Here is a 57,671-nt window from a genome sequence, read left to right on the forward strand (position 1 = left end):
CCCCGCCCAAGGCGCTCGGCATCGGCGACGCGCTCTTCCCCGAGCTGGGGAACCCCGGATACGACGTGCTCTCGTACGACCTGTCCTTCGCGTACAAGGACAACAACACTCCCCTCGACGCGGTCACCGTCATCGACGCGCGCAGCCTCACCCGGCTCGAGACCGTCAACCTCGACTTCACCCACGGGAAAGTGGCCTCCGCCGAGGTCAACGGGGAACCCGCCGGCTTCGCGAGCGTCGGCGAGGACCTCGTCCTGACCCCCGCCCGGCCGGTGGAACCGGACCTTCCGCTCCACATCACCGTCCGGCACACGAGCGACCCGCGCGGCCGCGGCGACGGCGGCTGGGTGGTGACCGACGACGGGCTGGCCATGGCGAACCAGGCCGACGCCGCCCACCGGGTCTTCCCGTGCAACGACCACCCCGCCGACAAGGCGTACTTCACCTTCCGGGTGAGCGCGCCGGCCGGGAAGACGGCCGTGGCCAACGGGGTGCCGGGCGCGCTCCCGGCCCGCCGGGCGGGCGCCGGGACCACCTGGACGTACCGGACGCTGCACCCGATGGCCACCGAGCTCGCCCAGGTCTCGATCGGCGACTCGGCCGTGATCCACCGCACCGGCCCGCACGGACTGCCGCTGCGCGACGTGGTCCCCGCGGCGGACCGGGAGCGGCTGGAGCCCTGGCTGAAGAAGACCGACGGGCACATCCGGTGGATGGAGGCGCGGGTCGGCCGCTACCCCTTCGAGAACTACGGCGTGCTCATCGCGAAGGCCCGTACCGGCTTCGAGCTGGAGACGCAGACCCTGTCGCTCTTCGAGAGTGCCCTGTTCGCCGGCGGTGGCGGATACCCCGAGTGGTACGTCGAGTCCGTGATGGTCCACGAGCTGGCCCACCAGTGGTTCGGCGACAGCGTGAGCCCGCGCACCTGGTCCGACCTGTGGCTCAACGAGGGCCACGCCACCTGGTACGAAGCCCTGTACGCGGACGGCCTCGGCAAGTACTCCCTGGAGCGGCGGATGCGCGAGGCGTACCAGCGCTCCGACCAGTGGCGGGCGGCCGGCGGCCCCCCGGCCGCACCCAAGCCGGCCGCCCCGGGCGAGAAGATCGGGCTGTTCCGGCCGGCGGTGTACGACGGGGCCGCGCTGATCCTGTACGCCCTGCGGCAGGAGATCGGGGTCCAGGCCTTCGACCGGGTGGAGCGGCGCTGGGTGGGGGAGCACCGGGACGGGGTCGCGGGCACGGAGGACTTCGTACGGCTGGCCTCGCAGGAGGCGGGCCGGGACCTGACGGCGTTCCTGCAGCCGTGGCTGTACGGGAAGAAGACCCCCGCCATGCCGGGGCACCCGGAGTGGAGCGCCCCGAAAAGCGTGTGACGCGTGCGGAGCAGGCATGCCACCATCGACGAGGCCGTTCCGCAGGGTGCTCCGGGGGAACCACCGGGGTGAGTCTCCGCAGGGCATCTCCGCAGGGAATCTCCGGGGAGTGTCACACGTTGGACGTGACAGTGTTATGTCACGCGCGGGAGTAGCTTTGGCCTTGGCTCCGCTTCGCCTGACGCGGACGCATTCGAAAACGACGTAAGGATCCAATGACCTCCTCTTCTTCCCCTTCCCAGGACGCGCGGGACGACGCACAGGGTGCGCCGGACCCGCAGAGCTTCACCGAGAGCCTTCGGGCCGACGCCCTGATGGAAGAGGACGTCGCCTGGAGCCACGCGATCGACGGAGACCGGGACGGCGACCAGTACGAGCGCTCCGAGCGCGCGGCCCTGCGCCGCGTGGCCGGCCTCTCCACCGAACTCGAAGACGTCACCGAGGTCGAGTACCGACAGCTCCGCCTGGAGCGGGTCGTCCTCGTCGGCGTCTGGACCTCCGGCACGGTGCAGGACGCGGACAACTCCCTCGCGGAGCTCGCCGCCCTCGCCGAGACGGCGGGCGCACTCGTACTCGACGGCGTCATCCAGCGCCGCGACAAGCCCGACCCGGCCACCTTCATCGGATCCGGCAAGGCGCGCGAGCTGCGCGACATCGTGCTGGAGAGCGGCGCCGACACCGTCGTCTGCGACGGTGAGCTCAGCCCCGGCCAGCTCATCGCCCTCGAAGACGTCGTCAAGGTGAAGGTGGTCGACCGGACCGCCCTCATCCTCGACATCTTCGCCCAGCACGCCAAGTCCCGAGAGGGCAAGGCGCAGGTCGCACTCGCGCAGATGCAGTACATGCTGCCGCGCCTGCGCGGCTGGGGTGCCTCGCTGTCCCGGCAGATGGGTGGCGGCGGCGGTGGCGGCATGGCCACCCGCGGACCCGGTGAGACCAAGATCGAGACCGACCGGCGCCGGATCCGCGAGAAGATGGCGAAGATGCGCCGGGAGATCGCGGAGATGAAGACCGGCCGCGACATCAAGCGGCAGGAACGGCGCCGCAACAAGGTGCCCTCGGTCGCCATCGCCGGATACACCAACGCCGGCAAGTCCTCGCTGCTCAACCGCCTCACGGGCGCGGGCGTGCTGGTGGAGAACGCGCTGTTCGCCACCCTCGACCCGACCGTGCGCCGGGCCGAGACCCCGTCCGGCCGGATCTACACCCTGGCCGACACGGTCGGCTTCGTCCGGCACCTGCCGCACCACCTCGTCGAGGCGTTCCGCTCCACGATGGAGGAGGTCGGCGACTCCGATCTCATCCTGCACATCGTGGACGGCTCGCACCCGGCGCCGGAGGAGCAGCTGGCGGCGGTCCGCGAGGTCATCCGCGAGGTCGGCGCCGTCAAGGTGCCCGAGATCGTGGTGATCAACAAGGCGGACGCGGCCGACCCGCTGGTGCTCCAGCGGCTGCTGCGCATCGAGAAGCGCTCCATCGCCGTCTCGGCGCGCACGGGTCAGGGCATCGAGGAACTCCTCGCGCTCATCGACGCGGAGCTGCCGCGGCCGGCGATCGAGATCGAAGCCGTGGTCCCGTACACGCGCGGCGGCCTGGTCGCCCGGGCACACGCCGAGGGCGAGGTGATCTCCGAGGAGCACACGGCGGAGGGCACCCTGCTCAAGGCGCGGGTACACGCTGAACTGGCGTCGGAGCTCGCTCCGTACGTGCTCGCCAAGCACTGACCGGATGAACGGCTGAGGGCCCCCGCGGGAGCGGGGGCCCTCAGTCATGTGGTGCGTGCGGCCCGCTGGGTGCGGCTACTTGAACTTGCCGCTCACCGCGTCGAAGACGCCCTTCGCCTCCGGACCCAGCCGGGGCCCGGCCAGCCAGCCCGCCTTGGCGGGGCCGATGGAGGTGTTCGACACCAGCGCCGGCTTGCCGTCGGCACCCGCCGCGACCCAGCCGCCGCCCGAGGAACCGCCGGTCATCGTGCAGCCGATGCGGTACATCGTGGGGTCGGTCGCGTTCAGCGACAGCCGGCCCGGCTTGTCGGTGCACTGGAAGGTCTTCTGGCCGTCGAACGGAGCCGCCGCCGGGTAACCGGTCGCCGTCATCTTCGCGATCTTCGGCGCGGCCGGGGCGTTGAACTCCACCGGGAGCGCCGTCCCGACCGTCTCCTCCAGAGACTTGCCGCCACCCTTCTCCGGGGTCACGTGCAGCACCGCGAAGTCGTACGGGGCACCCGCGCCGCCGGTCGGACCGCCGGTCGCGATCCACTGGTCGGAGGTCTGCGCCCAGTCGCTCCACCACACGCCGTACGGGGCCACCTCCTCGCGGGGCGCACCCTTGAGCGCGGCCGCGGCCTTGCCGCTGTTGTTGTACGACGGGACGAAGGCGATGTTGCGGTACCAGCCGCCGGACTTGCCCGCGTGCACGCAGTGGCCGGCCGTCCAGACCATGTTGGACTTGCCGGGGTGCGCCGGGTCCTTGACCACGGTCGCCGAGCAGACCATCGACCCCTCGGGGCCGTCGAAGAAGACCTTGCCGGAGGCGGGAACGCTCTGGTGGTAGGGCGGGGTCGCGGCCTTGGCGGCCACCGGAGCCGGAGTCGGGTCGGTGACGCCCTGGTCCTTGCCCGCATCGGGGTCGACGGCGGGGGGCTGCGGCGTCTTGGCGGCGTCACGCATCCGGTCCGGGTCCCAGAGGTCCTCGATGATCGGGTTGATGTAGTCGCCCGCCTCGCGGAGCCAGTCCTCCTTCTTCCAGTTCTTCCACTCACCCCCCTTCCACTTCTCCAGGTCGATGCCGTGCTCCTTGAGCTTGTCCTTGAGCCCGTCGGGGATCTTCACCCCGTCCAGGCTCGTGGGCACGCTCACCGCCACGGTCGGCTTGGCGTCGGTCTCACCGTCGCCGGGCCCGCACGCCGCGGCGGTCAGGGCGAGGGCGGCCGAGCACAGGATCGCGGTGACCGGTCGGATCGGTCGCATGTCGTGAATCCCCCTGGGTGGTTCTTGGTTCGGGACGGTGCCTGGGTGCCCGGATGGGTCGGGCGCCTTGGTTGCAGCACCCCACTATGCCGCTGCCGTGGGGGACGGCACAGCCCGGGGCACCGGTTCCCCCGGGCCGGAAAGCGATCCGGCCCGGACGAGGATCCCGGGCGGGCAAGGATCTCGGGGCGCGCGAGGATCCCGGCGCGAGCAAGGATCTTGGGCCCACCCGTGATCCGTCGCCGCCACCGTCGTTGGTACGTACGGGGGATGGGGGAGCAGCGTGGGTGTTCGAAGCGCACCCCGGAAGAGCAACCGTGCGGGAGGAGCGACACTCGTGCCTTTGACGGCTTGGACGGGCGAGCAGGCCACGGCCGGGGAGCAGGTACCGGCGCAGGCGAACCGGGTGGGGGAGGAAGGGCACTTCGCGGTGCTGGGTCCGGAACCGGGTGCGGCGGAGGGGATCCTGCGCAGGCAGGCGCAACGGGAGTCCGCGGCCCGGACGTACGCACGCTCCCTGCCCATCGTGCCCGTGCGCGCCCGGGGGTTGACCATCGAGGGGGCGGACGGACGCCGCTACCTCGACTGCCTCTCCGGCGCCGGAACCCTCGCCCTGGGCCACAACCACCCGGTGGTGCTCGAAGCCATCCGCGGGGTCCTCGACTCGGGAGCCCCGCTGCACGTGCTGGACCTCGCCACTCCGGTCAAGGACGCCTTCACCACCGAGCTGTTCGCCAACCTGCCGGCGGAGCTGGCCGCGGACGCCCGCATCCAGTTCTGCGGCCCGGCCGGGACGGACGCGGTGGAGGCGGCGCTCACCCTCGTCCGCACCGCGACCGGCCGGTCGGGGCTGCTCGCCTTCACGGGGGCCTACCACGGCATGACGGCGGGGGCGTTGGCCGCCTCCGGCGGGGCCACGGACGTACGGGTGACCCGGCTGCCGTATCCGCAGGACCGCCGCTGCCCGTTCGGAGTCGGCGGGGCCGAGGGGGCGGAGCTGTCGGCCCGTTGGACGCGGAACCTGCTGGACGACCCCAAGAGCGGGGTGCCCGCGCCCGCCGGGATGATCGTCGAACCCGTCCAGGGCGAGGGCGGGGTCCACCCGGCCCCCGACGCCTGGCTGCGCAGCATGCGGGAGATCACGGCGGAGCGGGGGATCCCGCTGATCGCCGACGAGGTCCAGACCGGGGTCGGGCGCACCGGGGCCTTCTGGGGGGTCGACCACGCGGGGGTCGTCCCCGACGTGATGGTGCTCTCCAAAGCCATCGGGGGCAGCCTGCCGCTCGCGGTGATCGTGTACCGGTCGGAGCTGGACCAATGGGCCCCCGGTGCCCACGCCGGCACCTTCCGCGGCAACCAGCTCGCCATGGCGGCGGGCACCGCGACGCTGGCCTACGTCCGGGAGAACGGCCTCGCGGAGCGCGCGCGGATCCTGGGCGCGCGCATGCTCGCCGCCCTCCGCGGCCTGATCCCGGAGCACCCGTGCGTGGCGGACGTACGGGGCCGCGGGCTGATGATCGGCGTCGAACTGGCCGACCCCGACACGGGCGAAGCCTCGCCCGACCTCGCCGCGGCCGTCCGCCAGGCCTGCCTGGACCGCGGCCTGATCGTCGAACTCGGCGGCCGCCACTCCAGCGTCGTCCGCCTCCTCCCTCCCCTCACCCTGACCGACGAACAGGCCGCGGCCGTCCTCGACCGCCTCGCCGACGCCATCCCCGCCGCCACCCGCCGCTAAGGACCCCCATGCCCGACCCCCTCCACCCCACGAACACCGCCCCGCCCCCCACCACCCCGGGCACCCCCCTCCCACCCACCCCCGCGGGCGCACCTCTCGCGCCCACCCCCTCGGGCGCACCTTTCGCGCGCACCCCTGCGGGAGCACCTCTCGCGCCCGCCCCCGCGGGCTCGCCGCTCCCACACGGCGTCTCAGCCCCACCCCTCCCGCCGTCCGCTGCCACGGTCCCTCCGGCCCCGCCCGCGGTGCTGCCGCCCGCAGCGGGTGCCCCGCCCCTTGCGCCCGCGCCCCCGCCCCTGCTGCCGTCCGGCGCCACGGGGCACGGCTCTCCGCCGTCCGCTGCGGCGGTGTCTCCGGCCGCGCCCGCGGTGCTGCCGTCCGATACCGCGGGTCCCGGCCTCCCGCTGGCTGCTGCGGCGGTGTCTCCGGCTCCGCCCGCGGTGCTGTCGTTCGCAGGGGGCGCCTTGCCCGTTGCGCCCCTGCCCTTGCTGCCGTTCGGCGCCGCGGGTTCCGGCCTCCCGCCGGCCGCTGCCGCGGTGTCTCCGGTCCCGCCCGCGGTGCTGTCGTCCGCAGCGGGTGTCCCGCCCGTTGCACCCTCGCTCCCGCCCCTGCTGCCGTCCGGCGGCACGGGTTCCGGCCTCCCGCCGGCCGCTGCCGCGGTGTCTCCGGAGCCACCCGCTGTGGGGGATCCCAGCCTTCCGTCAGCCCACTCCACAGGGCCCCTGCTCGGAGCCATGGGCTCCGGCTCCCTTGCGGTCCCGCCGCCCGGCGACGTGGACCCTGTCCTCGCGGCGGAGGCCTCCACGGTGTCGCCGCCCGGCGCAGTGGGTCCGTCCCACACGTCGGCTGCTGCCAAGGGGTCCCCGGTCGTGTCGTCCGCAGCGTTGGACCCAACTCCTCGGGCGACGACACCCACCGCGCTGCCGCCCGGCGCATCGGGGGCCGCCCGTCCGTCGGCCCCGTCCCCGGTATCGCCGTCCGCAGCTCAGGGCTCCAGCCTTCCCCCGGCCCCGCCGCTCACGCTCTCGGGCCCCGCCTTCCCGCCGCCCGCTTCCGCGCAGCCATCTGCCAACTCCCCACAGTCGCCGCAGACTCCGACCGCTGCTGCCACACCGCCCCAGCCCCCGTATCCGTCGGGGTCCGCACATCCTCGGGCTGCCACCCCGCCCCCTTCGCTCCGGTCCCCGGCGGTTTCGGCCGAGCCCGGGCTCCCGCTGTCGGTGCAGGCCGATCCGTCACGGGTCCCCCTTGCTGCGGCTGCCCCGCTGCCCGCCGCGCCCTCGCCGGTGCCGACCTCGCCCCCGGGCACGCCTCCCTCGGCGGCGGACGCCCCGGATTCCCCCTCTGCCCTCGGGTACGGGCACACACCTTCCGCACCTCTCCCCGTCGGCTCCTCGCCCCGGCCGACTCCGGAGGAGGTCGGGCCCCGTTCAACCGCGTCAGCCACTCCTCCCGGAGAACCGCCCACGATCGGCGTACCCCTGGGCGCCGCCCAGGGTCCGGCTGCCGCGGGCGCTCACCGGCACGCACTGCGTCCGACGGCCCCCGCAGGGTTCCAGCCGTCATCGGCCCCCGCCCCGGGCACACCGGCTCCAGCTGCCGTAGGCCAAGCCGCGCCGACGGCGCTGTCGGGCCTGACAGAGGGCGCCGGACTGAGGCTGCCTCCGGACGGGAGGCCCTCAGCGTCGCTGACGGCCCCCGCCGGGGCCGTGCCGGCACGGCTGGGGGAGCCTTCCGGTACCGAGCCCGCGGCTCCCGGTCCGAGCCCGGACTCGGCCGTCCCAGGGACCTCGGCCGGGCAGCCCTCTGCGCCCCGGCCCGGGGTGCCGGGCGGCGAGCCCCCGTCTGCCGCCCCCGCAGGGCGGCCGGCACCCGCTTCGGCGGAACGTTCTCCCCAGCCCGGCGCCGATGCGGCTGTGGCCGGTGCCGGTGGGTCCATGACGGCGGCCACCGCGTGGCCGCCCTTGTTCGCTTCGGCGGACGGTTCCTCTCGGCCCACCGCCGATGCGGCTGCGGGAGGTGGGCCGACGGCTCCTCCCACCGCATGGCCGCCGCTGCTGGCTTCGACGGGAGGCCTGGCTGCGACCGGCGCCGCCGCGTGGCCCGGGGGGACGGCTCTCGGCGGGGCCCTCGGGGGTGCGCCCTCGGCCGTGGCTTCGGGGTCGGCTTCCGGGGATGCGGCCGATGCCGGTCCGGCAGGACTGGCGGAGGGGCTGTCTGCCGGGGGCTCCGTGGATGCCCTTGCCGGGTGGCCCGGGGCGGAGGTTTTGGCAGCGGCGACCGGACCCGGCCCCTCTGCCGACCCGGCGCCGTCGGGCCCCGGGCGTTCGGGCGAGCCGCCCTCAGGAGCACAGGGCAGGGCCGTGCCCAAGGGGCCTTCTGAGGCGGCCCCTTCGACCTCGGGTTCCACAACCACGCCCACCGCTGCCCAGGACGCAGTGGCACCACGACGCGGAGCAGCCGAAGCGGAGGAGCAGGCCACGGCATCGGCGCCGCCGGGTGACGGCTCCACCGGCTCCGCCGGTTCTGCCGACGGGCTTCCGGGCATGCCTGCGGCGGGCATGCCCTGGCCGCCGGCCGAGCCGCAGTCCCCGGCCGCGGTGCCCCGGCAGAAGGACGCCACCGCCCGGCCCCGCGCGGGAGCGGCCGACCCGTTGGACCACCCCGACCCCAGGGTCGCCGCCGAGGCCGCCTCGGTGGAGAACCTGCTCCGCTGCTGGGTCCGCGAGACCGGACTCGAACAGCCCGCCGGGCCCGTCCTGCGCATCCCCCTCCCCGCATCGGGCGCCGCCCTGCTCGTCGCCGTCCGCTACTGGTCCACCGCCGGCTGGCACCGCTTCGGCCCGGCCCGCATCGAAGGCGTCACCGCCGACGCCCCAGCCGTGGACGCGGTCACCCTCGCAGCACTGATCTCCCGCGAAGGCGAAGGCACCCCCGGAAAGGCCCTCGGTGAGAGTGCGCCCGGCGGCGCCGACCTCGTCGGACGGGTCGCCGACTCGGTGCACCGGACCGCCGAGTTCATCACCGACCGCCGCCAACGCCCCGCCGCGCCCGACCCCGTCGCCGCCGACCTGTTCCTCACCGCCGAACAGTCGCTCCTCCTCGGTCACCCGCTGCACCCGACACCGAAGAGCCGCGAAGGTCTCTCCGAAGCCGAAGTGCGCCGCTACTCACCCGAACTGCACGGCTCCTTCCCCCTGCACTGGGTGGCGGTCGCACCCGCCGTCCTCGCCACCGACTCCGCCTGGACCGAACGCGGCCGCCCTGTCTCGGCCGCCCGGCTCCTGGGCCGTCTCGCCCCCGGGCTCCCGGTGCCCGACGGTGCCACCCCCCTTCCCCTTCACCCCTGGCAGGCCCGCGACCTGCTCCAGCGCCCCGCGGCCGCCGCCCTCCGCGACGCGGGACTCCTGCACGACCTGGGCCCCTACGGCGCCCCCTGGTACCCGACCTCCTCCATCCGCACCGTCCACCAGCCCGGCGCCCCCGCGATGCTCAAGCTCTCCCTTGGCCTGCGCATCACCAACTCCCGTCGGGAGAACCTCCGCAAGGAACTCCACCGCGGCATCGAGGTGCACCGGCTGCTCCGCACCGGCCTCGCAGAGCAGTGGCAGTCCGCCCACCCCGGCTTCGACATCGTCCGCGATCCCGCGTGGGTCGCCGTCGACGCCCCGGACGGCGCACCCGTCCCCGGACTCGACGTCATGCTCCGGCACAACCCCTTCCGGCCGGGCGACGACGCCCTCTGCATCGCCGCACTCACCGCACCCCGCCCGTGGCCCGGGCGCAGCGGCATGAGCTCCCGGCTCGCCGAGACCGTCTCGCGGCTCGCCGCCACCACAGGGCGGACGACCTCCGCCGTCGCCGCCGAGTGGTTCCTGCGCTACCTCGAACACGTCGTCCTGCCGGTGCTCGCCTTCGACGCGCTCGCCGGCATCGCCCTCGAAGCACACCAGCAGAACACGCTGGTGCTCCTCGACCCGGCCGGCTGGCCGGTCGGCGGCCGCTACCGCGACAACCAGGGCTACTACTTCCGCGCATCCCGCCGCGCGGAGCTGGAGGACCGGCTTCCCGGAATCGGCGCCACCAGCGACACCTTCGTCTCGGACGCCGTCACCGACGAACGCTTCGCCTACTACCTCGGCATCAACAACGTGCTCGGTCTCATCGGGGCCTTCGGATCCCAGAGGCTCGCCGACGAACGCATCCTGCTGGCCGCCTTCCGCCGCTTCCTCGGCAAGGCCAGGAGCCTCGGCCCGCTCCCCGAGAAGCTGCTCGACTCGCCCACCCTGCGCTGCAAGGCGAATCTGCTCACCCGCCTCGGAGGCCTCGACGAGCTCGTCGGCCCCGTCGACACCCAGTCCGTCTACGTCACCATCGCCAACCCCCTTCACGATTGACGCGTCAGCACCGAAACGGAGCAGAGCCCCCGATGCCCTCCACCGACTTCCACACCGGAGTGCTCCTCACCGCCGATGTGGCCCGCACCGATGTGCTTGGCACAGAGGACTTCCGCACCCCGGCACCGCGTCTCAGCGCGGAGTCGCTGCCCCGGCTCGCCGAAGCCGACCTGCTCGACTCCCCGGCGGCCTGGGGCGGCGTCACGACGAGGTCCGGCGTTTTCCGCCTCGAACCGGTACGACTCGACCGGGACCTGGAACTGCTCACCGGCTGGATGAACGACCCGCAGGTGGACGCCTACTGGGAACTGGCCGGCCCGGCCGCCGTCACCGCCGCCCACGTGTGGACGCAGTTGGACGGGGAAAGCCGCAGCATCCCGTGCCTAGGGCTCCTCGACGGCACACCGATGAGCTACTGGGAGATCTACCGGGCCGACCTCGACCCGCTCTCCGCCTACTACCCGGCGCGCCCCCACGACACGGGTATCCACCTGCTGATCGGAGACGGCACGAACCGCGGCCGAGGTCTCGGCAGCACGCTCCTGCGCGCCGTCGCCGACCTGGTGCTCGACAACCGCCCCCGCTGCATGCGCGTCATCGCCGAACCGGACATCCGCAACACCCCCTCCGTATCAGCCTTCCTGAACGCCGGCTTCCGCTGCCCCGCCGAGATCGAACTGCCCGGCAAGCGAGCCGCCCTGATGATCCGCGAACGGACGCTGCGCAATCTCCTCTGACACGTCTGCCCCCTCTGACCCCTCTGACTGACCCTTCTGGGCGCCGCCACGCCCGCCGCTTCCCCGCCTTACCCCCGCCCTCCCCGGAGTCCCCGCCGCACCGCAGTTCCCGTACACCTCTTCACTTCCCGCACATCTCACCTCGAAAACTCTGCGCCACGCAGCAAAGTTCCCGATCCTGAGGAGTCCCGTGCAGAACTTCCCCACAGCCCCCGACTCCCCAGGCCCCCACCTTCCGGACACCGTGCCCCCGTCGCCCCAGCACCCGTGCACGCCGCCCGAACTGAACCGTCCGACCTGGGATTTCGCCGCCCGCCGCCTGCTCGCCAAGATGCTCGGCGAGTTCGCGTACGAGGAGATCATCACTCCGGTCCCCGCCCCGGCCGCCTCCGGCGACGCCTGGACGCTCACCCTCGACGACGGCAGCAGCCTCGGCTTCCGGGCCCGCCGCCGCGCGTACGGCAGCTGGCACGTCGCCCCCGACACGATCACCCTCACCCCGGCCCCCGCGCCCTCCGGGGCGCCGGCCGACCCCGGGTCACCGGCCGCCTTCGGGGACCCGTACGCCTTCCTCATCCGTGCGCGCACCCTCCTCGGCCTCGACGGCGCCACCCTCGGCCACCTCGTGCGCGAGCTCAGCGCCACGCTCGCGGCCGACGCCCGCATCGACCACACCGCGCTCACCGCGGACGTCCTCGCCGACCTCGACTACGCGGCCCTCGAAGGCCATCAGACCGGCCACCCCTGGCTCGTCCTCAACAAGGGGCGGATCGGACTCTCCGCCTCCGACACCGCGGCCTGGGCGCCCGAGGCCCGCACCGCCCAGCGCCTGCCCTGGCTCGCCGCCCACACCTCCCTCGCGCACTACCGGGGCACCGCCGGCCTGGAAGACCCGGCCCGCCTCTACTCCGCCGAGCTCGACCCCGTCACCCGCGACCGCTTCGACCGGACCCTGCGTGACCGCGGACTCGACCCGCTCGGCTACCTCTATCTCCCGGTCCACCCCTGGCAGTGGGACGAGGTCCTCCTGCCCCTCTTCGCTCCGGCCCTCGCCGCCGGCACCCTGGTCCCGCTCCCCGCCGACCCAGACCTCCGCCTTCCCCAGCAGTCGATCCGCACCTTCCTCAACCTCACCCGCCCCGACCGCCACAGCGTCAAACTGCCGCTCTCTGTCCTGAACACCATGGTCTGGCGCGGCCTGCCCTCGGACCTGGCCCTCGCGGCGCCCGCCGTCACCGCCTGGATCCACTCCCTGCGCGACGGCGACCCCTTCCTCCGCGAGGAATGCGGAGTGATCCTGCTCGGAGAGGTCGCCTCCGTCACGGTCCGCCACCCCGTCTACGACGCGCTCCCCGAAGTCCCGTACCAGTACAAGGAACTGCTCGGCGCGATCTGGCGCGAGCCGCTGACCGGGCACCTCGCCCCCGGAGAGCGGGCCCGCACCCTCGCCTCGCTCCTGCACACCGACCCCCGCGGCCGGTCCTTCACCGCCGAGCTCGTCGCCCGTTCCGGTCTGACGCCGACGGTCTGGCTCCAGCGGCTGTTCGCCGCGCTGCTGCCGCCCCTGCTCCGCTTCCTCTACCGCTACGGCACGGTGTTCTCCCCGCACGGAGAGAACACCGTCGTGATCTTCGACGAGCACGACGTCCCGGTCCGGCTCGCGGTCAAGGACTTCGTGGACGACGTCAACATCAGTGCCGAACCGCTGCCCGAGCTGGTGACCATGCCCGACGAGGTCCGGGCGGTCCTGCTCACCGAGCCCGCGGACTTCCTGCCGCAGTTCATCCACTCGGGGCTCTTCGTCGGCGTCTTCCGCTACCTCTCGGCCCTCTGCGAGGACCGCCTCGGGGTCCCGGAGGACACGTTCTGGTCCCTCGTACGGGCGGAGATCCTGCGCCACCAGGCCCGTTTCCCGGAGCTTAAGGAACGCTACGAGCTCTTCGACCTGCTCGGCGAACGCATCGTGCGGCTCTGCCTGAACAGGAACCGTCTCTACGAGGACGGCTACCGCGACCGGCCCGACCGCCCGCACGCCGTGCGCCACGGCACCGTGCCGAACCCCCTGCACCGGTCGTGACCGCTCGCCGGTGCGACCGCTGTCGGCGCAGCCCCGTAGGGTTGGCACTGCTATGACGAAGCCCTCCCTCCCCGACCTGCTGCACGCCGCCGTCTCCGCCGTCGGCGGCACGGAGCGGCCCGGCCAGGTGGCCATGGCCGAAGCCGTCGCCGAAGCGATCGACGACAACTCCCACCGCCTCATCCAGGCCGGTACCGGCACCGGTAAGTCCCTGGGCTACCTGGTGCCGGCCCTCGCGCACGGCGAGCGCGTGGTCGTGGCCACGGCGACTCTGGCCCTCCAGCGCCAGCTCGTCGAGCGCGACCTGCCCCGGACGGTGGAGGCGCTGCATCCGCAGCTCCGCCGCCGCCCGCAGTTCGCCATGCTCAAGGGCCGCTCCAACTACCTGTGCCTGCACCGTCTGCACGAGGGCGCCCCGCAGGACGAGGAGGAGGGCCTCTTCGACCAGTTCGAGGCGGCCGCCCCGACCAGCAAGCTCGGCCAGGACCTGCTGCGGCTGCGCGACTGGGCGGACGAGACCGAGACGGGCGACCGCGACGACCTCACCCCTGGCGTCTCCGACAAGGCCTGGGCGCAGATCTCCGTCTCCTCCCGCGAATGCCTGGGCGCGACGAAGTGCGCGTACGGCGCCGAGTGTTTCGCGGAGGCCGCCCGCGAGCGGGCCAAGCTCGCGGACGTGGTCGTCACCAACCACGCGCTCCTCGCCATCGACGCCATCGAGGGAGCCCCGGTCCTCCCGCAGCACGAGGTGCTGATCGTCGACGAGGCCCACGAGCTGGTGTCCCGGGTGACCGGGGTCGCCACGGGAGAGCTCACCCCGGGGCAGGTGAACCGCGCCGTGAAGCGGGCGGCGAAGCTGGTCGACGAGAAGACGGCCGACTCCCTGCAGACCGCGTCCGAGACCTTCGAGCGCGTCATGGAGCTGGCGCTCCCCGGCCGCCTGGAGGAGATCCCCGAGGACCTCGGCTACGCGCTGATGGCCCTGCGGGACGCCTCGCGCACGGTGATCTCGGCGATCGGCAACACCCGGGACAAGTCCGTCCACGACGAGGACGCCGTACGCAAGCAGGCGCTCGCCGCGGTGGAGAGCGTGCACGGGGTGGCGGAGCGGATCACGGCCGGCTCCGAGTACGACGTGGTCTGGTACGAACGCCACGATCGCTTCGGCGCCACCCTGCGCGTGGCTCCGCTGTCGGTGTCCGGCCTGCTGCGCGAGAAGCTGTTCGCGGAGCGCTCCGTGGTCCTGACCTCCGCGACCCTCAAGCTCGGCGGCGACTTCAACGGGGTCGCGGCGTCCATGGGCCTGTCCCCGGAGGGCGTCGAGGGCGAGGACGTGCCGCAGTGGAAGGGCCTCGACGTCGGCTCGCCCTTCGACTACCCCAAGCAGGGCATCCTCTACGTCGCCAAGCACCTGGCCACCCCCGGCCGCGAGGGCACCCGCGGCGACATGATGGACGAGCTCGCGGAGCTGATCGAGGCGGCGGGCGGCCGCACCCTCGGACTGTTCTCCTCCATGCGCGGGGCGAAGGCCGCCGCCGAGGAGCTGCGCGGCCGGCTCGACAACCCGATCCTGCTCCAGGGCGAGGAGACCCTCGGCGAGCTGATCAAGGCCTTCGCCGCCGACCCGAAGACCTGTCTGTTCGGGACCCTGTCGCTGTGGCAGGGCGTGGACGTGCCGGGACCCAGCTGTCAGTTGGTGATCATGGACAGGATCCCGTTCCCGCGTCCCGACGACCCGCTCATGAGCGCCCGGCAGAAGGCGGTCGAGGAGCGCGGCGGGAACGGCTTCATGTCCGTCGCGGCCACGCACGCGGCACTGCTCATGGCCCAGGGCGCGGGCCGGCTCGTACGGGCCACCGGGGACAAGGGCGTCGTGGCGGTCCTGGACCCCCGGCTGGCCACGGCCCGCTACGGGAGCTTCCTGCGGGCCACGCTGCCGGACTTCTGGTACACCACGGACCGCAACCAGGTCCGCCGCTCGCTGGCCGCGATCGACGCGGCGGCGACGGCCGAGGACAAGTAAGGCCACGTAGGGCCGAGGAAGGCGAGGCCGGAGGTCCGCACCACGCAAAGCAGCTCCGGGACCGGCGCAGTAGGTCCCGGAGCTGGATGAGGGCGCGGGGCGTCAGACCCGGCGCAGTACCGCCACGACCTTGCCGAGGATGGTGGCCTCGTCGCCGGGGATCGGCTGGTAGGCGGCGTTGTGCGGGAGCAGCCAGACGTGGCCGTCCTCGCGCTTGAAGCGCTTGACGGTGGCCTCGCCGTCCAGCATGGCGGCGACGATGTCGCCGTTCTCCGCGACGGGCTGGCGGCGGACCGTGACCCAGTCTCCGTCACAGATGGCGGCCTCGATCATCGAGTCGCCGACGACCTTGAGGCAGAACAGCTCTCCGTCGCCCACGAGCTGGCGGGGGAGGGGGAACACGTCCTCCACCGACTCCTCGGCCAGGATCGGGCCACCGGCCGCGATCCGGCCGACCAGGGGCACGTACGAGGCCGCGGGCTTGCCCGTGGTGTCCGTGGGCTGCGAGCTGGGCTGGTCGGAGCCGCGCACCTCGTACGCCCGGGGGCGGTGGGGGTCGCGGCGCAGGAAGCCCTTGCGCTCGAGGGCCATCAGCTGGTGCGCGACCGAAGAGGTGCTGGACAGGCCGACCGCCTGGCCGATCTCCCGCATCGACGGCGGGTACCCGCGCCGCTGCACCGAGTCGCGAATGACCTCGATGACCCTCCGCTGCCGGTCCGTGAGCCCGGAGCTGTCGGCGCGGATGCCTGGAGGTCGCCCTGGCAGCGAGCGTGCGGGGCGTACGGGCTCCGCCTCCGGGTTCAGACTTGCGTCGTTCATGGCATGCACCGGCTCGAGTCGGCTCTGGGAGCGGTTCTGGGCAGTGATGGTGGCACTGTCTGCGGTGGTGGTCACGTCGGCCCCTCTCGAAATGTTCTCCCTAGCTGGACAACGGTAGTAGCTTTCGAAAGGTTGCGCCAAACACACGTTCGAGTGAAAAAACGGAGATCACCCACCGTGGTCACTTCGCGAGGTGTATAGACCGGCTGTGCGTCGTCGCATCGTCGATGGGGGGGGCATCCGGACCGAACGGGGGTTCGGCTGCGGAGCCACTGGTTACGGTACCCTTCCGGGTCGGGTCGCCACCGTCCGGGTCTGCGCCCAGTGTGGCACCGCGAGGCCTGTTATCCGGCCATCGGACGCCGCGACACGCGGAGCGGTGTGAATCCACCACAACCCAAGATCTAGTGGTTGGATGAGCGCTGCCACCCAGAAGTTGTGGTCCTCGGTCTGCTGGGGTCCCCGACATCGCATATGCTTGTGGCTGCTTCGAGAGCCTCCGGCAGAGCTTCGGTTCTGCTGCTCAGAGGTCTCGCGAGGTGATTCAGTCGTGCCAAGAGGAGGGTGAGGGAACCATGCACTGCCCCTTCTGCAGGCACCCCGACAGCCGTGTCGTCGACAGTCGCACCACCGACGACGGCACGTCGATCCGCCGGCGCCGCCAGTGCCCCGACTGCTCCCGTCGCTTCACGACGGTGGAGACGGCCTCACTGATGGTGATCAAGCGCAGCGGGGTGACCGAACCCTTCAGTCGTACCAAGGTCATCTCCGGCGTGCGCAAGGCGTGCCAGGGGCGGCCGGTCACCGAGGACGCCCTCGCCAAACTCGGCCAGCGGGTCGAGGAGGCGCTGCGCGCCACCGGGAGCGCCGAGCTGACGACGCACGACGTGGGCCTGGCCATACTCGGCCCGTTGCAGGACCTCGATCTGGTCGCTTACCTCCGGTTCGCGTCCGTGTACAAGGCGTTCGACACACTCGAAGACTTCGAGACCGCCATCGCGGAGCTCCGCGTGCCGCGGCCTCACGAAGAGTGCGAGCCCGGTGGCACCGTTCCGGTCCCCGTGCCCGCCTCCGCCGCCGACTGACCGTCCTGCCCGTTCCCCGGCGTTTGCGCGTCGTGGAGCGGCCGGTGGGTCCGGCGAAGAAGACGTAGATACAAGACACACAGCACCGTGCCGCGGAATAGCGCTGGCACTTTAGGGCGTTTTGCCCGCATTGGGAGGAACGGCATGACAGAGACGGCGAGCAGCTCGGCACGAGGTTCCCGCGCCAAGGGCACCAAGACTGCCAAGAGCGGCCTGCGTATCGAGCGCATCCACACCACCCCGGGCGTGCACCCGTACGACGAGGTGACCTGGGCGCGCCGCGACGTCGTCATGACCAACTGGCGCGACGGCTCGGTCAACTTCGAGCAGTACGGCGTCGAGTTCCCCGACTTCTGGTCGGTGAACGCGGTCAACATCGTCACCAGCAAGTACTTCCGCGGCGCGGTCGGCACCCCGCAGCGCGAGACCGGTCTGAAGCAGCTCATCGACCGGATCGTGAAGACGTACACGAAGGCCGGCGAGGACTTCGACTACTTCACGTCGCCCGCCGACGCGGAGATCTTCGAGCACGAGCTGACCTACGCGCTCCTGCACCAGATCTTCAGCTTCAACTCCCCGGTGTGGTTCAACGTCGGCACGCCCCAGCCGCAGCAGGTCTCCGCCTGCTTCATCCTGGCCGTCGACGACTCCATGGAGTCGATCCTCGACTGGTACAAGGAAGAGGGCATGATCTTCAAGGGCGGCTCCGGCGCCGGCCTGAACCTCTCCCGCATCCGCTCCTCCAAGGAGCTCCTCTCCTCCGGCGGCAACGCCTCCGGCCCGGTCTCGTTCATGCGCGGCGCCGACGCGTCCGCCGGAACGATCAAGTCGGGCGGCGCCACCCGCCGCGCGGCCAAGATGGTCGTCCTGGACGTGGACCACCCGGACGTCGAGGACTTCATCGCGACCAAGGTGAAGGAGGAGGAGAAGATCCGCGCCCTGCGCGACGCGGGCTTCGACATGGACCTGGGCGGCGACGACATCACGTCCGTCCAGTACCAGAACGCCAACAACTCCGTCCGCGTGAACGACGAGTTCATGACGGCCGTCGAGAACGGCACCGAGTTCGGCCTGCGCGCCCGCATGACCGGTGAGGTCATCGAGACGGTCGACGCCAAGTCGCTCTTCCGCAAGCTCGCCGAGGCCGCGTGGGCCTGTGCCGACCCGGGCATCCAGTACGACGGTGTGATCAACAAGTGGCACACCTGCCCGGAGTCCGGCCGCATCACCGCGTCCAACCCCTGCAGCGAGTACATGCACCTGGACAACACGTCCTGCAACCTCGCCTCGCTGAACCTGATGAAGTTCCTCGACGACGACGGCAAGGGCAACCAGTCCTTCGACGCCGAGCGCTTCGCCAAGGTCGTCGAGCTGGTCATCACCGCGATGGACATCTCCATCTGCTTCGCGGACTTCCCGACGCAGAAGATCGGCGAGAACACCCGCGCCTTCCGCCAGCTGGGCATCGGCTACGCCAACCTCGGCGCCATGCTGATGGCCACCGGCCACGCGTACGACTCCGACGGCGGCCGCACCCTCGCCGCGTCGATCACCTCGCTGATGACCGGCACCGCCTACAAGCGTTCCGCCGAGCTGGCCGCGATCGTCGGCCCGTACGACGGCTACGCCCGCAACGCCGACTCGCACAAGCGCGTCATGAAGCAGCACGCCGACGCCAACGCCGTCGCGCCGCGCACCGAGGACCTGGACAGCTCCATCTGGGCCGCGGCCACCGAGGCCTGGCAGGACGTGATCCGCCTCGGCGAGAAGAACGGCTTCCGCAACGCGCAGGCCTCCGTGCTCGCGCCGACCGGCACCATCGGTCTCGCGATGTCCTGCGACACCACGGGCGTCGAGCCGGACCTGGCCCTGGTCAAGTTCAAGAAGCTCGTCGGCGGCGGCTCGATGCAGATCGTCAACGGCACCGTTCCGCAGGCCCTGCGCCGCCTGGGCTACCAGGAGGAGCAGATCGAGGCGATCGTCGCCCACATCGCCGAGCACGGCGTGGTCGTCGACGCCCCGGGCCTGAAGACCGAGCACTACGAGGTCTTCGACTGCGCCATGGGTGACCGTGCCATCTCCGCGATGGGCCACGTCCGCATGATGGCCGCGATCCAGCCCTGGATCTCCGGCGCGATCTCCAAGACGGTCAACATGCCGGAGACGGCGACCGTCGAGGAGATCGAGGAGATCTACTTCGAGGCGTGGAAGCTGGGCGTCAAGGCGCTCGCCATCTACCGCGACAACTGCAAGGTCGGCCAGCCCCTCTCCGCGAAGAAGAAGGAAGAGGAGAAGGAGGAGGTCACCGCCAAGGCGGAGGACACCATCCGCACGGCCGTCGAGAAGGTCATCGAGTACCGCCCGGTGCGCAAGCGCCTCCCGAAGGGCCGCCCGGGGATCACCACCTCCTTCACGGTCGGTGGCGCCGAGGGCTACATGACCGCGAACTCCTACCCGGACGACGGTCTCGGCGAGGTCTTCCTGAAGATGTCCAAGCAGGGTTCGACCCTCGCGGGCATGATGGACGCCTTCTCGATCGCCGTCTCGGTCGGTCTGCAGTACGGCGTCCCGCTGGAGACGTACGTCGCGAAGTTCACGAACATGCGCTTCGAGCCGGCCGGCATGACGGACGACCCGGACGTGCGGATGGCGCAGTCGATCGTCGACTACATCTTCCGTCGCGTGGCGCTCGACTTCCTGCCCTTCGAGACCCGCTCGGCCCTCGGCATCCACTCCGCCGAGGAGCGTCAGCGCCACCTGGACACCGGTTCCTACGAGCCCCTCGACGAGGAGCTCGACACGGAGACCCTGACCCCGGCGGCCCCGCTCGCCGCGGTCCAGACCGTCCCGGTCGCCAAGCCGGTCGCGGTCGTCCCGGCCCCGGCCGCCAAGACGGCGCACTCCAACGCCGAACTGGTCGAGATGCAGCTCGGCGTCTCCGCCGACGCCCCGCTGTGCTTCTCCTGCGGTACGAAGATGCAGCGCGCCGGCTCCTGCTACATCTGCGAGGGCTGCGGCTCCACCAGCGGTTGCAGCTGACACCGGGGGTAGCCCGCGCAGGTAGCTGACCAGCAGCTCACGAAGGGGACCGGCCATCGGCCGGTCCCCTTCGGCGTGTCCGCACGCCGGTGCTGAACTGTTTAGCTAATTAGCTCATGTGCTATAAAGCTCATATGGCTGAGAGCAGCGAGACCGAGGACGAGGCCGGCGTGTTCCGGGCGCTCGCCGATCCCACGCGGCGGCAGATCCTGGAGGACCTGCGCGGCGGAGAGCTGGCGGCGGGGGAGATCGCCGGGCGGTTCACCATCAGCGCCCCGTCCGTGTCCCGGCACCTCGGGGTGCTGAAGTCCGCCGGGCTGGTACGGGAACGGCGCGACGGCAACCGGATCCTCTACACGCTCGTCGAGGAGCGGCTGGCCGCTTCGGTCGGACGGTTCCTCAGCATGGTGTGCCCGGAGCAGATCGTGCTCCGGCACCAGCGACGCAAGGCCGAGCCGGGGGAGAACGCGCAATGATCAGTCCGAAGATCGCGAGTGTCATCGAGCGGCGCCTGCTCGTGAACTACCGGGTCGAGCCCGACGCCGCGGCGAGGCTGCTGCCCGCGGGGATGAGGCCGCAGCTCGTGGACGGCTGGGCCGTCGGCGGGATCTGCCTCCTGAGGCTGGGGGACACGCGTCCGCGCTGGGCCCCCGCCGGCGTCGGCGTGCGCAGCGAGAACGCGGCGCACCGCATCTCCGTCGAATGGGACGGCCCGGACGGGGTCCAGACCGGGGTCTGGATCCCGCGCCGCGACAGCGGCTCCCGGATCAACGTCCTGGCCGGCGGCCGGATGTTCCCCGGGGCGCACGGGTCCGCGGTCTTCGACGTACGCGAGACCCGGGAGGAGATCGGCGTCGCCTACGAGACCAAGGACGCCTCCACGCGGGTACGGGTCGTCGCCCGCGTCGCGGACGAACTGCACGGCAGCCGCCTGTTCGGCACCCTGGGCGAGGCCTCCGAGTTCTTCCGGCAGGGCGCCCGCGGCTACTCGCCCGCGCGCACTGCGGGCCGGCTCGACGGCATGCAGCTGCACACGGACGCGTGGCGGGTGGAGGCCACCGAGGTCACCCTTGCCGAATCCTCCTTCTTCGACGACACCGAGCGCTTCCCGGCCGGCACGGCCCACTTCGACTGCGCCCTGCTGATGCGCGACGTACCCGTGGAGTGGCATCCGCTGGACTCCGCCGAGAGCGTGGGGTGCGCCGCGCCGGCCGCGTGAGGGCGGGGTGGAGTTCGGGTCCCGGTCGGCCGATCATTGTCCGGGGCGCGCCGACCGTGCGCCCCGGACGTGACGGCGCGGTACGGGGGAGCAGCCATGTGGAGCGGTGACGAGCTGGACCTGGACGCCTATCTGGAGCGGATCGGGTACGGAGGCCGGGAACTCCTCCCGGACCTGCGGACGTTGTGCGAAGTGCACCGGGCGCACACCGGTGCGATCACCTTCGAGAGCCTGGACGTGCTGTTCGGCCGCCCCGTCGGGCTGGACGTCAAGGAGGTCGAGGACAAGCTCGTGCACGGCCGCCGCGGCGGGTACTGCTACGAGCAGAACACCCTGCTGGCCGCCGCCCTGGAGCGGATCGGCTTCGAGGTCTCCGGGCGCGGTGCCCGCAACCGCTCCCGGGGAGGCGCGCTGACCCCGGTGACGCACGCCGTCCTCGTCGTCACCGTCGAGGGGGAACCGTGGCTCTGTGACGCAGGGTTCGGCTGGCAGGGGCCGCGCGAGCCCGTTCCGCTGGCGCGCCCCGGCGTCGAAGTGCGCCAGGGGGAGTGGGTGTTCCGCGTCCGGGAGGAAGTGGACGGGGTCCTCGTGCTGTGCGTGCCGCGCGAGGGTGCCTGGCGGGACCTGTACGCCTTCTCCCCGCAGCCCTACCACCCCGTCGACTACATGGTGCTGAACCACTACAGCTCCTCGCACCCCCGCTCCGCCTTCGTCGGCCGGGTCGTCGTCCAGCGGCAGGGCGACTCCGAGCGCCTGGCCCTCGTAGGGCGGGAGCTCTCGCGGCTGCTCCCCGACGGGCGGACCGAGCGGCGGGAGGTTCCGGCCGGAGAGCTGATCACCCTGCTCGGGCGGGAGTTCGGGCTTCGGCTGTCCGAGCGGGACGCGGCGGAACTCCTTCGGATGTACCGCGCCGAGGACTGACCCGGGCCCCGCCGGGCCCGTACGATGGCGCAGTGCTGGTCAAGTGGATTCGCTGCACGGTGACGGACCGACGCGGGTTCGAGCGCGGGCAGCGCAAATGGGCGGGGCTGCCCGGCGAACCCGGATTCCGGGGGCAGGGCGGCGGCTGGAGCCGGGGCCGGCAGGGGGTGGCGCACGTCTTCACCTTCTGGGAGAGCCGCTCCTTCTACGACTCCTTCATGGCCCGCTCCCACGACCGGCTGGCCGCTTCGCAGAACGGCACCTTCACCGACGCGCGGATCACGCTCTTCGACCACCGCTTCGACGTGAAGACCGGCTTCGAACCGCGCTTCACCGATGCCGACGTCGTCCGGGTCGCCCACACCCGGGTGCGGGAAGGCCGCGTGGACCATTTCGCGCTCATGCAGGAGAAGGTCTGGAACCCGGCCATGGCGGGCTCGCCCGGCATGGTCCGGGGCCTCTTCGGGGAGGCTCCCGGCCGCGAGTTCCTGGTGCTGTCGATGTGGCACGCGGCGGCCGAACACGGCAAGTACCGGCAGGAGCGCGTGGAACGGCTGTCGCTGCGCGCCCAGATCCAGGCCGATGTGGAGGCCCTCACCGGGGACGTCGTCGACCTCGAACCGTCCTGGACGGTGTGACCGGGGGCGCCGGGGGTGTCCGACGAACCGACTGTATGGTCGGCGTCCGTCTCGACCGGCGAGCCCGGTCGATGTCCCCGGCGGTGGCCGAATAGGGTCGTGGAATGGTTCGACCACGGCGCATCATCCTTGTCCGGCACGGGGAATCGGAGGGCAACGCCGATGACACGGTGTACGAGCGGGAGCCCGACCACGCCCTCCGGCTGACCCGCACCGGGCGCGAGCAGGCGGCGGAGGCCGGCGTGCGCCTGCGCGAGCTCTTCGGCGACGAGCACGTCAGCGCGTACGTCTCCCCGTACCGCCGGACCCTGCAGACCTTCCGCGAGCTGCGCCTGGACCCGACGCGCGTCCGCATGCGCGAGGAGCCGAGGCTGCGCGAGCAGGACTGGGGGAACTGGCAGGAGCGGGAGGACGTACGGCTGCAGAAGGCCTACCGGGACGCGTACGGGCACTTCTTCTACCGCTTCGCGCAGGGGGAGTCGGGCGCGGACGTCTATGACCGGGTCGGGGCCTTCCTGGAGAGCCTCTACCGCAGCTTCGAGGCCCCCGACCACCCGGAGAACGTGCTGCTCGTGACGCACGGCCTGACGATGAGGCTGTTCTGCATGCGCTGGTTCCACTGGTCCGTGGCCGAGTTCGAGGCCCTCTCCAATCCGGGGAACGGCGAGTACCGGGTGCTCATGCTGGGGTCCGACGGGCGGTACCGGATGGACCGCCCGTTTGAGCGGTGGACCACACCCGAGCCTTACGACCTGGACGGCTAGAGTGACGCGCGATGACCTCTGACTCCTCTCCCGAAGGGCGCTACGCACGCGCCATGGCCAGCCTCCGAGGACTGGCCCTGGGCGACGCACTGGGTTCCCAGTACTTCGTCCCCGTGAACTACCCGCTGCTCAAGCGGCGCGAGCTGCCCGCCGGCAGCGATCCGTGGCAGTGGACCGACGACACCGAGATGGCCTGCTCGGTGGTGGCCGTACTCGCCGGGCACGGCCGGGTGGACCAGGACGCGCTGGCCGCCTCCTTCGCCCGGCACCACGACTTCGACCGCGGCTACGGGCCCGCCGTGAACCGGATGCTGCGGCTGATCCGCGAGGGTGCGGACTGGCGCACGCTCGCCGCGGAACTGTTCAACGGGCAGGGTTCCTGGGGCAACGGCGCGGCCATGCGGGTCGCTCCGCTGGGCGCCTGGTACGCGGACGATCCGGAACAGGCCACCCACCAGGCGGAGATCTCGGCCTACACCACCCACCAGCACCGCGAAGCGGTGTGCGGCGCGATGGCCGTGGCCGCCGCGGCCGCGCTGGCGGCCGATCCGGCCGGCCCGCCGAAGGCCGCCGACCTGCTGGACGGGGTCATCGCGCTGGTTCCGCGGAGCGCGGTGGGCGCCGGGGTGCGGCGGGCGCGCGACATGCTCGACTACGGCGACGCGACCACCGTCGCCGCCGTACTGGGCTGCGGCCGGCGCACCAGCGCCCACGACACGGTGCCGTTCGCGCTGTGGTCGGCGGCGCGGGGCCTGGACGACTACGAGCGGGCCTTCTGGACCACCGCCCAGGTGGGCGGGGACGTGGACACCACCTGCGCGATCGTCGGCGGGGTGCTGGGCGCACGCGGGGACGCGGTGCTGCCGCAGGCCTGGCTGGCCCGGACCGAGGCACTGCCGGCCTGGCTGCCGGAGGCGGCGCAGTAGCAGAGCGGGACCCCTCCGTTTGTCACGGTCCTGCCACAGGCATCTTTTGAGCCTGTTCAAAACCGCATCTGACCGGCCTACCCTGTCGGCCTCGCCACCCCCGCCCGACGGCCGGGGAGGCCGACAGGGGAGGGGAACCCGATGTCAGCAGGGAACACCGGCGCGGAGAACGCCGGCGCGGAGAACGCCGGCGCGGAGAACGCCGAGAGGGCGGGCGGAGCGAGCGGCACGGCCGGTACGGCCGGCCCGGGCACGGGGGCCGCAGCCGCGCCGCCCGGCTGGGACCCCAAGGCCTGGCAGGCCCACGAGCTCCGCAAGGAGCGGGCCGCCTCCGGCGCCTGGTCGATCGCCCCGCTCGCCTGGGCCGAGGCCGCGCGCCCGGCCGCCGTGGGGCCGGTACCGGCCGTCGTGCTGGGCGCCGTGCTCGCCTCCGGCCTCGCCGCCTCCCTGCTCCTCGGTGAAGGGCTCGGCCCCGGGCTGCTCCTCGCGGTCCTCCCGGCGCTCGTCGCCGCCTGCGTGGCAGCCCGTTCGGCCGGCCGCACGCTGCGCCCGTGGACCGCGCTCTGGGCGCTCGGCTGTCTCGCGCTGCTCGCCGTGCCCGCCCTGCGCGCCTCCGCCTGGCCGGCCGTGACGGCCCTGTTCGCGGCCCTCCTGACGGGCGCCCTGGCCCTGCACGGCAGCCGCAGGTGGCCCGGCATCCTGCTCGGCCCGGTCGGCCTCCTGGACTCCGCCGTCCTCGGGGTGCGCTGGGTCTGGAGCGGCCTGCGCTCGCGCGGCGAAGGGCGCCGGGAGCGCTGGCTGCCGGTGGCGAAGGCCGTCGTGGTGGCCGTGGTCCTGCTGGCGCTCTTCGGCGCCCTGTTCGCCTCCGCCGACGCCGCGTTCGCCGACCTGCTGAGCGGATTGACCCCCGATGTCAGCGGCATGGGCGGCCCGGTGCGCTTCCTGCTCTTCGCGGCGGGCCTGCTCGTCGCGATCGCCGTCGCCCGAGCCGCCGCCGCTCCCTCCCGCTGGGACCGGATCGAGGTGCGCCCGGGGAAGGCGCGCTCACGGGTGGAGTGGGCCCTTCCGCTCATCGTGCTGAACCTGCTCTTCGCCGCCTTCAACGCCGTCCAGCTCGCCGTCCTCTTCGGTGGCTACCGCAAGGTCCTGGAGGCCACCGGCCTCACCTACGCCGCGTACGCGCGCCAGGGCTTCTGGCAGCTCCTCTGGGCCACCCTGCTCACCCTCGTCGTCATCGCGCTCGCCCTGCGCTGGGCCCCGCGCGCCGGAGCAGGCGACCGGCGGCTGGTGCGCGTCGTGCTCGGCACGCTCGGCGCGCTCACCCTCGTGGTCGTCGCCTCGGCGCTCCGCCGCATGGACCTGTACGTGGACGCGTACGGGCTGACCAGGCTGCGCCTGTCGGTGGCCGGTGTGGAGCTGTGGCTCGGGCTGGTCATCGTACTGATCATGGCCGGCGGGCTGTTCGGCGCGCGCTGGCTGCCCCGCGCGGTCGCAGGGAGCGCCGTGGCGGCCGTACTGGCCTTCGGACTGGTGTCCCCGGACGGGGTGATCGCGGAGGGCAACGTCACGCGGTACGAACAGGACGGCAAGATCGACCTGGCCTACTTCCAGTCGCTGTCGGCCGACGCGGTACCCGCCCTGGACCGGCTGCCTGAACCCCAGCGCTCCTGCGCCCTGCGCGGGATCGCCAGGGAGCTGGCGGCGACGGGCCCGACCCCTTGGTACGCGACGAGCCTGGGCGAGCGCCGGGCCAGGAAGATCCTGACCGAGCGCGGGGCGAGCGCCTCGTACGACCAGTGCAAGGCCCTGGGCACCTTCGGCAGCCGGATCGGGTACTAGAGGCCGGGTGCCGGGCCGGACTTGGCGGAGGCTCCGTTCAGGGCCTCCAGGTCGCTCGGGCGTACGCGGATCACCAGGAGTGCGGTGAGGAGTGCGATCGCCGCCATGGCCACGGCGGCGACGAAGGCGGTGGCGATGCCCCGGGTGAGGACGATGTCCCCCCAGGGGTCGGGCAGCCGGCCGGTCTGCAGGAACGCCTCCAGTTGGCCCGGACCGGCGTGCGCCTGGAAGTCCGGGAGCTGGCGGGCGGCCTCGTCCCGGCCGGCGGTGCCGAAGACGGTGACCAGGATGGACAGTCCGAGCGAGCCGCCGACCTGCTGGCTCGCGTTGAGCAGTCCGGAGGCCGCGCCCGCTTCCTGCGGGGCCACTCCGGAGACGGCGGTGAGGGTGAGGGTGACGAAGTTGAGGCCCATGCCGAAGCCGAACAGGAGCATCGGGCCCAGCACCCCGGAGAGGTAGGAGCTGTCGGTCTCGATGAAGGACAGCCAGGTCAAACCGGCGCCGGTGAGGGCGGAGCCGATGATCATGAACGGCTTGGGGCCGAAGCGCGGCAGCAGGCGCTGCGAGAGTCCGGCGGCGGTGATGATGGCGGCCGTGATCGGCAGGAAGCCGATGCCGGAGCGGATCGGGGAGAAGCCCAGCACGTTCTGCACGAACTGGACGATGAAGAAGAACATGCCGAACATCGCGGCGGCGAGGCTGAGCATGATCACGTAGGTGCCGGTGCGGTTGCGTGCGGCGAACATGCGCAGCGGGATGATCGGATCGGCGGCCCGGGACTCGACGATCACGAAGGCCGCCAGGAGCAGGACGGCCACGCCGAAGGAGCCGATGGTCACGCCGTCGCGCCAGCCGTCCTGGGACGCGCGGATGAACCCGTAGACGAGCGCGGTCATGCCGCCGGTGGAGGTGAGCGCTCCGGCGATGTCGAAGCGGCCCGGATGGCGCTCGGACTCGTTGATGTAGAGCGGGGTCAGGAAGGCGATCAGCAGTCCGATCGGCACGTTGACGAAGAAGACCCAGCGCCAGTCGAGCCATTCGGTGAGCATGCCGCCGGCCAGCAGGCCGATCGCGCCGCCGCCCGCCGAGACGGCCGCGAACACGCCGAAGGCGCGGTTGCGTTCGGGTCCCTCGGCGAAGGTCGTGGTGATCAGGGCCAGGGAGGTCGGCGAGGCGATGGCCCCGCCGACGCCCTGGAGGGCGCGGGCGGCGAGCAACTGCCAGGACTCCTCGGCGAATCCGCCGAGCAGGGAGGCCAGGGTGAAGAGCAGGATGCCGGTCAGGAAGACGCGGCGGCGGCCCAGGATGTCGCCGGCGCGGCCGCCGAGCGGCAGCAGCCCGCCGAAGGCGAGGGTGTAGGCGCTGATCACCCAGGACAGGTCGGTGGTGGAGATGGCCAGGTCGGTCTGGATGTGCGGGAGCGCGATGTTCACGATCGTCGCGTCGAGGACGACCATCAGCTGGCAGGCGGCGATGACGGCGAGCGCCACTCCCGGGCGCCCCCCTCGGCGTGCCGCGGCCGGTATCCGGGGTGTGGAGAGCTGAGGAGTTGTCACCGTGGGTCCCCCCAAGTGAAATAGTGAACGCACTCGTTCACGGCGGTTCCACGGTAGGGAGGCAGCCTTAGTGAACGCAAGCGTTCACTAAGGCTGAAAATATGTGCGCCGTACGCATGAGCCGGTCGGAGGTAGCGGGAGTGGTGGGTTCACACCGGCCGGTGGCGGCCCCGGGACGCAGGCGCGGACCCGAACTCGAACGGGCGATTCTCGACGCCGTGCTGGAGCGGCTGAGCACCGACGGCTGGAACGCCCTCACGATGGAAGGCGTCGCCTCGGGAGCGCAGACGGGCAAGGCCGCGCTGTACCGCCGCTGGCCCTCGAAAGCGGACCTCGTGGCCGAGGCGCTGCGGACGCGGCTGCCCCCGCTGGGCCGGATTCCGGACCTGGGATCGGCGCGGGAGGACCTGTACGCGGTGTGCGTGCGGATGCGCGACGTCATGCGGTCGCGAGCCGGGCAGGCGCTGCGGACGGTGCTTCACGAGTGCGATCACATTCATGCGGAACGGTTCCGTGACCTGGTCCGGGCCGGGCTCTACGAACCGGCGCACGGGCTGATCGGCGAGCTGGTGCGCCGCGGAATCAGTCGAGGCGACGTCCGTCCGGACGCGACCGGCCCGCTGCTCTCCGAGGTCATCCCGGCGCTGATGATGTACCGCGCGAAGGTGTGCGGGAGCGAATGGGCGGACGCGGAAATCGCCGAGATGATCGACGGGGTGATGGTGCCGCTGCTCAGGGCGTGAGACGGGGCGGGGTGGGTGGCGCGGCGCCGAGGTGGCCGGGGCGCGGCGGGAAGGGGGCGGCGGCGCGGCGGAGAGGGGGCGGGGTGTGCAGGCGGCCCCGGGCGGCGTAACCTTGCTGGCGCCATGCCGTACGAAGCACCCACTCACACCGTCGAACGCTCCCTCCGGGCGACCACCGGCGCCAAGGTCATCGCCGGGGTCGACGAAGTCGGACGAGGGGCCTGGGCCGGTCCCGTCACCGTCTGCGCGGCGATCACCGGCCTGCGCCGGCCGCCCGCGGGACTCACCGACTCCAAGCTGCTCACCGCCAAGCGCCGTGACGCGCTCGTCGGCGTCCTGGAGGACTGGGTCACGGCCTACGCCCTGGGCCACTCGTCCCCCGAGGAGATCGACGAGCTCGGGATGACCGCCGCCCTGCGCCTCGCCGCGGTGCGCGCCCTGGAGGCGCTGCCCGTGCGGCCCGACGCGGTGATACTCGACGGCAAGCACGACTACCTCGGTGCGCCCTGGCAGGTCCGGACGGTGATCAAGGGCGACCAGTCCTGTGTCGCCGTCGCCGCGGCCTCGGTGATCGCCAAGGTCCGGCGCGACCGGATGATGGCGGAGATCGGCGAACAGGGCGGTGGAATCGAGGACTTCGCTTTCGCCGCCAACGCCGGATACCCCTCGCCCGTGCACCGGGCGGCACTGGAGGAGCAGGGGCCGACCGCGTACCACCGGCTCTCCTGGTCCTACCTCGACGCACTGCCCCGCTGGAGCCACCTGAAGAAGGTGCGCCGCAGCGAGGAATCGATGGAGCTGGAAATCGGAGGCCAACTCGGCTTCGATTTCTGATCGCACGCACGTGCCACCAACCGGTACGTTTCGCACCGGTGTTTGATGAATGTCAGCTCATGCCTCTCACCCCCGCCCCCGAGGAGCCTCAGATTCACGAGAGTGCCCAGGGTCCCCGCGTCACCCCGGCCGCGAGCCGCAGCGCGCAGACCCCCCGCCCCGTACCCGGTCCGCGTCCCGCCCCCCGGCCCGCGCCGCCCGCGCCGCGGAAACCGCAGGCCACCCCCGTTCCCGTAGCCGCCACCGCACCGTCGGTCTCGGCTGCCGTCCCGCAGATCCAGCTGATCCCGGCCTCCGCCGAGGGCGCGCTGGACGCGGCCGAAGAGGCCGTGGACCTGCTGCTCGACACCGGGCGGGCGCCCGGTGACATCCTGGTGCTCACCACCGGCGACCCGCACCCGTGGGCCGCGCACGAGCTGTCCTTCGGCGAGGCCGCGTACTGGGCCCTGCACGATGCCGGGGACGACGTCTTCTACGCGGACGCGGCGCACGCGCAGCGCGCGGCCGGCCGTCCCGTCGTGGTCTTCGCGGCCAACGGCGGACCCGTCTCGGCGGCCGCCGGAGCCCTGCCGGTCGCGCTCGCGCGAGCCGGTGCGCTCCTGATCGTGTGCGGCGAGCCGCAGCAGATCAACTCCGTGCTGGGTGCGGGCGTCTGACGCTCCGTACTCCCGCACGGTCGAGGGGCGGGGAGGGCCGCCGGCCGACCCTGCCGAAGTCCGAGGCCTGACCAGCCGTACGCCCGTTCCGGGTGTACGGCCGTTGGTCGTGGCCGGGTGCGCGGCCGTTGCTCGTTCCCGGGTACGAGGCCCTGCGCGCGGCGGTACGGGCTCAGCGCGCGGCGGTGCGGCGCAGGGCCTCCGTGGCTCCGCCGCCGCTGCGCAGCGAGAGCGGGCCGAACTCGGACGGCGCATCGCCGAGGCGCTCGGGCCGGGACTCCGAGCTGGGGCTCCGGCCGCCGCGGCCTTCCCCCAGCACCTGCCAGCCGCCCCGGGTCAGGGTGATGTACGCCCCGCAGCGCAGCCCGTGCAGGGTGCAGGCGTCCCGCAGCCCCCACATCCAGGCCCCGTCCTCCTCGGTCCAGCGCTCGTCGCCGTCGCGGCAGAACAGCAGCACGGCGGTCCGTACCGGGGTCCGGCGCCGCAGGTCGTGCGGAATGACCCGGCGCAGCCGGGAGAGCAGGGCGTTGCGGTACTCCCAGCCGTCCGCCGCGGCGGAACGCTGCACGAAGGAGGCGCTGGCCACGAGCTGCTCCTCGGGCCCCAGGACGGCGATCACCGCCGTGGACGGACCGGGGCTGTGCCGTGAATGGAGTCCGCTGACGACCTCGCGCGGATTGCGCAGCAGGGGGACGCCCGACGCCGTCCATTCGGAGGGTTCCAGCAGTCTGCCGTGCCGGCTGGCGCGGCCGGTGGCCATGGTCAGGGATGTGGTCGAGGACGGGGCGAATCCGAAGGTCACGGTCCTCCCTTCGGGTACACGCCCGCGTACGGGCACAGCTGGAGTGCGGGCGCGCCGCGGCACGGCTCAGGAGAGCGCCGTCGAGCCGGGCGGGAGCAGCACAATTCTCGCGTGGCCTTCGAGCATGCGGCAACGAGCAATTGGAGCCGCCGACCGGAATTCGCCGGTATGCCGTTCATATCCTTGCCCCGCCACGCCGAAGATGACGCATTCCGTCCGGGCCGGACCGCGGGCACCAGGGGAAACACCTTCTCGGCGGCCTGTCCGGCGGGGCGGCCGCGCGGCGGGGCGGACGGGTGGTGGGCCGCACGTCACGCTGGGTGAATTGGCCGATTGTCCTGGGCATCGGGTTGCATGGGGGCATGGACAACCTGGAGCTCCGCGCCGAAGCCGATGCCGTCCTCGCCGAGCTGGTCGGTGCCCCGGGGGGCTCGGCGAGGCTGCGGGAGGACCAGTGGCAGGCGGTGTCGGCCCTCGTGGAGGAGCGCCGACGGGCCCTGGTGGTGCAGCGCACGGGGTGGGGCAAGTCGGCCGTGTACTTCGTGGCGACGGCCCTGCTGCGCCGTCGCGGCGCCGGCCCGACGGTGATCATCTCGCCGCTCCTGGCGCTGATGCGCAACCAGGTCGATGCCGCGGCACGGGCCGGGATCCAGGCGCGGACGATCAACTCGGCCAACCCGGAGGAGTGGGAGACGATCTACGGGGAGGTCGAGCGGGGCGAGACCGACGTGCTCCTCGTGAGTCCGGAGCGCCTCAACTCGGTCGAGTTCCGGGAGCAGGTGCTGCCCAAGCTCGCGGCCACGACCGGCCTGCTGGTGGTCGACGAGGCCCACTGCATCTCGGACTGGGGCCACGACTTCCGCCCGGACTACCGCCGGCTGCGCACCATGCTCGCCGAGCTCGCCCCCGGTGTGCCCGTGCTCGCCACCACCGCGACGGCCAACGCACGGGTCACGGCGGACGTGGCCGATCAGCTGGGCACGGGAGGCGGGGGCGCCCTGGTCCTGCGCGGCCCGCTCGACCGCGAGAGCCTGCGGCTGGGCGTGCTGGAGCTGCCGAACGCGGCGCACCGGCTGGCATGGCTGGGGGAGCGGCTGGGCGACCTGCCGGGCTCGGGGATCATCTACACGCTGACGGTGGCGGCCGCCGAGGAGGTCGCGGCGTTCCTACGGCAGCGCGGGTACCCGGTGGCCTCCTACACGGGGAAGACGGAGAACGCCGACCGGCTGCAGGCCGAGGAGGACCTGCTCGCGAACCGGGTGAAGGCGCTGGTGGCGACCTCCGCGCTGGGCATGGGCTTCGACAAGCCGGACCTCGGGTTCGTGGTCCACCTGGGCTCTCCCTCGTCCCCGATCGCCTACTACCAGCAGGTGGGGCGTGCGGGGCGCGGCGTGGACCACGCCGACGTGCTGCTGCTGCCGGGGCGGGAGGACGAGGCGATCTGGGCGTACTTCGCCTCCGTCGGGTTCCCGCCCGAAGAGCAGGTCCGGCGGACCCTGGACGTGCTGGAGCAGGCGGGCCGTCCGCTGTCGCTGCCGGCGCTGGAGCCGTTGGTGGACCTTCGGCGGTCGCGGCTGGAGACGATGCTCAAGGTCCTGGACGTGGACGGCGCGGTCAAGCGCGTGAAGGGCGGCTGGGCCGCCACCGGGCAGCCGTGGGCCTACGACGCGCAGCGGTACGAGTGGGTGGCCCGGCAGCGGCAGGCCGAGCAGCAGGCCATGCGGGACTACGTGTCGACCCCGGGGTGCCGGATGGAGTTCCTCCAGCGGCAGCTCGACGACGAGAAGGCGACCCCCTGCGGCCGCTGCGACAACTGCGCCGGCCCCTGGCTCGACCCCGCCGTGTCCCACGGTGCCCTCGAGGCGGCGACCGGCGAGCTGGACCGCCCGGGGGTCGAGGTCGAGCCCCGCCGCATGTGGCCCTCGGGCATGCCCGCGGTCGGCGTCGACCTCAAGGGCCGCATCCCCGTGGGCCAGCAGGCGGCGACGGGTCGCGCGCTGGGGCGGCTGTCGGACATCGGCTGGGGCAACCGCCTGCGCCCGCTCCTGTCGGAACAGGCCGCGGACGGTCCGGTTCCGGACGACGTGCTGGCGGCCGTGGTGACGGTGGTGGCCGACTGGGCCCGGTCGCCGGGCGGCTGGGCCGGCGGCGCGATGGCCCGGCCCGTGGGGATCGTGGCCATGCCCTCCCGCTCCCGACCGCAGCTGGTGGGCTCGCTGGCCGAGGGCCTGGCCCGGGTCGGCCGGCTCCCGCTGCTGGGCACCCTCGCCTACACCCCGCAGGCCGGCGAGTACGGCGCGCACCGCAGCAACTCCGCCCAGCGGCTGCGCGCGCTGGCCGCCTCGTTCGCCGTCCCCGAGGAGCTCGCCGCCGCCCTGGCCGCCACCCCCGGGCCGGTCCTGCTCGTCGACGACTACGCCGACTCCGGCTGGACCCTGGCCGTGGGGGCCCGGCTCCTGCGCCAGGGCGGGGCCGAGGCGGTGCTCCCCCTGACCCTTGCCCTCGCGGGCTGATTGGCAACTGTTCGCCAAGTCAAGAACGCACCGGGCTTCGTAGGATCCACGCAGGAGGGTCGAGCCTTGTGTGCCGGAAATGGCGACGATGCCGACGGGCCCTTCTTGGACGGCGGGTTGAATACGGGGGTAAGCCGGGGTCATGGCAATGAAATTGCTGGGGGAGAGTCGCAGTCCGAAGGCCATCGTCAACGGTGTCGTGCCGGCCCGGCGGGAAGACATCGTGGGGGAACAGATCCTGCGGGACATCCTCGGGGGCGAACCGGACCAGGGGCTGCTCGAATTCACGGCCGATGCCGGCGGGAATGCGCGATTGCTCGCCGAATGCGCGACCGGACTCGTGGAAGAAGGGCTCGTAAAGGAGCGCGGCGGAACGGTCGGGTTGACGGAGTGCAGGATCCCGGGCCGCGTGGTGGCATTCGTCAAGTGCCTGCTCGGTGATCTCAGCATGGACTGTCAGCGATTCCTCAAGGTCGCGGCCGTCCTGGGCAGGTCCTTCATGCTGGAGGACGTTTCCAGAATGCTGGACCAATCAGCCGCCAGCCTGCTTTCGTCCTTGGACGAAGCGATATCCTCGGGCTTCGTCGTCGCGGCGGAACACCAACTCGTTTTCCAGAGCGACTTCCTCCTGACGGGGGTCATCGAGTCGATCCCCGCTCCCGCGCGCGGTGCGTTGCAGCGCGAGGCGATGGGCCACTCCAGGAGGCAGGCGCAGTCGCTCGACCGGCAGTTCTGGGTGGCCGGGCACCCGCTGTGGATGGCCGACCGGCCGGCCGACCCGCCCCGGGAGGCCGCGGGCGACGTGGGCGACTCGGGCGACGCGCGAGAGGTCTGCTCCAAGCCCCACGCCCTGATCATGGAGGGACGGGCGGCAGCCGGAATCCGTACGGCGGAGCGCGTCCTGGCCGGCTCCACGAGTTCGGCCTCCGCCCGGCTCGACGCGGAGGCCTCCGTGATCCTGGGGTACTCCCTGCTCGGCATGGAGGAGGCGGAGAAGCGCTCCGCGAGGATCCTGCGGGAACAGGGCGCCGGGCCCGGCGACGTGGCCGGGCTGATGGCGCTGACGGCCCTCTCCAATGCCCGCTGGCGTGCGGGGGAGCTGGGCGAGGGGCTCAGCCTGGGCCGGGCCGCGGTGCGGTACGGCGACGGCGTGGATCCCGTGTGGCGCCTTCACTTCCGGCTGGCGCTGGCCGGGAAGCTCGCGAACCTGCGCGAGTTCGACAAGGCCGAGACGCTGATCGACGAGGCGGAAGCGGGCCTGCGGGAACTGGGCACCCGCGTCTGGGACGCCGCGCCCGCGGCGATGCGGGCCCGGCTGTTCCTCCAGGCGGGACGGGTCGCGGACGCCCGCCACCAGGCGGAGCTGGCGACCACCGCGGTCGACCGGGACGCGGTACCCCTGCTCCGGCCCCTCGCGTACTCGGTGCTCAGCACCATCCGGCTCTACAAGGGCGATCTGCCCGCGGCGACCGCGTACTTGAAGCGGGTGCAGGGCGAGTCCGAGACGGACCAGGCGGTCCTCTACTCTCCGCAGTACGGCTGGACCGACGTGCGCATCGCGGTGAAGAGGGAGGGGCCGCGGGCGGCCGTCGAGCTGTTCTCCGACAAGTACAGCCATCTGCCGACGCAGCGGAGCCTGTACATCGAGGATCCGGCCGCCGCCGCGTTCCTGGTCCGCCTCGCGCTGGACGTGGGCGACACCGACCTCAGGAACAGCGTGCTCGAAACGATCGACGGCCTCGCGGGCGACAACCCCGGCATCTCCGTGCTCGGCCTCAGCGCCCTGCACGCGAACGCCCTGGTGAGCGGCGATGCGGCCGCGCTGTCGCGGATCGTCGCGCAGTCGCCGGACCCGCTCTCGGTCGCCCTCGCGACGGAGGAACTCGCCAAGATCTACGGCGCCAAGGCCGAGCCCTCGCAGGCGAAGCCCGGTGGGGCGACGGCGTCACCGCTCAATTCGACGTGCTGGTCCGGTCTTTCCGACACGGAGCGGCGCATCGCGTACCTGGTGAGTGCGGGGATGACGAACCAGCAGATCGCCAAACGGGTTCACCTGTCGGCGCACACGGTGAACTACCACCTCAGGAAGATCTACCGGAAGCTGAACATCAACACCCGGGCCGAGCTGGCGCGCGGGGCCGCGAGCTATTCGAGCAAGGCCGCCATCTATTCGATCGAACCCGAGTAGGACTCGGCCCGCGCGGGACTCGGCCCGCGCGGGGCTCGGCCCGAGTGGGACTCGGCCTCTCACCTCGACCGTACGGGAGCTGCGGCGTAGGCCGGCTTCCGGGCCGGCCCCGCGTGCCGGGTGGGCAGCCAGCGGGTCAGTGCCGAGCCCACCGACATGCCCCCGCCGAAGCCGGTGAGCAGGACCACGTCCCCGTCGGCGAGGGCCCCCTCGCGGTGGGCGAGGTCGAGGGTGATGGGCACGGAGGCCGCGCCGGTGTTGCCGTAGGACTCCAGGGCCAGGTGGAAGCTGGCCCCGGGCAGTCCGAGCGAGGGCCAGACCTCCCGGAGCATCACCGCGTTCGCCTGGTGGGCGACGACATGGCGTACCTCGCGCGGGTCCAGTCCCGCGCCGGCCATCAGGTCTCCGACGGCCCCGGGCAGGTTGTCCTGCACGAACTCGCGGACCCGCCGGCCGTCCATCCGGAAGTACTGCAGGCCCTCCTCCAGCGTCCGGACGCTGGTCGGGATCCGGCTGCCGCCGGCCGGGACGCCGATCAGCTCGTGCTGGTCGCCCCGGGTGAGTAGCGAACTGGCGAATATCCCGCGGTCGTTCGGGGCCGGGCCGAGGACGACGGCCCCGGCGCCGTCACCGAACAGGATGGCGGTCCGGCGGTCGGAGTAGTCGAGGATCCGGGAGTAGACGTCCGCGCCGATGACCAGTCCGTAGCGGTCGCCGGGCTCGGTGCAGAGCATCCGCTCGGCGACCGTCAGCGCGTACACGAAACCGCTGCACACCGCGTTCAGGTCGAAGGCCGCCGCGTTCACCGCCCCGAGCCGGTGCTGGACGATGCTCGCCGTGGACGGCTGCGGGTGATCGGGCGTGGAGGTGGCGACGACGATGTACGCGAGCTCCTCGGGGGCGACCCCCGCTTGTTCGAGGGCCCGGACGGCAGCGGCCGCGGCGAGGTCGGACGTGGCCTGACCGGCATCCGCCCGGCGCCGGCTCCGAATTCCGGTCTTGCGGACGATCCATTCGTCCGTGACCCCGGCCCGTTCGGCGATCTCTTCGTTGGAGACCTCGGTCGGCGGGAGATATGCGCCGGTACCGAGTATTCCGATGGATCGGATGGATCGGATGGTGACTCCCGTGGTGAGGGGGCGGTGCGCAGGACTGCCCGGCGTGGAGAGTGCGTATTCACGGCCCGTCAATGGACGTACGACCGCCCCGTGTTGTCCGGACCATTGCTTTCGGGCAGTCGACTCATCGTGACACGACATCCTGTCGGTGGGCACTACTCGGTTGAGTAGTGGGCAGGTTGACGCCCCGTGGATAACATCGAAGCATGCTGATCACGTTTGGGGTGGCTTAGGGCCATGGACGGGCTTCTGCGGAAATCGGCGAGGCCGATGTGTATTCGGAAAGGGCCGTCGGCCCGGATTCGGGTGACGTGATCTCGGTGAATTCGTGCACCTGCGAGTACAAGTACGAGATTGATGATGAGGACGACCGTCGCCTCGACCGGGAGATGAGAGCATGACCGTCAGTTATCTCGGCGCAGCCGTGGATTCGACTGCCATCGACGCCGTGATCCGTGACTTCTTCGGCCAGCGCCGGGCCGAAGCCGACGCGCTCGGCCCGGACTTCGCGGCCGTGGTCGCGGAGCTGGAGAACTACGTCCTGCGCGGCGGAAAGCGTGTGCGGCCGGTCTTCGCCTGGCTGGGGTGGATCGGCGCCGGCGGCGACCGGGACGACCCGGACGCCACAGCGGTGCTGACCGCCTGCGCGGGGCTCGAACTGCTGCACGCGTCGGCCCTGATACACGACGACATCATCGACGCGTCCGACACCCGCCGCGGTCGTCCCGCCGCACACGTGGCCCTGGCCGCGCGGCATCGGACCCGGCGCTTCTCCGGCGATCCCGAGGCCTTCGGCACCGGAACCGCCATCCTGGTGGGGGACTTGGCCCAGACGTGGTCCGACGTCATGGTCCGTGCCTCGGGGCTGTCGGCGCAAGCACAGGAGCGGGTAGGCCCGGTGTGGTCCGCGGTGCGCTCGGAGGTCCTGTACGGCCAGCTGCTCGACGTGATCAACCAGGCGAGCGAGGACGAGAGCGTCGACGCCGCCCTGCGCGTCAACCAGTACAAGACGGCCTCCTACACGGTCGAGCGCCCGCTGCAGTTCGGTGCCGCGATCGCCGGCGCGGGGGCCGACCTCGTCGCCGCCTACGGGGCGTTCGGGGCGGACATCGGGATCGCGTTCCAGCTCCGGGACGACCTGCTGGGCGTGTTCGGCGACCCGACGGTGACGGGGAAGCCCTCGGGCGACGACCTTCGGGAGGGCAAGCGGACGGTCCTGCTCGCGACGGCGCTCCGGCGTGCGGACGAAACCGATCCGCACGCCGCCAGGTTCGTCAGGGCGAAGGTGGGAACCGACCTCTCCGAGAAGGAGATCGACACCCTGCGGGACATCTTCGTCCAGGTCGGCGCGGTCGACCGGATCGAGCGCCAGATCGCCCACCGGACCGACCGGGCCATGGGCGTACTGGAATCCAGCAGCGCCACCGCCCCCGCCAAGGAACAGCTCGCCATGATGGCGGTCAATGCTGTGCAGCGAGCCCGGTGATGGCGCTGACGAATGCCCGGACCTATCCCGACCGCACCCTCTCCGCGGGCGACACGGACCTCGAAGAGGGCCGGACCGGATGGGGGCGCGCCCACGCGAAGGCCATCCTGCTCGGCGAACACGCCGTCGTCTACGGTGCTCCGGCACTGGCCATCCCGGTGCCGCAACTCCCGGTGACCGCGACCGCCAGACGGCTGAGGTGCTCCGACGAAGGCGCGGACAGGATCTCCTTCGCCATGGCGGGTCCGGGGCCGGGAGCGGTCACGCCGCTCGCCGCGGACGGCCTGCGCCGCCTGCTCCCGGACTTCAAGACGATCACGGGTGTCGACGGCCACGTCTGCGTCGACGTGGTCATCGACTGCGCGATCCCGCAGGGCCGCGGGCTCGGCTCCAGCGCCGCCTGCGCCCGGGCGGCCGTGCTGGCCCTGGCGGACCTCTTCGACCGCCGGCTCGACGCCCGCGAGGTGTTCGATCTCGTGCAGGCTTCGGAGAAGGTGGCGCACGGCAGGTCGAGCGGCATCGACGCGCTCGCCACCGGCGCGACGTCCCCCCTCCTGTTCCGCTCCGGCGCGGCCCGGGAACTGCCCGTCGCCATGCCGGGGTACGCCCCCGTGTCTTCCGCCGTCGGCCCGATCACGGCGTCCTCCGTGCATTCCCCCGAGCGGACCGACGGCGTCGCCGGTGAAGGACCGTCCTACGCGTTCGACGGGCTGTTCGTCCTCGCGGACAGCGGGGTCAGCGGCAGCACCAAAGAAGCGGTCGAGCTGCTGTGGCGGAAGTTCGAGCACAGCGCACAGACGCAGGCGGACTTCGTCCTCGGCGCCTCGCGCCTGACCCGCGCCGCCGCACGCGACCTCGCACACGGCCGAACGCACCAGTTCGGCGCACGCATGACAGAAAACCACGAGCTGCTGCGCGAGCTGGGGCTCAGCACCGACCGGATCGACGGGCTGGTCGACGCCGCCCTCGCGGCCGGCAGCCTCGGCGCCAAGATCAGCGGCGGCGGACTGGGCGGCTGCGTGATCGCGCTGGCAGCAGAGCCCCGCCGGGCAGAGGCCACCGTCCGGAGCCTCCACGAAGCCGGCGCCGTCCGTACCTGGGTAGTCCCGATGGGAAGGTTCGCACACCATGACGATTGACCACGACTTGGGACTGGCAGCGCCGGTGGAAGAGGCGGAGCTCACGGAGCCGACAGGACCGGCGGGGCACCGGGAGAGCCTTCTCGGCCCCGGGTCGACCGCCGTCGCCCATCCCAACATCGCCCTGATCAAGTACTGGGGCAAGCGCGACGAGGAACTCGTCATCCCGTACGTCGACAGCCTGTCGATGACCCTGGACGTCTTCCCGACGAACACCACCGTCCGCCTCGACCCCGAGGCGCGGACCGACAGCGTCATCCTCGACGGAAGGCCCGCGGAGGGCGAGCCGCGCCGCCGCGTCCTGGTCTTCCTGGACCTGGTCCGGGAGTTGGCCGGGCGCACCGAACGGGCCGCCGTCGACACCCGCAACGCCGTCCCCACCGGGGCGGGCCTGGCCTCGTCGGCGAGCGGATTCGCCGCCCTGGCCGTCGCCGCAACCGCCGCGTACGGCCTGGACCTCGACCCGACCGCGCTCTCCCGCCTCGCCCGGCGCGGCTCCGCCTCGGCCTCCCGGTCGATCTTCGGCGGCTTCGCCCTGTGCCACGCGGGCCGGGGCGCCGGAAAGGAGGCGGACCTCAGCTCCTACGCCGAGCCGGTGTCCCTCCCCGACTTCGACCCCGCCCTGGTGGTCGCCCTGGTCAACGCCGGCCCCAAGGCCGTCTCCAGCCGGGCGGCGATGCGGCGGACCGTGGAGACCTCGCCGCTCTACCAGGCCTGGGCGACGTCGAGCAAGGGCGACCTGACCGACATGCGCGCGGCACTGCTCCGCGGCGACCTCGACGCGGTCGGGGAGATCGCGGAGCGCAACGCCCTCGGCATGCACGCGACGATGCTGGCCGCGCGGCCGGCGGTGCGCTACCTGTCACCGGCCACGGTGGCCGTCCTCGACGGAGTCCTGCAGCTCCGCAAGGACGGAGTGGCGGCCTACGCGACCATGGACGCCGGACCGAACGTCAAGGTGCTCTGCCACCCCGAGGCCGCGCCCCGGGTGGCCGAAACCCTGCTGGCCGCTGCCCCCGGATGCTCGGTGCTCACCGCCCGGCGCGGGCCGGGAGCCCGGCTGCGCACGGCGGACGAGCAGTGACCGGTACGAGCACGGTGACCGGTACGAGCACGGTGACCGGTACGAGCACGGTGACCGGTACGAGCACGGTGACCGGTACGAGCACGGTGACGGGTACGGGAACGGTGACCCGGCACGCGCCGGGCAAGCTGTTCATCGTCGGCGAGTACGCGGTGGTGCAGCCGGGCCACCCGGCGATCGTCGCAGCCGTCGACCGGCAGGTCGGCGTCGCCGTATCGGCGCCCCGTGGCGGCGGTGGCAGCGCAGCCGACGTGGAGATCGACTCCGACCTCTGCCCGGGAGCGGTGCGACTGCGACGGGGTGACGGCGGGCTCACCGCACTCGGCGCGGACGGCGAACAGCGGGTGCGGGACGGTCTCACCCACGTGGTGTCGGCGATCGAAGCGGTCGACGGGCTGCTGGCCGAGCAGGGCCTGTCCGCACCTCCCGTCCGCCTCTCGATCACCAGTCGCCTGCACCACGAGGGAACCAAGCTCGGCCTCGGATCGAGCGGTGCGGTGACCGTCGCGGCGGTGTCCGCCCTGACCGCGTACTACGGCCTGGAGCTGTCGCACGAGGACCGGTTCCGGCTCGCGATGCTCGCGACGGCCCGGCTCGACGCCCGTTCCTCCGGCGGCGATCTGGCCGCCGCCGTCTGGGGCGGATGGATCGAGTACCGGGCGCCTGATCGGGCCGAGGTGCTCGACCTGGTGCAGCGCCGGGGCATCCAGGAGTCGCTCCGTACGCCGTGGCCCGGGTTCGGGCTGCGACGGCTGCCGTCGCCCCGCGGTCTGGCGGTCGAAGTGGGCTGGACCGGCCGGCCCGCCAGCACCGCTTCCCTGGTCGGGAGCCTCGGACGGCGCGCGTGGCAGGGCAGCGCGGCCCAACGGAGCTTCCTGGAACGCAGCGACACGTGCGTGCGCGCCTCGGCCGACGCACTCGAACGGGGCGACGGCCCCGAGCTGCTCCGGCAGATCCGGGGCGCCCGCCGGATGCTCGCCGAACTGGACGAGGAGGTCCGGCTCGGAATCTTCACCCCCACGCTGACCGCGCTGTGCGATGCCGCCGAGACCGTCGGCGGGGCGGGGAAGCCGTCGGGTGCCGGGGGCGGCGACTGCGGCATCGCGCTGCTGGACGCCACGGCGGAAGACGCCACGGTGCACGAGCAGATCGCGCACCTGCGGAAGGGATGGGCCGCCGCAGGGGTGCTCCCCGTGCCGATTCATCTCCAGTCGACGAAAGGGAGCGCAGCATGGAAAGGGAGCGCGGCATGATCGCTGAGCGCAAGGACGACCACGTGCGGTTCGCCGCCGAGCAACAACGCCACCTGGGCGGATACAACCAGTTCGACGAGGTCTCCTTCGTCCACCACGCCCTGGCCGGCATCGACCGCTCCGACGTCTCGCTGGTCACCCGGTTCGGCGGCATGGAATGGAAGGTGCCGCTGTACATCAACGCGATGACCGGCGGCAGCGCGAGGACCGGCGCCATCAACCGCGATCTGGCGATCGTCGCCCGGGAGACCGGCGTGCCCATCGCAACCGGCTCCATGAGCGCGTACTTCGCCGACGAGGCCGTGGCGGACACCTTCGGCGTGCTGCGCCACGAGAACCCCGACGGGTTCGTCATGGCGAACATCAACGCCAACGCCTCCGTGGAGATGGCGCGGCGGGCCGTCGACCTGTTGCGGGCGGACGCCCTGCAGATCCACCTCAACGTCATCCAGGAGACGGTCATGCCGGAGGGCGACCGCTCCTTCTCCTCCTGGGGACCGCAGATCGAGAAGATCGCGGACGGAGTCGGACCCGACGTCCCGGTGATCGTGAAGGAAGTCGGCTTCGGACTGAGCCGCGAAACCATCTCGGCACTGAGCGACATGGGCGTGCGCGTGGCCGACGTCGCCGGCCGCGGCGGCACCGACTTCGCACGCATCGAGAACGACCGGCGCAAGCACGCCGACTACGCCTACCTGAACGGCTGGGGCCAGTCCGCCCCTGCCTGCCTGCTGGACTCCCAGCACGCCGCCCTCCCGGTGCTGGCGTCCGGCGGGGTCCGCAACCCGCTCGACGTGGTGCGCGGGCTGGCGCTCGGCGCGGCCGCCGTGGGCGTGTCCGGAGGATTCCTGCGGACCGTCCTCGACGGCGGCCCGTCCGCCCTGATCGCGCAGATCACCACCTGGCTCGACCAGGTGGAAGCCCTGATGACCGCGCTGGGCGCCCGCACCCCGGCCGACCTGAGCCGGTGCGACGTACTCGTCCACGGCGACCTGCGCGCCTTCTGCGCCGACCGGGGGATCGACACCCGCCGCCTGGCCACCCGCTCGCACGCGCATTCCCAGGCGCAGGCCCAGGCCCAGGCCCAGCTCCAGCCGCACTCTCGCTCCCACTCCCACGACACCGCTCACGAAACGGTTGGAGAGATCCGATGAACGACACCCACGAGGTCGCAGGCGTTCCCCTGAAATGGGTAGGCCCTCTGAGGATTTCGGGGAACGTGGCGAACGTGGAGACGGAGGTCCCGCTCGCCACCTACGAGTCGCCCCTGTGGCCCTCCGTCAACCGCGGGGCGAAGATCTCCAGGCTGGTCGAGCAAGGCATCGTCGCCACCCTCATCGACGAGCGGATGACCCGCTCGGTGCTCGTCACGGCCCAGGACGCGCAGACCGCGTACCTGGCGGCGCTCGAGGTCGACGCCCGGTTCGACGAGCTGCGCGCCGTCGTCCGCACCTGCGGCCGCTTCGTCGAACTGATCGGTTTCCGCCACGAGATCGTGGCCAACCTGCTCTTCCTGCGGTTCGAGTTCAGCACCGGCGACGCCTCCGGGCACAACATGGCGACGCTGGCCGCGGACGCGCTCCTGAAGCACATCCTCGGCGCCATTCCGGGGATCGAGTACGGCTCGATCTCCGCGAACTACTGCACCGACAAGAAGGCCACCGCCATCAACGGCATCCTCGGCCGCGGCAAGAACGTGGTCACCGAGCTGCTCGTACCGCGCGAGATCGTCCGCGACGTGCTGCACACCTCGGCCGGCGCGATAGCCGAGCTGAACGTGCGCAAGAACCTGATCGGCACCCTGCTCGCCGGCGGAATCCGCTCGGCCAACGCCCACTACGCGAACATGCTGCTCGGGTTCTACCTGGCGACCGGTCAGGACGCGGCCAACATCGTCGAAGGATCCCAGGGCGTGACCGTGGCCGAGGACCGGGACGGCGACCTGTACTTCTCGTGCACCCTGCCGAACCTGATCGTCGGAACGGTCGGCAACGGAAAGGGACTCGACTTCGTCGAGGAGAACCTGACGCGCCTGGGCTGCCGCGAGGAGCGCGAGCCCGGCGAGAACGCACGGCGGCTCGCGGTCATGATCGCGGCGACGGTGCTGTGCGGCGAACTCTCCCTCATGGCCGCGCAGACCAACCCGGGCGAACTCATGCGGGCGCACGTCGCACTGGAACGCAAGCCCTCGACCACGAAGATCGGACGGTGACGGCACATATGTCCAGGGACCTCGCGGTCGGAATCCACGACCTTTCCTTCGCCACCGGCCAGCTCGTCCTCACGCACGAGACGCTGGCCGCCCACAACGGCACCGAGCTGGGCAAGTACCACGTGGGCATCGGCCAGCGGTCGATGAGCGTGCCCGCCGCCGACGAGGACATCGTGACGATGGGGGCCGCCGCTGCCGCCCCCATCCTCGCCCGGCACGGCGCCGACCGGATCCGTACGGTCGTCTTCGCCACGGAGTCCTCCGTCGACCAGGCGAAGGCGGCCGGCATCCACGTGCACTCGCTGCTGTCGATGCCCTCCGCGACCCGCGTCGTCGAGCTCAAGCAGGCGTGCTACGGCGGGACCGCGGCCCTTCAGTTCGCCATCGGCCTCGTCCACCGGGACCCCTCGCAGCAGGTCCTGGTGATCGCGAGCGACGTCTCGAAGTACGAGCTGGACCAGCCGGGCGAGGCCACCCAGGGGGCCGCGGCGGTGGCCATGCTGATCAGCGCCGACCCCGCTCTGGTGCGGATCGAGGAGCCGTCGGGGGTGTTCACCGCCGACATCATGGACTTCTGGCGGCCGAACTACCTCACCACCGCCCTGGTCGACGGGAAGGAGTCCGTCTCCGCGTACCTGCAGGCCATGGACGGTGCGTGGAAGGACTACACCGAGCAAGGCGGCCGCGCGTTCGACGAGTTCGCGGCGTTCTGCTACCACCAGCCGTTCACGAAGATGGCCCACAAGGCCCACCGGGCCCTGCTCGAGAGCTGCGGGCGGGAAGTCGACGAGGCCGAGGTGGTCCGTGCCGTCGGGCGGACGACGGCCTACAACGAGGAGATCGGCAACAGCTACACCGCATCCGTGTACCTCGGGCTGGCCGCCCTGCTCGACAACGCCGAGGACCTGACCGGGCAGGCGATCGGCCTGCTCAGCTACGGGTCGGGGAGCGTCGCCGAGTTCTTCGCCGGAGTCCCGGTCCCGGGCTACCGCGCACACCTGCGGTCCGAGCAGCACCGCGAGGCGATCGCCCGGCGCCGGGACATCGGCTACGCCGACTACCGGGAACGCCACGAGCAGGCCTTCCCGGCCGACGGAGGCGACCACCCCGCGCCGCGGGAGACCGGCGGGCCGTACCGGCTGGCCGGGCTGTTCGGGCACAAGCGGGTCTACGAGCCGAGGTAGGCGGGCGGGACGGCTGGCACCGGCGGCGGGCTTCGGCGCCGCCGGTTTGCCGTTGTCGCTGTGCCGCTGCCGGGAGTTATCCACAGGGGTTTCCGGATCCGGCCGGACACGGGACCTTCGGGACATGACGAACAACAACCACGAAGCGGCACGCATCCCGTCCGGTCCCTCGAAGGACCCCTCGTCCGCCGGCTCGTCCGGAGGCGTCGACGCATCCCGGATCACCCTGCGCAGTCCGGCCGAACTGGCCGACGCACTGCCCTACATGCTCGGCTTCCATCCGAGCGACTCCCTCGTCATGGTCGCCGTCCACGGGGAGGCCGGCCGCTTCGGCGGCCGGCTCCGGGTGGGCATTCCCGCGGCCCCCGACGAGTGGGAGGACACCGCCCGGCAGGTCGCCGACTGTCTGATCCGCGGCAGCGTGCGGCGCGGTTCCCGGCCCGACGGCATCATCGTGTTCCTCTGCCAGGACCCGCAGCGCGGCGGCAGTGCGCAGCGGGTGATGACCAGGCTGCGCCCCTTCGCCCAGCGGATCCGGCTGGCCTGCGGAGCCCTGGACGTGCCCGTACTGGAGGCCCTGTGCCTCTCCGCCGGGCGGTACTGGTCCTACTGCTGCCCGGACGGGCGGTGCTGCCCCGCCGAGGGCACCGCACTGGCCGCGCCGGGCACCTCGGTGATGGCGGCCGCGGCCACGTTCGCGGGACTCCAAGTGCGGGGCTCCCTGCGGGAGATCGAGCGCCGGCTGACACCGCTGCGCGGGCCGGCGGCCGACGTGATGGAAGGGGCCCTGGACCGGGCTGCCGTCGCGCTGGTGCCGAAGATCCTCGACGGGGCCACCCGGGAGGAGGTGGGTGCCGAGACCGTCCTGCTCGCCCGCGCGCTGATCCAGCGCATGACCCTGGCGCCGCCGTCCGAAGGCGGCCCCGGAGCCGATGCCTGGGACGACGCCCTCCTGGGCCACGACGAGGCCGCCTCGTTGATCCTCGGGCTCCAGGACCGCGAGATCCGTGACATCGCCGCCGAGTGGATGGAGGGCGAGGAGGCGGCCCCCGCGCTGCGGCTCTGGCGCGCATTGGCCCGGCGCTGCGTCGGGGCCTACGGGGAGCACGCGGCGGCTCCCCTCACCCTGGCGGGCTGGGTCTCCTGGTCCACGGGGGACGAGCCGACGGCCCGGATCGCCCTGGGGCTGGCGCTGCGGGCGGACGACGGCTATCGCTTCGCGCAGCTGCTGCACCATGCCTGCAACGAGGGGATCGACCCGGAGGGGCTGCGGGAGTGCTTGCGGGAGGAGCGGCGGCGCCGGGAGCCGCGCCGCGGGCGCCTGCCCGCGGGACCCCGGCGGGCAGGCTCCGCCACCAGGCCGCCGGGCCGCCCGGGCAGGACGGGGCACCCGGAGGGGCGCCCGGAGGGGCGCCCGGACAGGACGGGCGGGGGCGGGGTGGGCAGGACGGACGGGAAGGACAGGGCGGACGGGAAGGACGGGAAGGACGGGACGGGCAGTGCGGACAGGGCGGGCGGGCCGAGCAGCCGTCGGGAGTCCGGCAGCACCGCGGGGAGCGAGCAGTGAGGCGCGGGTGGGGGTGGGGCTCCGGCGCGGGCCGGTGCCGCGGCCGGCTTGAGGGCAGGTTGGGCCTACGGGTTGCGGGCTGGGATGGGGGCGGCCGGTTCGGCGGCCTGGGCACGGGCCGGAGTGCGGGCTGGGGCACGGGTCGGAGTACGGGCTGGGGCACGGGTCGGTTGCGTCGGCAGGACGCGGGCCGGTTGGGTCGGTGGGATGTGGGCCGGCTGGGCGGTCGAGAGGAGGGGTGCGGGTCCGGGCTCCGGGGGTGGCTGTGGGGAGGGGCGCGAGCGGTCTTGAGGCGGCCGCCCCCGCGAAGGCCGGTGCTCCGCCGGGCGCAGCCCCCTCCGGGGCCCGTGACCCGGGCGGGTGCGGGGGCGTTGCGCTGGGGGGTGGTGGGGATCCGGCCGCGCCGCCGCCCAGCCGATCCACCCGGAGCGCAGACAAGGCGACCCATGTCTCACCCCGTACCCCCCGCCCGCGTAGCCCCCACCCGCAGGCCCGACCTGCCGCCCGTGCACGGCGCCGTCATCTGCGTCTCCGCGCCGTGCCTGGTCATCTCGCCCGAGCACGGCCAGCTCACCGGGCGCGGCGTCGACGGGATCTACCGCGCCGGGCTCCGGCTGCTGTCCCGCTGCGTGCTGCGCGTCGCCGGCCGGGACCCCGTAGCGGTCCAGGGCCGCAGACTCGGCGCCGACCGGGCCTCCTTCACCGCGACCGTCCGCACCGGAGCGGAGCCCGGTCCCGACCCCGACGTCGGGGTCGAGCGGATCCGGCACGCCGACGGCACCGAACGGATCACCCTGCGCAGCTTCTCCGGCCGGCCCCTGCGGATCCCGGTGGAGATCTCGCTCGGCACCGACCTGGCGGAGCTGGCCGACGTGGCCGGCGGCCGGGCCGGGCCGGAGCTGCCGGCGGGGGTGCACGCCGCCGGGCTGCGCTGGACCAGCGGCGAGGCCCAGGCCGTCACCGCGGCCGACCCGCCTCCGGACGACGCCCTGGCCTCGGCCGGGCTGCTGCGCTGGCAGCTCGAACTGCGCCCCGGGGAGTCCCGCACCATCGAACTGCGGACCACCCGGGACCGAGGAGCCCGGGCCCCCGCCGGACAGGTGGCCAACCCGCTGTCCGACGACGCCCGCGCGGAGGGCGACGACCCGCGGGCCGAGGCATGGCTGCGCACGAGCGTGCAGGACCTGGGCGCCCTGCTGCTCAGGGACCCGAAGCAGCCGGCCGACAGCTACGCGGCGGCCGGAGTGCCGTGGAGGCTCGGTCTGGCCCCGGCGGAGTCCCTGTGGGCCGCCCGCATGGCGCTCCCGCTCGGCACCGGACTGGCCTCCGCGACCCTGCGGATCCTGGCCCGGACCCAGACCGCGGGGCGTGGCGCCGACGCGGGGAAGATCCCGGGGCCGCTCCGGGGGGCGGGGCCGCAGCTGCCCCCCGGGTGCACCGGGACCGAGGCGACGCTCGCCTTCGCCGCGGTGCTCGCCGAAGCCCGGCTCTGGGGGATGCCCGAGGCGGAGGTGGCCCAGCTGCTCCCCGCCGCAGAGCGGTGCCTGGACTGGCTCCGGGGCGCCTTCGGGGAGGACGGCTTCCTGGCCGATCCCGATCCGGGACCGCGGCGCTGTGAAACCCAGGCCCACGCCCATCGGGCCCTGCTCCTCGGGGCCGACCTGCTCGCCGGGTGCGGGCGTTCCGGAGCCGAGGAGTGGCGGGACCGGGCGGCCGCGCTGCGGGAGCGGTTCGCAGCCCGCTTCTGGGTCGACGGCCCGGACGGTGGCCGGCCCGCGGCGGCCTTACACCCCGACGGGCGGCCCCTGCCCCGGCTGACGGGGGCCGCCGCCCACCTGCTCGACACCGGGCTGCTCGGCGGCGGACGGCTCGCGCGCGGGCTGCTCGACCGGGTCCGCACCGAGCAGCTGGCACGGCTGCTGGGAGCCCCCGCCATGGACTGCGGCTGGGGGCTGCGCAGCATGGCGGTCCGCGAGCCGGGGCACAACCCGTTCGGGTACCGCTCGGGCGCGGTGCGACCGTACGAGAGCGCGGTCGCCGTGGCCGGCCTGGCCCAGGCAGGCTTCGAGAAGGAGGCCACGGGGCTGCTCAGGGGCCTGCTGGACGCGGCGGAGAGCTTCGGGTACCGCCTCCCGGAGATGTACGCGGCCGAGCAGCGCACCGAGGGCAGTGCTCCGCTTCCGCACCCGGCGGCCTGCCGACCGGCGGCGGTCGCGGCGGCCGCGGGGATCCACGTACTGACCGCGCTGGCCGGTATCCGTCCGGACGCCCCCGCCGGCACGGTCGCCCTCGCCCCGCTCCCCGGTGCTCCGCTCGGCGGGCTCCGCCTCTCCGGGCTGCGGGTTTCGGGGGAGCCCTTCGCCGTCCGGATCAGCCGGATGGGCCTGGGCATGGTGGAGGAGGCCGCCGATGCGCTGCAACTGGGCGGGTAGGAGGGGCCCTGGCGATCGGGCCGCAGCGGGCCGGGGCTTCCGGTTCCCGGGGCCGAAGATCCCCAAAGCTCTGTTTATCGTCAGGCAGACGACTATGATCGCGTCATGTCGCCCTACGACCCGTCGGCCTTTCCGCCCTTCGCCGTCACCGTCGACCTGGTCGTGCTCACCGTGCGGCGCCATGCGCTCTGCGCATTGGCCATCCGACGGGGTGAGCAGCCCTTCCAGGGACGCTGGGCGCTGCCCGGCGGCTTCGTCCGCGGGGACGAGGACCTGTCGGCGGCCGCGGCCCGAGAACTGTCCGAGGAGACCGGCCTCTGCGCCCACGACCCGGCCGCTCCGGACGTGGGCAACGGGGCGCACCTCGAACAGCTGGCGACCTACGGCGATCCGAAGCGGGATCCGCGCATGCGCGTGGTCAGCGTCGCGCATCTGGTGCTGGCTCCGGATCTGCCCGCCCCGCGGGCCGGCGGCGATGCCAACAGTGCGCGCTGGGCGCCCGTCGACGAGCTCCTGTCCACGGACGGCCAGACCGGTGCCGGACTCGCCTTCGACCACGAGCAGATCCTCGCCGACGGGGTCGAGCGGGCCCGCTCGAAGATCGAGTACTCCTCGCTGGCCACCGCCTTCTGTCCGCCCGAGTTCACCGTCGGCGAGCTGCGCCGGGTCTACGAGGCGGTCTGGGGCGTCGCCCTCGACCCCCGCAACTTCCACCGCAAGGTCACCGGCACCCCCGGGTTCCTGGTCCCGGCCGGGGGCACGACGACGCGTCAGGGCGGCCGTCCCGCCCAGCTGTTCCGGGCCGGCGGGGCGACCCTGCTCAACCCGCCGATGCTGCGCCCCGAGGTCTGACGCACGGGCGCCCCGCCCCGCCGCCGGGGCGCCACGAGGGCCGGCGGCCCGGCCGGTACCGGGGCTCGCACGGCCGGGGGCGACGGCTTCGCTGCCGACACGGACGAGAGGCGCGACCACCTACGCCTTAAATCGGACATATCGCGTTATCTTGTTAGCGGTACTCACCCTGCCGCAGAGCGGTCTCACACCCCGCGAGAGAAGCGATGCTCCAGGCCATCGGACTCACCAGCACCCCCCGCCGCAACCACCCGCCCCTCGTGGACGACCTCACCTTCGAGGCCCGCCCCGGGAGCGTGACCGCACTGCTCGGCGAGCCCGGCTCGGGCAAGACGACCGCGCTGCGGCTCATGCTCGAACTCGAACCGGGCCGCGGAGTCACCTACTTCCGCGGGCGCCCCCTGCACCGGATCCCGCATCCGGGCCGCGAGGTCGGCGTGCTGCTCGGCGATCTCCCCGGCACCCCCTCGCGCACCGTGCGCGGCCAGCTGCGGATGCTCTGTGCCGCCGCCGGCGTGCCGGCCGCACGGGCCGACGCCATGCTGGAGGTCGTCGGTGTCGCGGGGCTGCGCGACCAGCGGCTCGGCTCGCTCTCGCTCGGCATGGAGCGCAGGGTCGCGCTGGCTGCCGCCCTGCTCGCCGACCCCTGCACGCTCCTCCTCGACGAGCCCGCCGCCGGGCTCTCGCCCCGTGAACGGAGCTGGCTGCACGGGCTGCTGCGCGGCCACGCCTCCCTCGGCGGCGCGGTGCTCTTCACCACCGACGATGCGAAGGAGGCCGCCCGCAGCGCGGACCGGGTGGTGAGCATCGAGGCGGGCCGGCTCGTCGCCGACCAGGACGCCCACGAGTTCGCCCGGACCCGGCTCCGGCCGCGGGTCGCCGTCCGCACCCCGCACGCCGCCCGGCTGGCCGACGTACTGGGCCGGGAGGCGCGGGCCGCCCGGCGCACGGTCGAGATCGTGGAGGAGAGCGGCAGCCGGCTGTCCGTCTACGGCAGCAACTGCGCCGAGATCGGCGAGGCCGCCTTCCGCAACGGCGTGCTCGTCCACCAACTCGCCGACGAGACCGGCGATGCGGGAGCGCAGCCGTCGCTGCCGCGCGCCCGGGACCGCGCCGGATCCGGGGCCCCGGCCGTGTCCGGAGCGGGCGACGCCGCCCGAACCACCCGGCCGTCCCGGCCGAACCGGCCCGCCTCGGCCGTGCGCCGGCTCGGCGGCCCGCTGCGGCCCCTGCGCTACGAGCTGCACCGGACCTTCGGCACCGTCACCCCCGTGCTCACCGCCGCCTTCGTCGTCGCCGTCTCGGTCGTCACCGCGCTGGTGCTGGCCCGGGCCGGCCAGACTCCGCAGAACCGGTTGCTCGCCGCCTGGCCGGAGTTGCTGCCGCTGCCGCCCGCGGCGCTCGGGGCCGGACTGCTCGGCGCCCTGGCCTTCGGCGAGGAGTACCGCTACCCCGCGCTCGCCGCCGACCGCGGCACCGTTCCGCGCCGACTCGGGCTGCTCACGGCGAAACTCGGAGTCAGCGCCGCCCTGGCGCTGCTGCTCGGCGCCCTCGCCGTGACCGCGGACGCCGCCGCCCTCACGCTGGTGTTCGGCGGCGGGCCGCTCCGTACGCCCGCGGAGTGGGTCTCCCCGGCCGCGAGTTGGGCGGGGCTGCTCATCGGCTGCGCCTGGTCCGGAGTCCTGGCCTCAGGGGTCTTCCGGTCCGCCTCCGCAGGTCTGGCCGCGGTGCTCGCCGTACCGGTCATGGTCGTACCGCTGGTGCGCAAGGCCCTGGACGGCCCGTCCGCGTACCCGGTCACCGGACTCGCGGAGCGGCTGCGCGGCCTGGCCTGGGCGCAGTGGCCGCCGGAGGCGGACCGGCTGGTCCTCGGTGCGATCCGGGTGATGGCCCAACCCGTCGGCACGGCACTGGTGTTGTCGCTGATGGTCCTGTTGTGCGCCTATGGGTTCACAGGACTGCGCGGCCGCGTCCGTTTGTGAGGGATCGATGGTGATCGTTCCGGTGTCGGTCCGGACCCAAAGGGACCGTTGTGGTCCACATCAGGCCCCGCGGACCGCAACTCCCCACGAATAGCCCGGTTCCTTACGATAAGTCGTCAATTGCGTAGGTGGCACCGATCACCCTTTCGTGTGCTTTTCACCAAAGACCTCAAGGGTCGTGGAGGCGCGGCCGACAAAGGATTCGTGAGTACCCTTGCGCACACCATGATGACCGCCGCCCGCCATGCCGATTCCGGCCTCGCCGGCGCGGGCGAACTCGACCGCTACCCCTACCCGGAGGCCTCGGGGGCCGACCGGGTGGGCGTGCCCCACTGGGACGGATCCGACGTCGAATTGGGCCGGGTCGGCCGCCGCGCCGCAGGCAGCCGCGGCCGCGGCCTGCACGGCCAACTCGTCCAGCAGCTCGGCCAGATGATCGTTTCCGGCGACCTCGGCGCGGACCGCCCGCTGGTCCCCGAGGAGATCGGACAGCGTTTCGAGGTCTCCCGCACCGTCGTCCGCGAGTCCCTGCGCGTCCTCGAGGCCAAGGGCCTCGTCAGCGCCCGTCCCAACGTCGGCACCCGGGTCCGCCCGGTCGCCGACTGGAACCTGCTCGACCCCGACATCATCGAGTGGCGCGCCTTCGGTCCGCAGCGCGAGGACCAGCGCCGTGAGCTGGGCGAACTCCGCTGGACCATCGAGCCCCTCGCGGCCCGGCTCGCCGCCGGCCACGGCCGGCCGGAGATCCAGCAGCGCCTCGCCGACATGGTCGAGATCATGGGGCACGCTCTCGGGCAGGGTGATTCGATCACCTTCGCGCGCGCCGACAACGAGTTCCACGCCCTGCTGATCCAGGTCGCGGCCAACCGCATGCTGGAGCACCTCTCCGGCATCGTCTCCTCCGCCCTGCAGGTGTCCGGCAGTCCCGTCACCGCCTGCGACCGCCCCAGCGAGACCTGCGTCGCGCACCACGCGCGCATGGTCGAGTGCCTCGCCTCCGGTGACGCGACCGGCGCGGAGAACGCCATGCGGCAGCTTCTGACGGTGCATCCGGAGGTCGAGCGCGTGGTCCCCGCCCCGCGCGAGCACTGACGGGCCGCACTGCAAGGGCGCGGGCGCGTCGATGGGCCGAGCACCCCGGGCGGCATCCCCGGAAGGGGGCCGGGGAGGGCGCGGCAGCAGCGGAGTCCGGCTCCCCGCCGGGGTTCTGAGCGCCCCGGCCGGTTCCGGCTCCGGTCCGCGGCCGCCCGGAGGCCGATTCCGGGGAGCTGTCCGGCCCGCGAAACGGGGCGTGTTAGGGCACACCGGGCGTGCAGAAAATCCGGTATGACCGGCATGGCATCAAACGGGGTGTGACTCGGGCCACGAAGATTGGGCGTAACGCTCCGCGAGGTCACGCGATGACCTAAGAGGTGATGGCCGACGGAGGGAAGACAGCAGCCCTTGGGGATGCTGTGCAGCTCCCCGGCCCCTGCCCGCGCCCCCGGCCCATCCCCAGTCGGTGGTCGTCGGCTCCGGTCCAGCACCACCAGGCCGGGGTCGGAAGCCGTTTCCATCGTTCCGAGAGGTTGTTCGTGTCGGCCAGCACATCCCGTACGCTCCCGCCGGAGATCGCCGATTCCGAGTCTGTGATGGCGCTCATCGAGCGGGGCAAGGCCGAGGGGCAGATCGCCGGCGATGACGTGCGTCGGGCCTTCGAGGCTGACCAGATTCCTGCGACCCAGTGGAAGAATGTTCTGCGCAGCCTCAACCAGATCCTCGAGGAAGAGGGTGTGACGCTGATGGTCAGTGCCGCGGAGTCGCCCAAGCGCACCACCCGCAAGAGCGTCGCAGCGAAGAGCCCCGTCAAGCGGACGGCCACCGAGCCCGTGGCCAAGAAGGCGGCGGCCAGGACGGCGGCCGCGCCCGCCGTGGCCGGACCGGACGCGGCGGCCGGGGCGGCGGAACCGGACGCCACCGGCACGGACGCAGCCTTCGACGCCCTCGCGGAGGGGACCGCGACCGAGCCCGCAGCCAAGAAGACGGCGGCGAAGAAGGCCGCGGCGAAGAAGGCCGCACCCGCCAAGAAGACCGCGGCGAAGAAGACGGCGGCGAAGAAGACCACCGCCAAGAAGGACGCCGACGAAGCGGGCGACGAGGACTCCGCGGAAGACAGCCCCGGAGCCGCCAAGGCCGAGTCCGAGGACGAGGAGGAAGGCGCCGAGAGCAAGGGCTTCGTCATCTCGGACGACGAGGACGACGCCCCGGCCCAGCAGGTCGCCGTGGCCGGCGCCACCGCCGACCCCGTCAAGGACTACCTCAAGCAGATCGGCAAGGTTCCCCTCCTCAACGCCGAGCAGGAGGTCGAGCTCGCCAAGCGCATCGAGGCCGGACTCTTCGGCGAGGACAAGCTCGCCAACTCCGACAAGCTGGCGCCGAAGCTCAAGCGCGAGCTGGAGATCATCGCCGAGGACGGCCGCCGGGCCAAGAACCACCTGCTGGAGGCCAACCTCCGCCTCGTGGTCTCCCTCGCCAAGCGCTACACCGGCCGCGGCATGCTCTTCCTGGACCTGATCCAGGAGGGCAACCTGGGTCTGATCCGCGCCGTGGAGAAGTTCGACTACACCAAGGGCTACAAGTTCTCCACGTACGCCACCTGGTGGATCCGGCAGGCGATCACCCGCGCCATGGCCGACCAGGCCCGCACCATCCGCATCCCGGTGCACATGGTCGAGGTCATCAACAAGCTGGCCCGCGTCCAGCGCCAGATGCTCCAGGACCTGGGCCGCGAGCCCACCCCGGAGGAGCTGGCGAAGGAACTCGACATGACCCCCGAGAAGGTCATCGAGGTCCAGAAGTACGGCCGCGAGCCGATCTCCCTGCACACCCCGCTCGGCGAGGACGGCGACAGCGAGTTCGGCGACCTCATCGAGGACTCCGAAGCCGTCGTGCCGGCCGATGCCGTGAGCTTCACGCTCCTGCAGGAGCAGCTGCACTCGGTTCTCGACACGCTGAGCGAGCGCGAGGCGGGCGTGGTCTCGATGCGCTTCGGCCTCACCGACGGCCAGCCCAAGACCCTCGACGAGATCGGCAAGGTCTACGGGGTCACCCGTGAGCGCATCCGCCAGATCGAGTCGAAGACCATGTCGAAGCTCCGTCACCCGTCGCGCTCGCAGGTGCTGCGCGACTACCTCGACTAGCACGGACTGGCACGGACGATCACGGGCCTGGCACGGACCGGGTCCGGACCGGGGTGCGGCGAGGGGTTCGCCGCAGGTCGTCGCCGGTGGCCGCGCGGGTGCGCACGGCCACCGGGCGTCCCACTCTGAGTGGAGTCATGCACACTCGGAGTCAGGAGGCCTCATGCGTCGTCCCTTTGCCCGTGTCCTGGCGGGAGCGCTGACCCTGGTGGCGGGAGCGGCGGCGGCGCCGCTCTTCCAGGCGCCGCGAGCTGCCGCGGACAGCGTGGTGATCGGCGGAACGCCGGTGAAGGTGGCCGATGCCCCCTGGGTGGTGGCCCTCGCGAGCCGTGACCGGTTCGGGGGTACGCGCGGCGGGCAGTTCTGCGGGGGTGTCCTCGTCGGCCCGACCACGGTGGTGACCGCGGCGCACTGCCTGGGGCGCCAGGTGCTGGGCGGCCCGGTCGAGTCCGTCCGCGACTTCCGGGTGATCACCGGGCGTGCGGAGCTGCGTGCGGGCGAGGGCCGCGAGATCGCGGTGCGTTCCGCCCGGGTGAACCCGGCCTACGACCCGGCCAGCAACGCCGGCGACCTGGCGGTCCTGGAGCTGGCCGAAGCCGTGGCCGCGCAGAACGTGCTGCCGATGGCCGACCACGGCCATCCGGCGTACGGCGCCGGCACCCAGGCGGCCGTGTACGGCTGGGGCGACACCAGCGGCTTCGGCGACTACGCCTACGCGCTGCGGGCCGCCAGGGTGACGGTGCTGGCGGACGAGGTGTGCGGGCGGGCCTACCCGGGAGACGCCGACGGTCAGTACCGGGCCGACTCCATGGTGTGCGCGGGGGACCGGGAGGGCGGGAAGGACGCCTGCCAGGGGGACAGCGGCGGTCCCCTGGTGGCCCAGGGCCGGCTCATCGGGCTGGTGTCCTGGGGGCGCGGCTGCGGGCGGGCGGACAGCCCGGGGGTGTACACGCGGATCGCTCCGCTGATCGGCTTCGTCGCCGACCCGGCCCGCGTCGCCGACTCCGCCAGCGGCCCGGAGACGGCCCGGGGGAAGCTGGGCCGTCCTGGTGCCCGCGGAGTGCTGGGGATGGACGTACGCCCCGCTCAGGGGCCCGGGAGGGGCCTCGCAGAGGGGGACCGGCCCGCGCCGCGGCGCTGAACCGCGTCCGGACATGAGGACGGGCGGTCCCTCTGGGTCGCAGAGGTACCGCCCGTCGACCGGCTTCGCCGGTCCTGGCTCGTCGGATGCGAGGTATAGGCCTTGTGTCAGCGGTCCTCGGGGTCGGCGGCACTGGCCGCCGGAGCGGACGTAAGCCGCTCGGTCTCATCCTGTATTTCCGCGGCGATCTTCTTGAGTTCCGGCTCGAACTTGCGCCCGTGGTGGGCGCAGAAGAGCAGTTCACCGCCGCTCAGCAGGACGACGCGCAGATATGCCTGGGCGCCACAACGGTCGCATCGGTCAGCGGCCGTCAGCGGGGTCGCGGGTGTCAGAACAGTAGTCACGTCGCCTCTTCTCTAGCTCGACGAGCTGTCGTACCAGGGTCAACATCCAACCAGGCCGAAAACGTTCCCGCTCGCGGCTTTTCCTCGAAACTTCCTTCCGAAGCTGGCCGGCCGTTGCCGGTTGGCGGCGAAGGAGCCGTATTGCGTTGCTTTACGGTTTCGCGTTGTCAGGTCGTTCGCTTGTCGCAGTTCTGCCCTCTCCGGCTGAGTGCCGGTTGTTCATGAGGACGTGCCCGAACACTAAATGGTTCATGCGCGGAAGGGAACGTGATGTTTGCTTCACTCCGACGGGGGATCGAACATGCGTACGGACCTGCACTAGGCTGACGAAGGGGCTGGGGTGGCGTTGCATCGGCTCTACCAGGCCTCGGTACCCTTCCAGCGGCAACCGAGCCACCACTGCGCCCGACCGGGCCAGAAAAAGAATTCAGCGAGGAGCGAACTGCGTGACCGCCGACACGTCCGTGCCTTCCAGCGCACTGCTGACCGGAGCAGACCGGGACGGCTCCAACTACACCGCGCGGCACCTGCTCGTCCTCGAGGGCCTCGAGGCCGTCCGCAAGCGCCCCGGCATGTATATCGGCTCCACCGACAGCAGGGGCCTCATGCACTGCCTCTGGGAGATCATCGACAATTCCGTCGATGAGGCCCTGGGCGGCTACTGCGACCACATCGAGGTGATCCTCCATGAGGACTCCTCCGTGGAGGTCCGCGACAACGGTCGCGGCATCCCCGTCGACATCGAGCCCAAGACCGGCCTCTCCGGCGTCGAGGTCGTCATGACCAAGCTGCACGCCGGCGGCAAGTTCGGCGGCGGCTCGTACGCGGCCTCCGGCGGCCTGCAC

General features: G+C 72.5%; 42 protein-coding genes (2 of these 42 running past the window's edge). 36 read left to right on the forward strand and 6 right to left on the reverse strand.

Features of this window, described 5'->3' with window-relative positions:
* Both ACZ60J_RS26920 and hflX read left to right on the forward strand, forming a co-directional pair.
* Nucleotides 1–1,373, forward strand: the 3' portion of a protein-coding gene (locus ACZ60J_RS26920; protein ID WP_469685688.1) for a M1 family metallopeptidase. It extends 76 nt beyond the left edge of the window; 1,373 of the gene's 1,449 nt are visible here — the last part of the coding sequence; its start codon lies off the left edge, out of view; the stop codon is at nucleotides 1,371–1,373.
* A gap of 215 nt (nucleotides 1,374–1,588) precedes the next feature.
* The gene (gene hflX, locus ACZ60J_RS26925) at nucleotides 1,589–3,097 is read left to right on the forward strand and encodes a GTPase HflX (RefSeq protein WP_469685690.1); all 1,509 of its coding nucleotides are present in this window, start codon (nucleotides 1,589–1,591) and stop codon (nucleotides 3,095–3,097) included.
* A 75-nt stretch (nucleotides 3,098–3,172) separates the two neighbouring features.
* On the opposite strand, the gene ACZ60J_RS26930 is transcribed toward hflX, so the two are convergent.
* Nucleotides 3,173–4,342, reverse strand: coding sequence for a hypothetical protein (locus tag ACZ60J_RS26930; RefSeq protein ID WP_382973419.1), 1,170 nt, complete (start codon nucleotides 4,340–4,342; stop codon nucleotides 3,173–3,175).
* Nucleotides 4,343–4,748: 406 nt separating this feature from the next.
* On the opposite strand from ACZ60J_RS26930, the gene ACZ60J_RS26935 reads away from it, so the two are divergent.
* From ACZ60J_RS26935 to ACZ60J_RS26955, 5 genes are all read left to right on the forward strand, one after another.
* On the forward strand, nucleotides 4,749–6,077 hold the full coding sequence (locus ACZ60J_RS26935) for a diaminobutyrate--2-oxoglutarate transaminase family protein (RefSeq protein ID WP_469686159.1): 1,329 nt from the start codon (nucleotides 4,749–4,751) through the stop codon (nucleotides 6,075–6,077).
* A gap of 2,546 nt (nucleotides 6,078–8,623) precedes the next feature.
* On the forward strand, nucleotides 8,624–10,474 hold the full coding sequence (locus ACZ60J_RS26940) for an IucA/IucC family protein (RefSeq protein ID WP_469686161.1): 1,851 nt from the start codon (nucleotides 8,624–8,626) through the stop codon (nucleotides 10,472–10,474).
* A 32-nt stretch (nucleotides 10,475–10,506) separates the two neighbouring features.
* On the forward strand, nucleotides 10,507–11,211 hold the full coding sequence (locus ACZ60J_RS26945; RefSeq protein ID WP_469685692.1) for a GNAT family N-acetyltransferase: 705 nt from the start codon (nucleotides 10,507–10,509) through the stop codon (nucleotides 11,209–11,211).
* Between the two features lie 190 nt (nucleotides 11,212–11,401).
* Nucleotides 11,402–13,288, forward strand: coding sequence for an IucA/IucC family protein (locus tag ACZ60J_RS26950; RefSeq protein WP_469685694.1), 1,887 nt, complete (start codon nucleotides 11,402–11,404; stop codon nucleotides 13,286–13,288).
* A gap of 52 nt (nucleotides 13,289–13,340) precedes the next feature.
* Nucleotides 13,341–15,311: an ATP-dependent DNA helicase gene (locus ACZ60J_RS26955; RefSeq protein WP_469685695.1), complete on the forward strand. Its 1,971-nt coding sequence runs from the start codon at nucleotides 13,341–13,343 to the stop codon at nucleotides 15,309–15,311.
* Between the two features lie 102 nt (nucleotides 15,312–15,413).
* Here ACZ60J_RS26955 and lexA read toward each other — a convergent pair whose 3' ends face one another.
* Nucleotides 15,414–16,205 (reverse strand): transcriptional repressor LexA, encoded by a 792-nt coding sequence (gene lexA, locus ACZ60J_RS26960; protein WP_214953278.1) that lies wholly within the window; start codon nucleotides 16,203–16,205, stop codon nucleotides 15,414–15,416.
* A gap of 500 nt (nucleotides 16,206–16,705) precedes the next feature.
* Between lexA and nrdR the strand changes: the two genes are divergently transcribed.
* From nrdR to ACZ60J_RS27005, 9 genes are all read left to right on the forward strand, one after another.
* On the forward strand, nucleotides 16,706–17,215 hold the full coding sequence (gene nrdR / locus ACZ60J_RS26965; RefSeq protein WP_327255272.1) for a transcriptional regulator NrdR: 510 nt from the start codon (nucleotides 16,706–16,708) through the stop codon (nucleotides 17,213–17,215).
* A gap of 144 nt (nucleotides 17,216–17,359) precedes the next feature.
* Nucleotides 17,360–20,254 (forward strand): vitamin B12-dependent ribonucleotide reductase, encoded by a 2,895-nt coding sequence (locus tag ACZ60J_RS26970; RefSeq protein WP_469685697.1) that lies wholly within the window; start codon nucleotides 17,360–17,362, stop codon nucleotides 20,252–20,254.
* Nucleotides 20,255–20,388: 134 nt separating this feature from the next.
* The gene (locus tag ACZ60J_RS26975; protein WP_469685699.1) at nucleotides 20,389–20,730 is read left to right on the forward strand and encodes a metalloregulator ArsR/SmtB family transcription factor; all 342 of its coding nucleotides are present in this window, start codon (nucleotides 20,389–20,391) and stop codon (nucleotides 20,728–20,730) included.
* Nucleotides 20,727–21,473: a DUF2071 domain-containing protein gene (locus tag ACZ60J_RS26980; RefSeq protein WP_469685700.1), complete on the forward strand. Its 747-nt coding sequence runs from the start codon at nucleotides 20,727–20,729 to the stop codon at nucleotides 21,471–21,473. Before ACZ60J_RS26975 ends, ACZ60J_RS26980 begins: the two co-directional genes overlap by 4 nt.
* A 96-nt stretch (nucleotides 21,474–21,569) precedes the next feature.
* Nucleotides 21,570–22,394 (forward strand): arylamine N-acetyltransferase family protein, encoded by an 825-nt coding sequence (locus tag ACZ60J_RS26985; protein WP_469685701.1) that lies wholly within the window; start codon nucleotides 21,570–21,572, stop codon nucleotides 22,392–22,394.
* 32 nt (nucleotides 22,395–22,426) lie between these two features.
* Nucleotides 22,427–23,032 (forward strand): YdbC family protein, encoded by a 606-nt coding sequence (locus ACZ60J_RS26990; protein ID WP_469685702.1) that lies wholly within the window; start codon nucleotides 22,427–22,429, stop codon nucleotides 23,030–23,032.
* Nucleotides 23,033–23,136: 104 nt separating this feature from the next.
* Nucleotides 23,137–23,796, forward strand: a complete 660-nt coding sequence (locus ACZ60J_RS26995; RefSeq protein WP_469685704.1) for a histidine phosphatase family protein — start codon at nucleotides 23,137–23,139, stop codon at nucleotides 23,794–23,796.
* An 11-nt stretch (nucleotides 23,797–23,807) separates the two neighbouring features.
* Nucleotides 23,808–24,722: an ADP-ribosylglycohydrolase family protein gene (locus ACZ60J_RS27000; protein ID WP_469685706.1), complete on the forward strand. Its 915-nt coding sequence runs from the start codon at nucleotides 23,808–23,810 to the stop codon at nucleotides 24,720–24,722.
* Nucleotides 24,723–24,863: 141 nt separating this feature from the next.
* Nucleotides 24,864–26,561: a DUF4153 domain-containing protein gene (locus ACZ60J_RS27005; RefSeq protein ID WP_469685707.1), complete on the forward strand. Its 1,698-nt coding sequence runs from the start codon at nucleotides 24,864–24,866 to the stop codon at nucleotides 26,559–26,561.
* On the opposite strand, the gene ACZ60J_RS27010 is transcribed toward ACZ60J_RS27005, so the two are convergent.
* Nucleotides 26,558–28,117 carry an MFS transporter gene (locus ACZ60J_RS27010; protein WP_469685709.1) on the reverse strand — a complete coding sequence of 520 codons (1,560 nt, stop codon included), beginning with the start codon at nucleotides 28,115–28,117 and terminating at the stop codon, nucleotides 26,558–26,560. The genes ACZ60J_RS27005 and ACZ60J_RS27010 overlap by 4 nt on opposite strands.
* A gap of 140 nt (nucleotides 28,118–28,257) precedes the next feature.
* On the opposite strand from ACZ60J_RS27010, the gene ACZ60J_RS27015 reads away from it, so the two are divergent.
* From ACZ60J_RS27015 to ACZ60J_RS27025, 3 genes are all read left to right on the forward strand, one after another.
* Nucleotides 28,258–28,860, forward strand: coding sequence for a TetR/AcrR family transcriptional regulator (locus ACZ60J_RS27015; RefSeq protein WP_469685711.1), 603 nt, complete (start codon nucleotides 28,258–28,260; stop codon nucleotides 28,858–28,860).
* A gap of 123 nt (nucleotides 28,861–28,983) precedes the next feature.
* Nucleotides 28,984–29,694 (forward strand): ribonuclease HII, encoded by a 711-nt coding sequence (locus tag ACZ60J_RS27020; RefSeq protein WP_469685713.1) that lies wholly within the window; start codon nucleotides 28,984–28,986, stop codon nucleotides 29,692–29,694.
* 59 nt (nucleotides 29,695–29,753) lie between these two features.
* Nucleotides 29,754–30,350 (forward strand): hypothetical protein, encoded by a 597-nt coding sequence (locus ACZ60J_RS27025; protein ID WP_469685715.1) that lies wholly within the window; start codon nucleotides 29,754–29,756, stop codon nucleotides 30,348–30,350.
* Nucleotides 30,351–30,522: 172 nt separating this feature from the next.
* Here the strand turns inward: ACZ60J_RS27025 and ACZ60J_RS27030 are convergent, their stop codons facing one another.
* Entirely contained in the window at nucleotides 30,523–31,152 is a 630-nt protein-coding gene (locus ACZ60J_RS27030; RefSeq protein ID WP_469685716.1) for a hypothetical protein, read from the reverse strand.
* A gap of 362 nt (nucleotides 31,153–31,514) precedes the next feature.
* Between ACZ60J_RS27030 and ACZ60J_RS27035 the strand changes: the two genes are divergently transcribed.
* Entirely contained in the window at nucleotides 31,515–33,665 is a 2,151-nt protein-coding gene (locus ACZ60J_RS27035) for a RecQ family ATP-dependent DNA helicase (protein WP_469685718.1), read from the forward strand.
* A gap of 142 nt (nucleotides 33,666–33,807) precedes the next feature.
* Entirely contained in the window at nucleotides 33,808–35,853 is a 2,046-nt protein-coding gene (locus tag ACZ60J_RS27040; RefSeq protein WP_469685719.1) for a LuxR C-terminal-related transcriptional regulator, read from the forward strand.
* A 59-nt stretch (nucleotides 35,854–35,912) separates the two neighbouring features.
* Here ACZ60J_RS27040 and ACZ60J_RS27045 read toward each other — a convergent pair whose 3' ends face one another.
* On the reverse strand, nucleotides 35,913–37,043 hold the full coding sequence (locus ACZ60J_RS27045; protein WP_469685720.1) for a 3-oxoacyl-ACP synthase III family protein: 1,131 nt from the start codon (nucleotides 37,041–37,043) through the stop codon (nucleotides 35,913–35,915).
* A 325-nt stretch (nucleotides 37,044–37,368) separates the two neighbouring features.
* Between ACZ60J_RS27045 and ACZ60J_RS27050 the strand changes: the two genes are divergently transcribed.
* The 14 genes from ACZ60J_RS27050 (at nucleotide 37,369) to ACZ60J_RS27115 (ending at nucleotide 56,482) form a co-directional block, all read left to right on the forward strand.
* Complete coding sequence (locus tag ACZ60J_RS27050) at nucleotides 37,369–38,457, forward strand: polyprenyl synthetase family protein (RefSeq protein WP_469685722.1); 1,089 nt, start codon at nucleotides 37,369–37,371, stop codon at nucleotides 38,455–38,457.
* Nucleotides 38,457–39,596: a mevalonate kinase family protein gene (locus ACZ60J_RS27055; RefSeq protein WP_469685724.1), complete on the forward strand. Its 1,140-nt coding sequence runs from the start codon at nucleotides 38,457–38,459 to the stop codon at nucleotides 39,594–39,596. Before ACZ60J_RS27050 ends, ACZ60J_RS27055 begins: the two co-directional genes overlap by 1 nt.
* Nucleotides 39,586–40,680 carry a diphosphomevalonate decarboxylase gene (mvaD, locus tag ACZ60J_RS27060; RefSeq protein ID WP_469685726.1) on the forward strand — a complete coding sequence of 365 codons (1,095 nt, stop codon included), beginning with the start codon at nucleotides 39,586–39,588 and terminating at the stop codon, nucleotides 40,678–40,680. Before ACZ60J_RS27055 ends, mvaD begins: the two co-directional genes overlap by 11 nt.
* Complete coding sequence (locus tag ACZ60J_RS27065; RefSeq protein WP_469685728.1) at nucleotides 40,677–41,933, forward strand: phosphomevalonate kinase; 1,257 nt, start codon at nucleotides 40,677–40,679, stop codon at nucleotides 41,931–41,933. The genes mvaD and ACZ60J_RS27065 overlap by 4 nt, the downstream gene beginning before the upstream one ends.
* Nucleotides 41,930–43,087: a type 2 isopentenyl-diphosphate Delta-isomerase gene (fni, locus tag ACZ60J_RS27070; protein WP_469685730.1), complete on the forward strand. Its 1,158-nt coding sequence runs from the start codon at nucleotides 41,930–41,932 to the stop codon at nucleotides 43,085–43,087. The genes ACZ60J_RS27065 and fni overlap by 4 nt, the downstream gene beginning before the upstream one ends.
* Nucleotides 43,084–44,145 (forward strand): hydroxymethylglutaryl-CoA reductase, encoded by a 1,062-nt coding sequence (locus ACZ60J_RS27075; protein ID WP_469685732.1) that lies wholly within the window; start codon nucleotides 43,084–43,086, stop codon nucleotides 44,143–44,145. The genes fni and ACZ60J_RS27075 overlap by 4 nt, the downstream gene beginning before the upstream one ends.
* Before the next feature lie 8 nt (nucleotides 44,146–44,153).
* Complete coding sequence (locus tag ACZ60J_RS27080; RefSeq protein ID WP_469685734.1) at nucleotides 44,154–45,329, forward strand: hydroxymethylglutaryl-CoA synthase; 1,176 nt, start codon at nucleotides 44,154–44,156, stop codon at nucleotides 45,327–45,329.
* Between the two features lie 124 nt (nucleotides 45,330–45,453).
* A complete protein-coding gene (locus ACZ60J_RS27085) occupies nucleotides 45,454–46,896 on the forward strand; it encodes a DUF4192 domain-containing protein (RefSeq protein ID WP_469685736.1) in 1,443 nt (480 codons plus the stop codon).
* A 446-nt stretch (nucleotides 46,897–47,342) separates the two neighbouring features.
* A complete protein-coding gene (locus ACZ60J_RS27090; RefSeq protein ID WP_469685738.1) occupies nucleotides 47,343–49,328 on the forward strand; it encodes a glycogen debranching N-terminal domain-containing protein in 1,986 nt (661 codons plus the stop codon).
* 105 nt (nucleotides 49,329–49,433) lie between these two features.
* Nucleotides 49,434–50,180 carry an NUDIX hydrolase gene (locus ACZ60J_RS27095; protein ID WP_407836905.1) on the forward strand — a complete coding sequence of 249 codons (747 nt, stop codon included), beginning with the start codon at nucleotides 49,434–49,436 and terminating at the stop codon, nucleotides 50,178–50,180.
* A gap of 206 nt (nucleotides 50,181–50,386) precedes the next feature.
* On the forward strand, nucleotides 50,387–52,162 hold the full coding sequence (locus ACZ60J_RS27100; protein WP_469685740.1) for an ATP-binding cassette domain-containing protein: 1,776 nt from the start codon (nucleotides 50,387–50,389) through the stop codon (nucleotides 52,160–52,162).
* A 150-nt stretch (nucleotides 52,163–52,312) separates the two neighbouring features.
* Nucleotides 52,313–53,254 (forward strand): FadR/GntR family transcriptional regulator, encoded by a 942-nt coding sequence (locus tag ACZ60J_RS27105; RefSeq protein WP_469685742.1) that lies wholly within the window; start codon nucleotides 52,313–52,315, stop codon nucleotides 53,252–53,254.
* Nucleotides 53,255–53,730: 476 nt separating this feature from the next.
* Nucleotides 53,731–55,341: an RNA polymerase sigma factor gene (locus tag ACZ60J_RS27110; protein ID WP_469685744.1), complete on the forward strand. Its 1,611-nt coding sequence runs from the start codon at nucleotides 53,731–53,733 to the stop codon at nucleotides 55,339–55,341.
* A gap of 163 nt (nucleotides 55,342–55,504) precedes the next feature.
* Nucleotides 55,505–56,482, forward strand: a complete 978-nt coding sequence (locus tag ACZ60J_RS27115) for a S1 family peptidase (RefSeq protein ID WP_469685746.1) — start codon at nucleotides 55,505–55,507, stop codon at nucleotides 56,480–56,482.
* Between the two features lie 107 nt (nucleotides 56,483–56,589).
* Here ACZ60J_RS27115 and ACZ60J_RS27120 read toward each other — a convergent pair whose 3' ends face one another.
* Complete coding sequence (locus ACZ60J_RS27120) at nucleotides 56,590–56,826, reverse strand: DUF7455 domain-containing protein (protein WP_327255290.1); 237 nt, start codon at nucleotides 56,824–56,826, stop codon at nucleotides 56,590–56,592.
* A gap of 446 nt (nucleotides 56,827–57,272) precedes the next feature.
* Between ACZ60J_RS27120 and ACZ60J_RS27125 the strand changes: the two genes are divergently transcribed.
* Nucleotides 57,273–57,671 carry the start of a DNA gyrase/topoisomerase IV subunit B gene (locus ACZ60J_RS27125; RefSeq protein ID WP_469685748.1) on the forward strand. Its footprint extends 1,722 nt past the window's final position, so the window shows 399 of its 2,121 coding nt (coding positions 1–399); the start codon lies at nucleotides 57,273–57,275; its stop codon lies beyond the right edge, outside the window.

The sequence above is a fragment of the Streptomyces sp. NPDC104226 genome (genome assembly GCF_055584085.1).

Bases quoted from the DNA above. Each gene is read 5' to 3' on its own strand.
- ACZ60J_RS27090 (WP_469685738.1), top strand. From the start codon at position 47,343: ATGTCTCACCCCGTACCCCCCGCCCGCGTAGCCCCCACCCGCAGGCCC.
- ACZ60J_RS27000 (WP_469685706.1), top strand. From the start codon at position 23,808: ATGACCTCTGACTCCTCTCCCGAAGGGCGCTACGCACGCGCCATGGCC.
- ACZ60J_RS27080 (WP_469685734.1), top strand. From the start codon at position 44,154: ATGTCCAGGGACCTCGCGGTCGGAATCCACGACCTTTCCTTCGCCACC.
- ACZ60J_RS27020 (WP_469685713.1), top strand. From the start codon at position 28,984: ATGCCGTACGAAGCACCCACTCACACCGTCGAACGCTCCCTCCGGGCG.
- ACZ60J_RS26970 (WP_469685697.1), top strand. From the start codon at position 17,360: ATGACAGAGACGGCGAGCAGCTCGGCACGAGGTTCCCGCGCCAAGGGC.
- ACZ60J_RS27055 (WP_469685724.1), top strand. From the start codon at position 38,457: ATGGCGCTGACGAATGCCCGGACCTATCCCGACCGCACCCTCTCCGCG.
- mvaD (WP_469685726.1), top strand. From the start codon at position 39,586: ATGACGATTGACCACGACTTGGGACTGGCAGCGCCGGTGGAAGAGGCG.
- fni (WP_469685730.1), top strand. From the start codon at position 41,930: ATGATCGCTGAGCGCAAGGACGACCACGTGCGGTTCGCCGCCGAGCAA.
- hflX (WP_469685690.1), top strand. From the start codon at position 1,589: ATGACCTCCTCTTCTTCCCCTTCCCAGGACGCGCGGGACGACGCACAG.
- ACZ60J_RS27115 (WP_469685746.1), top strand. From the start codon at position 55,505: ATGCGTCGTCCCTTTGCCCGTGTCCTGGCGGGAGCGCTGACCCTGGTG.
- ACZ60J_RS26980 (WP_469685700.1), top strand. From the start codon at position 20,727: ATGATCAGTCCGAAGATCGCGAGTGTCATCGAGCGGCGCCTGCTCGTG.
- ACZ60J_RS27040 (WP_469685719.1), top strand. From the start codon at position 33,808: ATGGCAATGAAATTGCTGGGGGAGAGTCGCAGTCCGAAGGCCATCGTC.
- ACZ60J_RS27075 (WP_469685732.1), top strand. From the start codon at position 43,084: ATGAACGACACCCACGAGGTCGCAGGCGTTCCCCTGAAATGGGTAGGC.
- ACZ60J_RS27100 (WP_469685740.1), top strand. From the start codon at position 50,387: ATGCTCCAGGCCATCGGACTCACCAGCACCCCCCGCCGCAACCACCCG.
- ACZ60J_RS27085 (WP_469685736.1), top strand. From the start codon at position 45,454: ATGACGAACAACAACCACGAAGCGGCACGCATCCCGTCCGGTCCCTCG.
- ACZ60J_RS26995 (WP_469685704.1), top strand. From the start codon at position 23,137: ATGGTTCGACCACGGCGCATCATCCTTGTCCGGCACGGGGAATCGGAG.
- ACZ60J_RS26930 (WP_382973419.1), bottom strand. From the start codon at position 4,342: ATGCGACCGATCCGACCGGTCACCGCGATCCTGTGCTCGGCCGCCCTC.
- ACZ60J_RS27035 (WP_469685718.1), top strand. From the start codon at position 31,515: ATGGACAACCTGGAGCTCCGCGCCGAAGCCGATGCCGTCCTCGCCGAG.
- nrdR (WP_327255272.1), top strand. From the start codon at position 16,706: ATGCACTGCCCCTTCTGCAGGCACCCCGACAGCCGTGTCGTCGACAGT.
- ACZ60J_RS27050 (WP_469685722.1), top strand. From the start codon at position 37,369: ATGACCGTCAGTTATCTCGGCGCAGCCGTGGATTCGACTGCCATCGAC.
- ACZ60J_RS26955 (WP_469685695.1), top strand. From the start codon at position 13,341: ATGACGAAGCCCTCCCTCCCCGACCTGCTGCACGCCGCCGTCTCCGCC.
- ACZ60J_RS26975 (WP_469685699.1), top strand. From the start codon at position 20,389: ATGGCTGAGAGCAGCGAGACCGAGGACGAGGCCGGCGTGTTCCGGGCG.
- ACZ60J_RS26940 (WP_469686161.1), top strand. From the start codon at position 8,624: ATGCCTGCGGCGGGCATGCCCTGGCCGCCGGCCGAGCCGCAGTCCCCG.
- ACZ60J_RS26985 (WP_469685701.1), top strand. From the start codon at position 21,570: ATGTGGAGCGGTGACGAGCTGGACCTGGACGCCTATCTGGAGCGGATC.
- ACZ60J_RS27025 (WP_469685715.1), top strand. From the start codon at position 29,754: ATGCCTCTCACCCCCGCCCCCGAGGAGCCTCAGATTCACGAGAGTGCC.
- ACZ60J_RS26945 (WP_469685692.1), top strand. From the start codon at position 10,507: ATGCCCTCCACCGACTTCCACACCGGAGTGCTCCTCACCGCCGATGTG.
- ACZ60J_RS27095 (WP_407836905.1), top strand. From the start codon at position 49,434: ATGTCGCCCTACGACCCGTCGGCCTTTCCGCCCTTCGCCGTCACCGTC.
- ACZ60J_RS27005 (WP_469685707.1), top strand. From the start codon at position 24,864: ATGTCAGCAGGGAACACCGGCGCGGAGAACGCCGGCGCGGAGAACGCC.